This window comes from Altererythrobacter lutimaris (genome assembly GCF_013371495.1).
GTDB classification, from domain to species: Bacteria; Pseudomonadota; Alphaproteobacteria; order Sphingomonadales; family Sphingomonadaceae; genus Erythrobacter; species Erythrobacter lutimaris_A.
Window position 1 is genome coordinate 454,956 of the sequence record NZ_JABWTA010000001.1, and the last position, 56,312, is coordinate 511,267.

Below are 56,312 nucleotides of genomic sequence, written 5' to 3' on the forward strand. Positions count from 1 at the left end.
GTGCCTGCCATTCGCCGAGCGTCTTGCCGGTCGAGCGTACAACTTCGAGCCCGCGCGCGATCCGCTGGCCGTCCTCTGGCTCGAGCTTAGCGGCACGTTCGGGATCCTCGCCTTGCAAAGCTGTGTAGGCTTCTTCGGTCGGCAGGGCGCGGACTTCCTCTCGCACTGAAGGATTAATCTCGGGGATAGGCGCAATTCCATCCAGTAGGGTGCGCATGTAAAGACCTGTCCCGCCGACGAGGATCGGAACCGCGCCTTGTTCATGCAGCGAAGCTATCTCGTACTTCGCTGCCGCTGCCCAATCAGCAGTCGAGTAGGCTTGTGCGCCGTCCCATGTTCCAAACAAGCGATGGTTGATCCCCTGCATTTCAGCATCAGTTGGCCGGGCCGACAGAATTTGGAGATCGCGGTAAACCTGCATGCTGTCCGCATTGATCACAGCCACCTTGCGGCCTTGCTTTTCCAGAGCCTTCGCAAGCTCCACGGCCACTGCGCTCTTGCCGCTGGCGGTCGGCCCTGCGATGAGCACCACCGGTGGCAGTTTGCCCGATTGAGGAGAGACGTCAGTGCCCATAGTCAGGCTGATAGCAGACCCGGCTTCGCTGGAAAGTGTCGACCATCAACCCGATTGGCTCGACGACGCAGGTGTCGTGCTTTCTCTGCGCCAGCTGAGTGCTGAGCTGTTCGAATTCGACTATCCAATCGGACCTGCTGAAGTGCTCGACCGCATCCTCGACGAGCTGCTGAAGGCCAAGGCTGCGCTGATCAGCGCGAACAGCTTCGACATCCCGCAAGTCTTCATTTCCGACATGGACTCCACCATGATCGGACAGGAGTGCATTGACGAGCTCGCGGACTATGCTGGCCTCAAAAACAAGATTGCCGACATCACTGAACGCGCCATGCAAGGCGAGCTTGATTTCGAGCAGGCCTTGCGTGAGCGAGTAGGGCTGCTTGCTGGCCTTGAAGAAAGCGCGATCCAGCAATGCTTGGACGAGCGCATCACACCGATGGCAGGCGCGCGCACGCTCGTGCAAACGCTCAAAGCCAATGGATGCCGGACAGTTCTGGTGACGGGTGGCTTCCATCATTTCGCTGATCCGGTGGCCGATATGCTTGGTTTCGAACGCGTGGTCGGCAATCGATTGAAAGTGGCCTCTGGCAAGCTGACAGGAGGGTTGCTGGGCGACATCGTCGATAGCTCGGTGAAGAAGCAGGTCCTCGAAGAGGAGGTGGCAGCTGCGGGTGAGGGCACAATCTCGCTCGCCACGGGTGACGGCGCGAATGACATTCCCATGCTGGAAGCAGCAGCTTACGGTTTCGCCTATCACGCCAAGCCGAAAGCGCGCGCTGCCGCCAATGGCCGGATCGATCAAGGCGACCTTACAGCAGTCCTCAAACTCCTCGGAATTCCCGAAGGCGAGTGGGTCATAGACAATTAACTGACGATGATATAAGTTGCGCTTCGCAACCTAAAGGAGCAAAGCCATGGCGTCCGCAGCACCACGACTGATTGACCGTCCACTCGTCGCAAGCGAGCGTCAGACGACCAGTTTTCGTCCGTTCAAGGCGTGGAAGCATTTTCGCCAGCTCGTGCAGGACAAGGAAGATACCGAACAGGTCTTTCACATTATCGAAGCGATGAAAGGCAAGAAGAGCCATAAGCAGGCTTGGGACTTTATCGGCTCCGATGATGGTCAGCGTTTCCTGCGCGATGAAGTCGATATTCCTGCCATGCTAGACGATCATGAGCGCTGGGCCGATTGCGGTCCTGACAGCGTGGCGCAGCATTACATCCGTTTCATGAAGCGCGAAGGGCTGTCTGCGGCTGGTCTGGTGAAAGAAAGCTATAAATGGCAGCCGGAAAGCGAGCGTCCGCAGGACCTCACCGAATGGTACTTCACGCGCCTGCGCGATACGCACGACCTGTTCCATGTGCTGACCGGCTATGGCCGAGATGCGCTGGGTGAAGCCGCGTTGCTTGGCTTCAGTTTTGAACAAAACCACAATCTTGGCATCAAATTCATCGCTTATGCGGCTGCAAATGAAATCCGCAAAGTGACGGAAACCAAAGCGCCTTTGTTCTCTGCAATCAATGAGGGTCGGCGGCTAGGCAAAGCGGCGGCAAAGCTCGCGCACATGGATGTCGAGCAAGTCATGCGCGAGGATATCGCGGATGCACGCAAGAGTCTCAATATCGGCAAACCGGTGATCTATCGCGAGTGCCTGGCACAGCTCGAGCGCGAAGGGCATTTGGAAGCGGATCTTATGGCTCCTCAAGCCAAGGCTGAAAGGACCGAATGCTGCGCTAAAGCGGCGTAACGCGCTTGAGGTTCATCCTCAGCAGCGCGAGTGCGAGCACGAGGATCATCACGGACAGCAGGAACGGCGCGCCGGGGAAGAAAAGCCCGACATCGTCCGCGAAATAGCCGAACAATCCTGTCATCACCAGCGGGCCGATAATGCTGGTAAGGCTCACCATGCTCGCAACCGCGCCTTGCAGCTCTCCTTGCGCGTCGTCCGCAATCCGTTCTGACATCAATTGCTGCAAGGCAGGGAAGGTCATGCCTGCGAAACCGCCGAGGAATATGCCGAGGATCATCGCCCATCCTCCCGGTGCAAAGCTGAACAGCAGATAGGCAGGCAGGGCAAACAGGAAGCCGAGCGTTGCGGTGGCGTTCGCTCCGATTCGTGCAATGACAAGGCCGGTCAGCACGCCCTGTACGATTGCAAGCATCAAGCCATAAAAGGCAACGCTGATACCGATCTGGAACTCGTCCCACCCGAACAGCAGAAGATTGTAGTACGCCCAAACAGTGAAGGTGGATTGCGCGGCAAGCTGCATAAAGAAGATCACGACCAGAAAGCCCAGAACTACTGGCGTATTGCCCATTTGCACAATCGTACCGAACGGGTTTGCACGCGTCATGGTGAAGCGGCGGCGCTTCTCTACACTCAGTGTTTCACGCAGGATGAAATAGCCGACAATCGCGCCTGAGATGGCGAAGATGGCCGCCATGATGAAAGGCAGCCGCTCGTCATAGCTGCCGAGCAAGCCGCCGAGCGCAGGGCCGATCACAAATCCGCTCGCGCCTGCTCCGCCCAGTATGCCGAAATATTTGCCGCGTTCTTCGCGCCTTGCAATGTCGGCAACGCAGCTGTTTGCTGCCGCCCAACTCGCACCCATGATCCCGCTCAAGAGGCGTCCGACGAAAAGCCACCACAGATCAGGCGCAAGCGCCATGATGATGTAGTCAATGCCCAGCAGCAGAAGCGTAATGAGCAAGACGGGTCGCCTGCCGTACCGGTCGGACAGGCCTCCGATCACTGGCGCGAACAGGAATTGCATCAATGCATAGGCAAAGGCGAGCAGCCCGCCGATCCCTGCCGTGCGGTCGACCGGCTCGCCCGTAATCGTCTCCAGCAGAGTCGGCATGACCGGAATGATCAGGCCAATCCCCACCATGTCGATGAACACGATGAAAGCGACCATGCCAAGTGTCGCTTTGATTTCAGGTGGTTGTCCTTCAGCTGCGTTCATAGCGGCGCAAGTCCCATCATCACGCAGTCGCCATAGTCAACCGCGAGATGCCACAGCGCGCCGAGGCCAAACGCGCGCACCCACCATTTCGGCACGCCCAGCATCAGAATGAAGAGGATTGCCGCCTCCCAACCATGCAGCAAGTGGAAACCGATTGAGCAGCGGTTCGGATCGAAAATGGGATCAGCGAGCACATGATCGAGATCTATGAGATTGGCGCTCGCGATCACAAGGCCAGCGACCTTCCAGCGCTCGCGCCAGATCACCCAGGCCATGGCGAAAGGCACCAGCCAATGCCCGCCATAATGGAGGATCGGCTGCACCCAATCGATCATGCGGCGGCTTGGATGGAAACCGGCATCCAGTTCGCCGCTCTGCGCGTTCGCCTCTCCGCCGCATCTTCTCCGTCGTAGTCGACAGTTGCGGCACGAGCGGACCAGTCTTGTTGAACCTCGAGGCAATTCAGGTTGAAGACGCCCAGCATCCGTCCCTCGGATTCACTAACTGCTGCGATCACCACCCCGCATTGCGGGCAAAAGAGGAAGTCTGCGGTCTCGGTACCGAAACAATAGCGGCTGGGTTCGATTGTGCATTCAAGCGAAAGCTCACCCGCATTGTCGGCGAACCATGCGGGCTTGTGCTTCACGCAAAATGTGCAGCCGCATTCGCGCGGAGAGATATCTGCAACTGTGAACATTGAATGCAATGACACTCTGATAGCACCGCAATGGCACGATCCGGAGTGCTGGTGGTTCATCCTTCCATCCAGTCGCGGAAGAAGCTCGCATGTGCCTCGCGGAGGTCGGCGATGGAAGCGCCAAGCAGGCTATCGCCGCCGACTGTGCCCAACACTCTGAGTCCGTCTGGGCCACCATCATAATCGTCTTCGACCGCTGCAAGGAATGCATTCGCATCAGGTACTGTGACAATATACCGCCCCTGATCTTCGCCAAACCAATATCCAGCCTTGGAATAACTGTGATGAGCTTCAACCAGACTTGCTCCGAGGCCGCTCGAGAGGGCCATCTCCGCAAGCGCCACTGCAATTCCGCCATCCGATACGTCGTGGACGGCAGTCACCATACCATTCGCTATCCATTGGCGAACATAGCTGCCATTCCCCTGCTCGTTTGAGAGGTCGACACATGGCGCCGTGCCTCGATCATTATTCTTGATTGTCTTGAGCCATAGAGACTGGCCGAGATGACCGGGTGAATTGTCAGAGAAGTAACCGCCCTGACCCACGAGAATGATCGCATCGCCCTCATTCTTAAAGCCCATCGTCATCATCTTGGAATAATCCTCGATGATTCCCACGCCTCCAATGGCCGGCGTGGGCAGGATCGCTGAGCCGCCGCCGGTCGCCTTGCTTTCGTTGTAGAGCGAGACGTTGCCAGAAACGATCGGGAAGTCGAGCGCGCAGCAGGCTTCGCCCATACCTTCTAGCGCATGGACGAATTGCGCCATGATTTCCGGCCGCTGCGGGTTCGCAAAGTTCAAACAATTGGTCACCGCGAGCGGGCGCGCGCCAACCGCGCACAGATTGCGATAGGCCTCTGCGATGGCTTGCTTTCCGCCTTCATAAGGGTCGGCGTAGACATAGCGGGGCGTGCAATCCGTGCTGATGGCAAGCGCTTTCTTCGTGCCATGTACGCGAACAACGCCGGCATCTCCGCCTGTCTGCAGGGTATCTGCGCCTACCTGGCTATCATATTGCTGTGATATCCAGCTGCGTGAAGCGAGGTTAGGGCTCGCCATCAGCTTCAGCAAATCAGCAGCAATATCAGTGCTTTCAGGCGTATTTTCGAGCGGTTTAACCTCAGCCCAGTCCTTGTATTCGTCTTTGGAGAGGTAAGGGCGGTCATATTCCGGCGCGTCCGCTGCGAGCGGCCCGAGCGGGATGTCACAGACCACTTCTCCGTTGAATTCCAAGACCATATGCTGCGTATCGGTGACTTCGCCGATGACTGCGAAATCGAGTTCCCACTTCTCGAAGATCGCTGCAGCCATTTCTTCCTTGCCGGGCTTCAAGACCATGAGCATGCGCTCCTGACTTTCGCTCAGCATCATTTCGTAAGGAGTCATGCCTTCTTCGCGGCACGGCACCTTGTTCATGTCGAGCCGGATGCCCGCCTTGCCATTGGTCGCCATTTCGACCGAGGATGAGGTGAGGCCTGCCGCGCCCATATCCTGGATCGCCACGATGGCATCGGTTGCCATCAATTCAAGGCAGGCTTCGATCAGAAGCTTCTCTGTGAACGGGTCGCCGACCTGCACGGTGGGGCGTTTGGCTTCGGCATCTTCCTCGAAATCCGCTGACGCCATTGTTGCGCCATGAATTCCGTCGCGCCCGGTTTTGGAGCCGACATAGACGATCGGATTGCCGACACCGGTGGCGGCCGAGTAAAAGATCTTGTCCGCGTCTGCCACGCCAACGGTCATGGCGTTCACGAGGATGTTGCCATCATAGGCCGGGTGGAAATTGGTCTCGCCGCACACTGTCGGGACGCCCACGCAATTGCCGTATCCGCCAATGCCGGCGACCACGCCTTTGACGAGGTGCTGCATCTTGGGATGCTCGGGCCTACCGAAACGTAGCGCATTGGCATTCGCCACCGGGCGGGCGCCCATGGTGAAGACATCGCGCAGGATACCGCCAACGCCAGTGGCTGCGCCTTGGTAAGGTTCAATATACGAAGGGTGGTTGTGGCTCTCCATCTTGAAGATGGCGGCCTGGCCATCGCCTATATCGATGACGCCAGCATTCTCACCCGGACCACAAATCACCCAAGGCGCTTCGGTCGGCAGCTTCTTCAAGTGCAGGCGCGAGCTCTTGTAAGAGCAGTGCTCACTCCACATTACGGAAAAGATGCCGAGCTCGACAAGATTCGGCTCACGTCCGAGACCCGCCAGAACGCGCTCATATTCTTCGGGGCTCAGCCCGTGCTGTTCGACAATCTCAGGGGTGACTTCAGAAGCTATAGTGGCCATGAGCCGCCTTTAGCGGCGCGGTCCCGACAAGAAAAGAACCGCGCGCTTGTGCTTGCGGGTTGTCCCCACCCAAGCGGCAAAAAGCGTCGCGAGAAGGAATGCGAGCAATGCTTGCGCATACAGGAATGGACCGGCGACCTGTGGTGGCGGCCCGAACCAGTTGATTGCCTGGAATGCCAGCAGCACAAATAGCAAGATCGCTGGAGGACCAACTGGCCCTCTTGTCGATTTCATATACCAGTAGAACGCGCCGACTGTGATCCCGAGCTCCAAAGGGATCGCAAGCATCGGTTCATTCCAAAGTCCAAGACCGTGCTTCTCTTCACCGCCTGCCAAGCTGAGATCAGGTCGATGCGTCAGCCAGTCGAGTATCCAGTGCGAGAGGACCACAAAGCCGCCGAGCAGAGCTGCGAGCGCATCCTTGCGAGCCAAAAGAACCAGCCCGGTAAACACAATCGCCCAAATCGCCGTGCCTAACAAACTGTGCGTGTAAGGCATGTGATACAGATCTAGCGGAACCATGACAGTCGCGTCCGGATCCACGCGCATGCGCTCAATGCCGAAAAAGGCAAATGTGAAGAATGCCCAATCAACCAGCTGTGCTGCAACAAACAGCGTGGCGAGCTTGGGAGCGCGCGGGCTGATAGCTGCTGCAGCTAAAGCTGGTGCAAAATGGCCAATGAACATGCGCTAGCTTGTTAGCTTTAGCGTGACCCAAGTTGCAACCGCTGATGCGGTCGCTGTGGCAAAGGCGCCCCACATGATGTCGATTACAGTGACATGCGTTGCCCAGACTTTGAACACCGCTTGGCTGGTTAGGTCGAAGGTCGCGTAACATAGCGCACCGAGCAAAGCGCCGTTCAGTACCGCGGTTGCGACACTGCCGCTCGCAAGGCCAGGTTTGATGGCAAACCAGACCATTCCAGCCAGATAGATGAAGTAGAAGGCAGCCGCTGCTCCAGCCCGGAAATTTTCCGCCATGATCTCGCCAATGACCGGGCGATAGAGGTTCGGTCCGGCCCAGCGAAGCCATAAGGAATCCAGAACGCCGAACGCCACTGCAGCGCTGATATATGCGATAATCCACTTCATTTGCTGTGCCCCGATCTTCTTCGCAACTTGACCGCGCGGGTATGCACGGTCAATGCTCCTACACATGGATGAGGGTATCGGTTCCGTGGACGGACAATCAGATATAGCAGAAATGAGCTTTGAACAGGCGCTTTCCGCGCTTGAAGAGATCGTGCAATCGCTTGAAGCAGGCGATGTGCCGCTTGATCAGTCAATCGCGCTTTATGAGCGCGGAGAGAAGCTGCGCGCGGCCTGCCAGAAGCGGCTCGATGATGCGCAAGCACGGATTGAACGGATTGTCACCGATAGCGCTGGCCAGGCGAGCGGAACACAGCCGTTCGATGAGCAATCCTGAGGCGTTCGGCTATGCTGACTGCAATCGACAACGACTTGCTTAGCGATGGTCTGAAGCGTGTTCAACGAGAGGTAGATTCGGTTTTTGATGCATTGCTGCCATTGCCGACAGACACGCGTCTGCGGCTGGTCGAAGCCATGCGCTATGCCGTCATCGGCGGCGGCAAGCGGGTGCGGCCTCTACTGGTGGCCAGCACCGCTGAGTTGTTTGGAGTGTCCCGCGATGCCGCTGTCCGGGTCGGATGCGCAGTCGAAGCGATCCATGTCTATTCACTGATCCATGATGATCTGCCGTGCATGGATGATGACGATCTTCGCCACGGCAAGCCGACACTTCACAAGGTGTTCGACGAAGCAACTGCGGTATTGGCCGGAGATTCTCTCCACGCGCTTGCCTTCGACATTCTCGCTGACGAGCAAACTTCCAGCGATCCGTTTGTCCGGTCAGAGCTTGTCGCAACTCTGGGTAGAGCTAGCGGCGTGAACGGCATGGCCGGCGGCCAGATGATGGACATGGTCGCAGACGAGGAAGAGTATGACCTGCATTCGATCACGCGGCTGCAACAGTTGAAGACCGGCGCACTCCTGGCGGCTTCGGTGGAGATGGGTGCAATCCTCGGGCGCGTTCCGCCGGATGGAAGAGCGCATTTGCGCGCATATTCGCGCGATATAGGTCTCGCGTTCCAGATCGCGGATGATTTGCTCGATGTCGAAGGCGATGCTGAAAAGGCCGGCAAGGCACTGCGCAAGGACGAAGAGCAAGGCAAGCAGACTTTCGTCACGCTGATGGGGGCTGAGAAAGCGCGCGAGCAGGCCCGCGCCTTGGTCGATCAGGCAATCGCACATCTCGGCTCGCATGGCGCAGAGGCTGACATGCTGCGCGCTTTGGCCCGCTTTATCGTGGAGAGAGACAGATGAACTTCAGACATGTTGCGGCTTTTGTCGCGGGTCTCGCTCTTGTTGGATGTTCGGGTGACAAGTCCGATTCCGACACCGAGCCCTTCTTGCCACGAGAGCTCGCGCGACAGCCAATTCACCACCAGCTCGTTGATTCTCTGGTCGATAGTTTCGATGCGCCGTCATGTCTTGATGCAAGGTTGCGATATGCAGGCCGTGTGAATGTCGGGGAATCGGTCTTTCATCAGCGCAGGTTTGATGCTCCAGACAAGTGTCTGAGCGAGCTGCAGAGTGCTGCGGCGCACCTTGGTTTCGCTGAGGGTAAGGCCGGTGGGTTGAGTGGAGACGTCATCGACGGAACTTTTGAGCGCCTTCGGTTTGGCGAAGACGCGGGTATTGGTCCGGGCAACCTAGTCTGGGAGGTTGATGTAACATGACTGCTCCGAAGATCGGTATTTATCCCGGAACTTTCGATCCCATCACGCTGGGACATGCCGACATTATCCGGCGCGGCTCGAAGCTCGTCGACAAGCTCATTATTGGTGTCACGACCAACCCGTCGAAGAATCCGATGTTCTCGACAGAAGAGCGGTTTGCAATGGTTGAGCGCGAAGTTGCATTGCTAGGTCTCGACAATGTTGAAGTCACCGGTTTCAATGCGCTCCTCGTTAAATTCGCCAAGAAAGAAGGCGCGACTGTCCTCATCCGCGGTCTGCGGGCTGTGGCGGACTTCGAATACGAATATCAGATGGCAGGCATGAACCAGCAGCTTGATGATGATATTGAGACCGTGTTCCTCATGGCGGATGTCTCGCTCCAGCCAATTGCCAGCAAACTGGTCAAGGAAATCGCTCTGTTCGGAGGCGACATTACGCCATTCGTGAGCGCACCGGTTCGGGATGAGGTCAACGCAAGGGTCGAAAAAATCGGCCGACTGGGTGACTATTAACCTCTGGCAGAGCGCTGGGGACTTGGCGTTTATCATTCATTGAAGTGACAGCGGCGAGAGGCTAAACCGCGCTCAACCGACGAAACAGACCAGATTTTGTGAAAGTATCCATGTTGAAGAATCTCTTTGCGGCAACAGCATCGCTAACTCTGCTGGCTGCTCCTGCGATGGCTCAGGAAGAAGACGCAACGGAGCGCAGCAGCTTCGTTTTCGCGCCGGTCAATTTTGACGAGACTGAAGATCTCGACAATGTCTGGTTGCTCGACCTTTCAAATGGCGAGCGCATCGCCATCCGCTTGATGCCAACATGGGCACCAAGTCATGTGGATCGGATCAAAACGCTAACGCGGCAGGGCTTTTACGATGGTGTGATTTTTCACCGCGTGATCGACGGATTTATGGCGCAGGGCGGTGATCCGACCGGCACCGGCCAAGGCGGTTCGGAGCTTCCCGATCTGGAAGAAGAGTTCAATCCCATGCCGCATGTGCGCGGGACAGTTTCGATGGCGCGCGCCGCTGAAGAAAACAGTGCGAACAGCCAGTTCTTCATCGTCTTCTATCCGCGCTTCAGCCTGGACAAGCGCTACACCAATTTCGGCCGTGTGATTGACAATATCGCTGGCGTGGATGCGATCAATCGCGGCGAGCCGCCTGCAGAGCCAACGCGCATCCTCCAGGCTTCCATTGCCTCCGATGGAAAAGCGCCGCCGGTCATTGCTCCTCCAGCGCAAGAGGAAGAGATCACAGCGGACATGCTCAACGCGCCGCTTTGAACAGGCTTTCCAAGGGTATCGCAAGCGCTTAGGGCGCAAGCCATGCGTGTTGACCTCTTCGATTTCGAGCTTCCGCAAGAGCTGATCGCTCTGCGTCCGGCGCGTCCGCGCGATGCGGCGCGGATGCTGTATGTACCGGGTGAGGGCACATTCGAAGACAAAGGCGTTGGCGACCTGCCGCAGCTGCTTAATCCGGGTGATGTGCTTGTCTTCAACGACACGCGGGTAATCCCGGCCCAGCTTGAAGGGCGTCGCGGCGAAGCGAAGATCGGCGTGACCTTGCACAAGCGCGAGGATTTGCGCCGTTGGCAGGCCTTCATCCGCAATGCGAAACGCGTTCGCGAAGGTGACCAGCTCGTCTTTGGTGGAGGCGTTTCAGCAATCGCTGAAGCGCGCCACGGCGATGGCAGTTTTACGTTGTTCTTTGAAGGCGAAGAGCCGGTTGAAGTGCTGCTCGACCGTGCAGGGACGATGCCTTTGCCGCCCTATATTGCAGGCAAGCGCGGAGTCGATGCGCAGGACCTGGAAGACTACCAGACCATGTTCGCGGAAAAGGATGGCGCGGTTGCAGCTCCTACCGCTTCGCTCCATTTCACGCAGCGTTTGGTTGATGCGATTGATGCGGCTGGCATCCAGCGCGAGATGCTCACCCTCCATGTGGGCGCGGGGACATTCCTGCCGGTAAAGGCCGACGACACTGAAGACCACCAAATGCATTCCGAATGGGGCCGGATCACGCCGGAAGTGGCTGAGCGCCTCAATGCCGCGCGTGCGGATGGCGGACGGATCATAGCCGTCGGGACAACGTCGCTGCGACTGCTTGAAAGTGCAGCGCGCGAAGATCGCACAATCGCACCGTTTGAAGGCGATACCGACATCTTCATCACGCCGGGATATCGCTTCAACGGCATCGACGGGTTGATGACGAACTTTCACTTGCCCAAATCCACGCTGATGATGCTGGTAAGTGCCTTGATGGGCCGCGAGCGGATGATGGCGGTGTACGAGCATGCCATCGCGAACGAATATCGCTTCTATTCCTATGGTGACTCCTCGCTCTTGCTGCCGTAACGAGCGCGCCAGGATGACCCGCTTTTCCTTCTCGATTAACGCTACCGACGGCAAAGCGCGCAGGGGCAGCATTTCGATGCAGCGCGGCGAGATCCGCACGCCTGCTTTCATGCCTGTGGGCACAGCAGCCACGGTTAAGGCGATGAAGCCTGAAAGTGTCCGTGCGACGGGTGCCGATATCATTCTTGGCAACACCTACCATTTGATGCTGCGCCCGGGTGCCGAGCGGATGGCGAAGCTCGGCGGATTGCACAGCTTCATGAACTGGGACCGCCCGATCCTGACCGATAGCGGAGGCTATCAAGTGATGAGCCTTTCCGAGCTGCGCAAATTGACTGAGAGCGGCGTCGAGTTTCGAAGCCATATCGATGGCTCAAAGCACATGCTCACGCCTGAACGCTCGATGGAAATCCAGCGCTTGCTTGGCTCTGACATTGTTATGGCGTTCGACGAATGCCCGCGCGCAGACCAGCCGCGCGACGAAATCGCGGAAAGCATGGAGCTTTCCATGCGCTGGGCGAAACGCAGCCGGGTGGAGTTTGATCGCGGTGGTGAACATGCCGAGAGTGCGGCGCTGTTTGGTATCCAGCAAGGCGCGTTGATCGAAGACCTGAGGAAAGTCAGCGCTGACAAGCTCATCGACATAGGCTTTGACGGCTATGCGGTGGGCGGCCTTGCGGTAGGCGAGGGGCAAGAGGCGATGTTTGCAACGCTCGACTTCGCTCCTGATCAATTGCCGCAAGACAAACCGCGCTATCTGATGGGTGTCGGCAAGCCTGATGATTTGGTTGGCGCGGTAGAGCGCGGTATCGATATGTTTGATTGCGTCCTGCCAACGCGTTCCGGCCGCAACGGTCAGGCCTTTACCTGGAGCGGTCCTCTAAACCTGCGCAATGCGCGTCATGCCGAGGATACAGGACCCTTGGATGAGCGCTGTTCCTGTCCGACCTGCGCTTCCTATTCGCGGGCCTATCTGCATCATTTGCAGAAGTCCGGCGAGATCCTCGGCGCCATGCTCGTAACAGAACACAATCTGTCGTTCTATCAGCAGTTGATGCAAGCGATGCGAGATGCCATTGGAGCCGGGCAATTTACTCAATTTGCGAGCGATTTTCGCCGCGACTATCTGAAAGCCGATACGTAATGCCCAAACAGCCCGATGACTGCACCAGCATGGCTGAAGTGCGCGAAGGCGTTGATGCAACCGATCGCGCGCTGATGGAATTGCTCGATACGCGGTTTGGCTACATGCGTGCGGCCGCCCGGATCAAATCGAGCCGAGACACAGTGCGCGATGAGGACCGTAAAGCCGCAGTTATTGATGCAGTGCGTGCCGATGCAGAAGCACGAGGCCTTCCGGCTGAGAAGCTCGCGGCGATTTGGGAGCAATTGGTCGAGGCATCAATTGCCTATGAGCTCGACGAATGGGACCGCACGCGTAGTTAGCCTGCTTTTCGCGAACTATCTCTCTGTTAATCTTGTCTTCTGTTTCCTCCCCGATAGTATGACCTGACATCATGTCGGGGGAACTATGAAGAAGCTTTTATGCGCATTGGCTCTGGCCGCGCTTCCTATTTCCAGCCTTTCTGCGCAATCTGAAGTCGACGAGGTCGCAGCTGCGTTCGGGACGCTCCAGAATGTCCTGGATATCAGTCTGTCCCCTGACGGAAGCAAGATCGCTTACATTTCGCCTGCCGGCGATTCTGCCGAAGCATTAGTTATCATCGATTTGGCTGGAACCGCCCAACCGAAACCGATCCTCCGCTTTGTCGAAGATGACCAAAGATTGTCGAGCTGTGACTGGGCGACCAATGACTACATGGTCTGCCGCATTCGCGTGATCAGGCAGGAGCCCGGCTATTTGCTCGGTTTCTCGAGGATGGTGTCGATTAAGTCGGACGGAAGTGACTTCAACATCCTGACGGAATCGAACCGCGTCGGCGCACTTGGGCGGGTTCAATATGGCGGCGGCATCGTCGCGCTGGATCTGCCGGATGACGAAGACAAGATCCTGATGACACGTCAGTGGGTGAAAGAGTTCTCGACGGGAACGCGACTCGCGAACGAGAAAGAGGGATTCGGTGTCGAACGGGTGAACTTGAAGACCGCGCGTCGGTCCACCGTTGAAGCCCCTGATCCGAATGCCGTGCGCTATGTCGCTGATGAAACGGGCCGCATTCGATTGAAGGTGCAGCAAAGAGCGGACAACACCGGACGCAGTGTAGGGCGCCTGGACTTCTTCTATCGACCTGCAGACTCTGAACGGTGGCAGCCGCTCACTCGCACGAAAGTGGACAGTCAGACCTATGACGGCTTCTATCCGGTCGCGGTTGACTCCAAACTGGACGTGGCTTTCGCTTTTGGCAGGAATGACGGTTTCGAAGCGCTCTACACGATTTCTTTAAGCGAAGGTGGGGAGCCAAAGCTGTTCCTTGCCAAGACTGATGCGGACGTCGACGGACTGGTCCGGATTGGCCGGCAACGTCGCGTGGTTGGTGCGAGCTATGCGACGGAAAAGCGACGTGTCATCTATACGGACCCGGAAATTGATGCGATTGCCAAGCAGTTGAGCGCGGCTTTGCCCGGTCAACCGCTCATCAATATTGTCGACGCGAGCAGTGACGAAACCAAGCTTCTGATCATCGCGTCGAGCGACACAGATCCGGGCATGGTTTACTTGCTCGATCGCACGGCTGGACAGCTTGAGCCGCTGCTTCCCGTGCGCAGCTATATGAATGACAGGCAATTGGCGACGATGACGCCAGTCTCATTTCCTGCTGCGGACGGCACTTCAATCCCTGGTTATCTGACGTTACCTGCTGGATCAGATGGTAAGAATATTCCCGCTGTCGTGCTGCCTCATGGAGGTCCTTCCTCTCGCGATGAGTGGGGCTTTGACTGGATGGTGCAGTTCTTTGCTGCACGTGGACATGCGGTTCTTCAACCCAACTTCCGCGGCTCATCCGGCTACGGTCAAGCGTGGTTCGGTCGCAACGGTTTTCAAGCATGGGAGACCGCGATTGGCGACGTCAATGATGCTGGACGCTGGCTCGTTTCCCAGGGGATCGCTGATCCGGATCAGCTTGCAATCGTAGGGTGGTCCTATGGCGGCTATGCAGCACTACAAAGTCAGGTTCTCGATGCGGACCTCTACAAAGCCGTGGTTGCAATCGCGCCCGTTGCTGATTTGGAACAGCTGCGCGAAGAATCGATGCGGTTCACGAGTGGTCGGCTGGTAGATGCGTTTATCGGACGCGGACCGCACGTCCGCGCTGGAAGCCCGGCTGTGCATGCCGAGGCATTCAAAGCACCTGTGTTCCTCGTCCACGGAACCTTCGACCAGAATGTCGATGTCGATCAGTCGCGTACGATGAAGAACCGCCTCGAAAATGCGGGTAAGTCAGTACGCTATCTTGAGTTCGATAAGCTCGAACATTCCCTCGTCGACAGCAAAGCGCGGTACGAGATGCTCAAAGGTATCGACGAGTTCCTGGAAGAGAGCCTGAACTAAAACCACAGTCCCACAAAAAAGGGGCGGCCCCACAAGGACCGCCCTCTTTGTATTCTGTCTAATCGAGTGATTAGCGCGAATAGAACTCGACCACGAGGTTAGGTTCCATTGTCACTGGATAAGGAACTTCGTCGAGCTTAGGCACGCGGGTGAAGGTTACCTTGTCGTTGCCGTCGGTTGCGACGTAGTCCGGAATGTCACGCTCTGGCAGGCTTTGCGCTTCGATAACGAGCGCCATTTCTTTCGCCTTGTTGCCGAGGCTGATCTCATCACCGACATCGCAGCGACGCGATGCGACGTTACACTTCACGCCGTTTACGCGGATGTGGCCGTGCGAAACGAGCTGACGAGCGGCAAAGATCGTCGGAGCAAACTTCGCGCGGTACACAATCATGTCCAAACGGCGCTCAAGCAGACCGATGAGGTTCTGACCGGTATCGCCCTTGATGCGCGTTGCTTCCTTGTAGGTGCGACGAAACTGCTTCTCGGTCACGTCACCGTAATAGCCTTTAAGCTTCTGCTTGGCGCGAAGCTGCAAGCCGAAGTCGCTCATCTTGCCCTTGCGACGCTGACCGTGCTGGCCAGGACCGTAGGAACGCTTATTCACTGGTGAGTTCGGACGACCCCAGATGTTTTCGCCCATCCGACGGTCGAGTTTATACTTGGCGCTCTTGCGCTTAGACATAGGTCTTTCCTTCAATTTGCAGAGCTACCCCAGTGGTAGCCATTCAACCCGGCATCGCACCACATGATGGTTTCTCATGTGCGGCCACTGCTTCACCGGGGTGCAGGGCCAATTTGCGTGAGGCGCGCGAATAGCAGGGTTCAGGCGTAAATCAAGCCTAATCCTCTGGCCTACGGTCCCTGCGTTCAAGTGTGGAGAGGACACCGCGAAGGGTGCGGACTTCCAGATGGTTCCATCCGGGCTTGGTCAGGACACCGCGCAGCGTGCGGCGTGTCGCGTCCGCGCGCGCCTCAGGGAAGAAATAGCCCTTGGGTTCAAGCATTTGCTCAAGGTGCGCAACCAATCCGTCGAGCTCTTCCTGCGGGGCAGGGGGCAGCAAGTCGTCTTCTGCCGTGGGTTGGGCGAGCTTTGCGTCGGCACCGTGCGCTTCGCGCGCCGCCTTGGACCATTCATAGGCTGTGAGAATTACCGCTTGAGCAAGATTGAGCGATCCGAATTCGGGATTGATCGGCACTGTCAGAATGCTTCGCGCGAGCGCCACGTCCTCGGTTTCTAGCCCAGAAGCTTCGCGCCCGAACAGGATTGCACTGCGACCCTGTTCGCTGACGATTGCCTGACCTGCTTCGTCAGGTCCGACCACTGGCTTAGTCACGCCGCGTTTGCGCACGGTGGTCGCATAGACATGCGCGCAGTCAGCCACCGCTTCGGCTGTTGTGTCAAAGACTTGCGCCTTCTCCAGCACGATATCTGCGCCCGCTGCGGAAGGCCCTGCGTCAGGATTAGGCCAGCCATCGCGAGGATTGACGATGCGCATTTCCGTAAGCCCGAAATTGAGCATGGCGCGCGCCGCCTTACCGATATTCTCGCCCAGCTGCGGACGGACAAGAACTATGATGGGAGGTTCATTTACCGCCATCTTTGGCCGCTTCGTGAACTGTGTGCGCGAACTCCTCAAAGTCCTTCGCTTCGCTGAAGTCGCGATAGACCGAAGCAAAACGGATATAAGCGACGCTGTCGATCTGACGCAGTCCGTCCATCACCAATTCGCCGATCCGGCTTGAAGGGATTTCGGGATCGCCAGCGGTTTCGACTTGGCGCTGGATGCCCGACACCAATTGATCGATCCGTTCCTGAGTTACGCCCCGCTTGCGACAGGCCAAGCTTACCGATTGCTCGAGCTTGCTGCGATCAAACGGTTCGCGGCGTTCACCCGATTTGACGACCGTTACTTCGCGCAGCTGCACGCGCTCGAACGTCGTGAAGCGCGCGCCGCAACTTGAGCATTGCCGGCGGCGGCGAATCGCGGAGTTGTCTTCAGTCGGACGGCTGTCTTTGACCTGGCTGTCTTCGTGAGCGCAGAACGGGCAGCGCATGTCTCCGCCTTACTGACCGGGATAGACAGGAAAAGCCGCACAGAGCTCAGCCACACGGCTGCGTACACTCTCTTCGATCTGCGCGTCGCCTTCAGGTCCATTCTTGGACAGACCATCGACCACTTCAGCAATAAGCGCGCCGACCTTGCGGAATTCTGCCGGGCCGAAGCCGCGAGTGGTCCCAGCGGGTGTCCCAAGGCGGATGCCAGAAGTCACAAACGGGCTGCGGGTGTCGTAAGGGATGCCGTTCTTGTTGCAAGTGAGCCAGGCGCGATCCAAGCCAGCCTCAGCCGACTTGCCGGTCACATCTTTAGCCGTAAGGTCGACGAGCATGGAGTGATTGTCCGTGCCGCCCGAAACGATCCGCAGACCGTTTTCTTCAAGGCTTGCGGCCAGCGCGCGGGCATTTTCCACAATCGCACCGGCGTAGGCTCTGAATTCAGGGCGCAGCGCTTCGCGGAAGGCAACCGCCTTGGCAGCAACCACATGCATGAGTGGTCCGCCTTGTAGGCCGGGGAAGACCGCCATGTTCAGAGGCTTGGTCAATTCTTCGTCATTCCACAGGATGATTCCTGAACGCGGTCCACGCAGGCTCTTATGCGTCGTGCTTGTGACGACATGCGCATGCGGGAAAGGTGAAGGGTGCGCACCGCCTGCAACCAGACCAGAAATGTGGCTCATGTCGCACAGCAGGTAAGCGCCGACTTCATCAGCAATCTCACGGAATCGAGGGAAGTCCCACGTGCGCGAGTATGCAGTACCGCCGCAGATGATCAGCTTCGGCTTGTGCTCGCGCGCAGCCGCTGCAACTTCATCCATGTCGATCAGTTCATTGTCCTTGCGAACGCCATAGCTGACCGGGTTGAACCATTTGCCGCTCATATTGACCGGCGAGCCATGGGTCAGGTGGCCGCCTGAATTGAGGTCGAGGCCCATGAATGTGTCGCCCGGCTCGAGCAGAGCCAGGAACACCGCCTGGTTCATCTGTGAGCCTGAGTTTGGCTGAACATTGGCAAAGTTACAGCCAAACAGCTCTTTGGCGCGCTCGATCGCGAGCGTTTCGACAACGTCAGCGTAGTCGCAACCGCCATAGTAGCGCTTGCCGGGATAGCCCTCGGCATATTTGTTGGTGAAGACGCTGCCGGTCGCTTCAAGCACCGCTCTGGAAGCGATATTCTCAGACGCGATCAGTTCGATCTTGTCCTGCTGGCGCTTCAGCTCGCTGCCGATGGCCGCTGCGATCTCTGGATCGGCGGTTGCAAGGTCATCATGCCAGAAACGGGCCATGATATCGGTGTCGTTGGATGGGGCTGTGCTCATGATTTGTTTGCTCTGTTTTGAAGCGACTTATTGTAACGGTTCGATCGTGTCGGTGCCATCCGGTGGATGGCCGAGTTTTGCGACCCGGCGCTGATGGCGACCGCTCGGATCACCAGCATCGGCAAATTCTGTCGCGAGAAAAGTGGCAACGCAGGACTTGGCCATTTCGATCCCTGAAAGCCGCGCGCCCATCGCAATGCAGTTCGCGTCATTGTGTTCGCGTGCGAGCGCAGCTGAAAGCGGCTCAGACACGAGCGCGCAGCGCACGGCAGGGTTGCGGTTGACGCTGATCGAGATGCCAATGCCGCTTCCGCACAGCGCTATGCCGCGTTCAACCGTGCCATCAGCAATCACCGAAGCAAGCTTGTAGCCATAGTCCGGGTAGTCGACGCTTTCCCCCGCGTCTGGGCCAAGGTCTGCGACCTCGTGGCCTTCATCGATAAGCCATTCGGCAAGCTCTGCCTTCATCTCGGTGGCGGCGTGGTCTGATGCAATCGCGATACGCATGAGGCTCACATAAGGAGTAGCGGGGATTCTCACTACCCCGTAGTGGGGTTTTTCGTCGGGCTTTTTGAACGGATATGAGATTGGCCGGTTATTTGAGCTTCCTGGAGGCCCATTTCCAAAGCTTTTCGACTTCCTTTGCGGCCTTGCCTTCCGGTTCAATCTCGGCTGCAGTTTCGCCATTGGCGGACGAGCGGTGGAAGGCGGCCCGATCTCCGAAAATCACAGGGCAGATTTCTAAGCCTAAACCTTTCACCACTTCCTTAGCCTCGGCCTCGAGCACCGTCGCCCCTGATGGCACGGAATTGAGTACAACGAAGGCCTCTTTCTTAGCGTAGGCGACAAGATCCGCGATGGGCTCTAACGCATGCAGATCGAAAGCTCGCGGTCTGCTCGGGACGAGGATCAAGTCTGCGGCTTTGATCGCTTCTCGTGCGGCGGCATCCGCGTGAGGCGGTGTATCGATCACGATGAATTCAACGCCGTTCTTTTTCGCGTTTTCGATAGTGCGCGCGAGACGGGCAGGGGGGCTTGTGACAACAAGCGGGAGGAAATCACCGCGCCAATCGCTCCAGGCCGAAGCGGTGGCTTGCGGATCGGTGTCGATGACGCAGCTCTCAAGATTGGCCTGCGCCGCACGGGTCGCCAAGTGAACGGCGAGCGTAGTCTTGCCTGAGCCACCCTTTTGGCTGACGATAGCGATCACTTTGGGGGCGGGTGTTGGCATTCCGAGAGAATCCTGAAGTTTTTGCTGCACCGCACAATAGCGTAATCTCAGGTCACGGCAAGCAATCTAGAGCAAGCCGTTGAACCGGTTGTCGATAGAGTTGAAACCAGCTTGTCGAATGCGTCCAGTGCACGCTTTGCTTCGCGATTAAAAGTTTGTAATCACACTCCCTCGGGGCCGGTTGTGAGGTGTGGTTTTGGCAGACATTTGGGCGAGATTGCTGAGGCCGATGCAGCGTCGCTTCAGGCGTCAGCGTGCTCAGCTGATCAAGCGGCATCTTCCGCAAATTCATGGCGCTCAAGTGGTTGATATCGGTGGTTCGCTTCATTTCTGGAGCGCGATTTCGGACATCATTACGCCATCCCATGTGAAGATATTTAATCTGTCCGAGGGGAGGGCGACTGGATTTGCGACGAGGGCGGAAGGCATTGATATCGAAGTCAATGTCTATGACGGTCGGCGTGTGCCGGTTGATGACGGTGTCGCAGAAGTAGTGGTTTGCAACTCAGTGATCGAGCATGTGCCGCTGGGCCAGCGCGCGAACCTCGTCAGCGAGATCAAGCGCACTTCGCAAACCTACGTGGTGCAAACACCAAGCCCGCTATTTCCGCTTGAGCTGCACTTCATGGTGCCCTTCCTGCATTGGCTACCACGGAAACTGGGCAGGTTAGTCGCTCCATGGACCCCATTCGGTCTCCTGACCGGCGCGAATGCTCGCGAATATTTCGATGAAACTCGTTTACTAAGCCGGAAAGAGCTTCAGGCACATTTTCCGGACGACCAGATCATGGTCGAAACCTTTTTCGGTATTCCGAAGAGCTACGTAGTTGTCGGCGGGCGCGCAAAAGGCGCCCACTAACTCGACTATTGATCCAGGAACGAGCGCATCTTGCGGCTGCGGCTCGGGTGCTTGAGCTTCCTGAGCGCCTTAGCTTCGATCTGACGGATACGTTCGCGGGTCACGGAAAACTGCTGGCCGACCTCTTCCAACGTGTGGTCGGTGTTCATCCCGATGCCGAACCGCATACGCAGTACGCGCTCCTCACGCGGTGTGAGCGAGGCCAGCACGCGGGTGACAGTTTCCTTGAGGTTCGCCTGGATTGCGGCATCCACAGGGATGACCGCGTTCTTGTCCTCGATGAAATCACCCAGGTGCGAATCTTCTTCATCGCCGATAGGCGTTTCGAGTGAGATCGGCTCCTTGGCGATCTTCATGACCTTGCGAACCTTCTCCAACGGCATGGAGAGACGCGCTGCCATCTCTTCCGGCGTCGGTTCGCGGCCTTCTTCGTGCAAGAATTGGCGCGAGGTCCTGACAAGCTTGTTGATCGTCTCGATCATGTGGACCGGAATACGGATCGTACGCGCCTGGTCAGCGATCGAGCGAGTGATCGCCTGCCTGATCCACCAAGTCGCATAAGTCGAGAATTTGTAGCCGCGGCGGTATTCGAACTTGTCGACCGCTTTCATCAAGCCGATATTGCCTTCCTGAATGAGATCAAGGAATTGCAGACCGCGATTGGTGTATTTCTTCGCGATGGAAATCACGAGGCGCAGGTTCGCCTCGACCATTTCCTTCTTCGCGATCCGCGCTTCGCGCTCGCCCTTCTGGACCATGTTCACGATGCGGCGGAACTCTTCGAGGCTCATGCCTGTCTGGCTGGCAATGTCGGAGATTTCCGAGCGAATACGCTCAATCGCGTCCGCTTCCTTCTCAGCGAAGGCGGTCCATTTCTTGTCCTTCTTCGCTTTGGCTTTCATCCAGCTATCGTCGAGCTCGTTGCCGATATAGCTTTCAAGGAAATCAACGCGCTTGATCTTGTGCCGCTCTGCAAGGCGCAGCATTTGGCCGCCAAGCGCGGTCAAACGGCGGTTGAATGCATAAAGATTGTCGACAAGGAATTCGATCTTCGTCGCGTGGAACTGCATGCTTTCCACTTCGGAAGTAAGCTCTTCGCCGAGCTTCTCGTAGCGGTTTTCTTTCGCCTTGGTGAGCACATCGCCACGCGCGAGCGTTTCTACGCGTTCAGCTTGCAGCTTCTCAAAGCTCTTGAAGGTCTTCGCGATACGCGCAAAACGCTCAATCGCATCCGGCTTTAGAGCGGCTTCCATCTGCGCGAGGCTGAGAGTGTTGTCCTCATCATCGTCATCGTCATCGTTGCTCTTCTTGGACCCACCTTCTTCGCCGTCTTCGTCCTCGTCGCCATCTTCATCCTCGACGTCATCATCATCTTCGCGAATGGATGGACCGGCGGTTTCTTCCGAAATCTCGCCATCATCATCTTCTGCGTCATCCGCCATCTTTTCGGCAGGCGGCTCTTTTGAGAGCATAGCGTCGAGATCAAGGATCTCGCGCAGCTGCATCTCTTCATTGTTGAGCGCTTCGGACCACTGAATGATCGCGTGGAAGGTGATTGGGCTCTGGCACAGGCCAATGATCATCGTGTCACGACCGGCTTCAATGCGCTTGGCAATGGCGATCTCGCCTTCGCGGCTGAGCAGCTCGACCGCGCCCATTTCGCGCAAATACATACGCACCGGATCGTCGGTGCGTTCGCCGGTGGTGGTCTTCTTAGCAGCGGCTGCGGGCTTCTTGGCTTCCTTCTTGTCCTCGCCAACGGACATTTCTTCGACTTCGGCTTCCTGCTCTGCCTCAGCTTCAGCCTCTTCGTCATTCTCGACGATATTGACGCCCATCTCACTAATCGCGGACATGACGTCTTCGATTTGCTCAGAATTCATCTGATCCTGCGGCAAAGCTTCATTGAGCTCATCAACTGTGATGTAGCCCTTCTTCTTTGCCTTGTTCATGAGCTTCTTGATCTGCGCTTCGTTCAGATCGATCAGCGGCGCATCATCTCTGTCAGCGCTCTTAGACTTGGTAGCCATACCGTGTGTATCAGTCCGTTTCCATGTCGCTCAGCGGCACTTCGTCCGATGCGCGAGAATTCCCCATGTCAGCCGCGGCTGCGGCTTTCTTGCGCCCAAAAACTCTCAAGCGCTGATTTAAGTCGGCGAGCCGTTCGCGCAGTCGGGATTGTTCAGCAATAGAACCTTCCGGATCAGTCTCGAAACGCGCAGTAGCCGCGGAAATCGCGGCCTCCAGCGCTGGTTTCTCAACCAATAACGCAACAGCTTCAGCCAATTCCGCGCGCGCATCACCGGGGTTGGAGCCTTCTCTCAAGAAGGCATATCTGGTCTGATCCGGTGGGGCGGGAAGGCCTCCTGCTCCAAATATGGCGTTTGTGGGCTGCGAATCAAGGCTTTCTTCGAGGGTTTCAGCAAGTTCGAACAGAGATTCCACAAGCGGGGCTGCTTGAGGTGTCACATGGGCGAGCCGACCGAGCGATTCCGCATGCCGTGAAATCTCGCTTGGATGCTTGACCAGGCCAGCGATGACGGCGCGCGTGAAGGCATCGCGCGAACCACCTGATAGCGCGCCGCGTAGACGCGCTGCGGCTTCGCTGGACAGGATCGGAGGCGCTGGCCGCCACGGCTGCCCGGAACGGCGCTGAGGACCCGCATTTCTTCGCTGCTGGCGTGGCGGGAAAGCGAATGCAGAATAGCGATCAAGCAGCTCGCGTCGATAAAGCGAGCGGATGTCCTGGTCCTCGATAGCGTCGCAATGTGCAAGGAGGCGCGCTTTCAAGCCTGCCTTGTCCTCCGGCGTTTTCAGCGGCTGCGCGTCGCGCTCGAAAGTCCAGATCGTCTCTAGTAGTGTGGCGGGCTCAGCGAGCAAGCGCTCCATTGCCTCAGCGCCTTGCTGCTTGATCAAATCGTCGGGATCGAGCCCGGTCGGTAGACGCACAATCGCCAGCGAACGGGAAGGGCGCAGCATCGGAAGCGCACGTTCGATGGCCCGCATGGCGGCGCGCTGGCCCGCATTGTCGCCATCGAAACACAACACGGGCACTTCAACCATGCGCCAAAGCATTTCGAGCTGCATTTCAGTGAGCGCGGTACCAAGCGGCGCGACTGCATCCTTGATCCCGGCATTCGCAAGCGCGATCACATCCATATAGCCTTCGACGACGACCATGCGGCCCGTCTGGCGGCTTGCGGGGCCTGCGCGGTGCAGATTGTAGAGCGTGCGGCCTTTGTCGAAGAGAGGCGTGTCCGGAGAATTGAGATACTTCGCGACCCCGTCCAGTTTCTCGAGAATGCGCCCACCAAAGGCGATCACGCGGCCTCGCTGATCCTGGATCGGCAGCATCAAGCGGTCCCGGAAACGGTCATACGGTGCTTTGTCTTCGACGCTGATCTGCATCCCGCTTTCGACCAGCATTGTAGCATCGAAATTCGCGAGCGCACCTTTCAAGGCAACCTTGCTGTCCGGTGCATAGCCAAAGCCGAATTCGCGGATGATCTCGCGAGAGAAACCGCGCGACAGAAGGTAGTCCTGCGCGCGCTTGCCAGACTGGCCTCGCAATTGATCGACAAACCAGTTCTGCGCCGCCTCCGTCACATCGATAAGGCTTGCGCGCTTCTCGGCTTTTTTCGCCGCGACCGGATCGGGGGCGGGGACCTCCATCCCGGCTTCGGTCGCAAGCTCCTTCACCGCGTCCATGAAGCCGAGCCCGCGCTGGTCGGTCATCCAGCGGATCACATCGCCATGGGCGCCGCAGCCAAAGCAATGATAAAACCCTTTCTGGTCATTGACCGTGAAGCTTGGCGTGTTCTCGTTGTGAAAAGGGCAGCATGCTTTCCACTCGCGACCGGCACGCTGGAGCTTGGTCGTGCGCATTATGACGCTTGAAAGCGTCACGCGCGCGCGCAGTTCATCCAGCCATTGCGGGGAAAGTGCCATGTGTGAAGAATGCCTGTCCGAAAGCTTCGTGTCGAGAAGCTTCCCGACACGATCTGGTGACAGGTTTGTGGACTAGCTCAGGCTTGCTTTTACCAGCCCGCTCGCAAGGCCCATATCGAGCTCTGTGCCGTGGCGTTTTTTGAGCTCGCCCATGACGCGGCCCATGTCCTTGATGCTTTCCGCGCCCACCTCGGCCTTGATCGCTTCGATCGCCGCTTTTGTCGCCGCTTCGTCAAGCATGGCGGGCAGGAATTCTTCGATCACTGCGAGCTCGGCCTTTTCCTGATCCGCCAGTTCCTGACGTCCGCCATCCTCATACATCGTGATCGATTCGCGGCGCTGCTTGGCCATTTTCTGTAGCACTTCGATCACCAGATCATCGTCATTTTCAGGAGCCTTGCCAGTGCGCGCTTCGATATCGCGGTCCTTTATCTTCGCCCCAATAAGGCGAAGCGTTGCCGTGCGATCCTTGTCGCCAGCCTTCATGGAAGTGATCGTTGCGGTCTTGATGTCGTCGCGCAGCATAGATGCGGTCTTTCCTGTGGATGGATTTAGTCGTCTTGCGGTTTAACGCAGATTACGTCCAACAGATAGGTTGACCGACTCATTCCGCAAGCCTAGCGGATGGGTCTTAGCGACATCGCCGGAAAACCCTTAGCTGGAGAGCCCAAGAATGGCTTCTGCTCCTTCTCGCCCTGCGCAGCCCAATGGCGCGACAGGAGTCCTCGTTTTGGCCGACGGTTCGGTCATTTGGGGCAAAGGCTTTGGTGCCACTGGCGATGCGATCGGCGAGGTGTGTTTTAACACCAGCATGACCGGTTATCAGGAAGTGATGACCGATCCGAGCTACGCTGCGCAGATCGTCACTTTCACTTTCCCGCATATCGGCAATGTTGGCACGAACCCGGAAGATATCGAGAGCCGTGTGGAAGGCGCGGTCGGCTGCGTGGTGCGCGAGGAAGTCACGCCGGCGAGCAATTTCCGCAGCGAGCAGCAGTTTGTCGAATGGATGCAAGCCAATGGAAAGATTGGTCTTTCCGGCGTTGACACGCGCGCGCTCACCCGCCGTATCCGCCTGTCCGGCGCTCCCAATGCGATGATCGCGCACTCGCCTGAAGGCAAGTTTGATGTCGATGCTCTGCTCGCCAAAGCGCAGGGCTGGGCGGGGCTTGAAGGCATGGATTTGGCCGAGAAAGTCACGCGCGATGCGCTTGAAGACTGGGCGGGCAGCTATTGGCGGTTGGGGCATGGATACGGCACGGGCCAAGGCGATGACCGGCCGCATGTGGTCGCGATCGACTACGGCGCGAAGGACAACATCTTCCGCAATCTCGTGCGCGCAGGCGCCAAGGTGACAGTGGTTCCGGCTAAGACAACAATCGAAGAAATTGATGCGCTCAAACCCGATGGCGTCTTCCTGAGCAATGGTCCGGGCGATCCGGCGGCAACCGGCGAATATGCCGTCCCGGTGATCAAGGCGCTGCTGGAGCGTGACATGCCGCTCTTCGGAATTTGCCTTGGTCATCAGATGCTTGCGCTCGCCGCGGGCGCCAAGACGATCAAGATGCATCAGGGACACCGCGGCGCAAATCACCCGGTTCAGCGCGTCGGAGATACATGGCAGACAAGTCGAGATCTGGTGGAGATCACCAGCATGAACCACGGGTTCGCAGTAGATGCCGCGACACTTCCGCCAGATGTCGAGCAGACGCATGTCAGCCTGTTTGACGGCTCCAATTGCGGGATCGCGATCAAAGGCAAACGCGCATTTGGCGTCCAGTACCACCCCGAGGCCTCTCCCGGCCCGCAGGACAGCTTCTACCTGTTCGAGAAGTTTGTGGGAGGCTTGGGGTGAGGTCGTTCGACGAATCACTGGCACGGGTTCTCGACCCCCAAGGCCACTACTGGCGATATCCGGGCGACGAGGGCGATGACTGCAGCCGAGTTCGACTCATTGAGCAACGGCTTGACGTCCCATTTGAACAAATAGAGCGAGCTCAATTGGCCATGGAGCTGAATGGGTGGGAGCTTTCCAGTGCGCCTGATGGTGAAGAGAACGATCTGCACCGGTTGTATTTTCGCAAAGCAACGGCACTGACTTCAGAAGCGAAGAAAAGCTTCCTGACAGGCGCCTTGCGGGTCGCCCACGAAGCCAATGGCACGCTCATGTCGTGGATCAATGTCGAGGACTATGAGAACAACTAATGCCCAAACGCACTGACATCTCCTCGATCCTCGTCATTGGCGCTGGCCCGATCATTATCGGCCAAGCGTGCGAGTTCGACTATTCCGGAACACAAGCGATCAAGGCCCTGAAAGAAGAGGGCTACCGTGTCATCCTGGTGAACTCCAACCCGGCGACGATCATGACCGATCCGGAGTTTGCGGACGCGACCTATATCGAGCCGATCACGCCAGAAATCGTCGCCAAGATCATTGCGAAGGAGCGGCCCGACGCGCTGCTCCCCACCATGGGCGGTCAGACCGCGCTGAACTGCGCGCTCAAGCTCGACGAAATGGGCGTGCTTGCCGAATACGGGGTCGAGATGATCGGCGCGAAGGCCGATGCGATCGACAAGGCCGAAAACCGCCAGCGTTTCCGCGATGCGATGGACGCAATCGGCCTGGAAAGCGCGCGCAGTGGAGTGGCCAACACGCTTGAAGAAGCGTTCGCCGTGCTGGAACGCACAAAGCTTCCCTCGATCATCCGGCCCAGCTTTACGCTTGGCGGTACCGGCGGCGGGATCGCGTACAACAAGGCCGAGTTCGAGCGGATTGTGCGCGAGGGGCTCGACGCGTCCCCGACAACCGAGGTTCTGATCGAGGAATCGCTACTCGGCTGGAAAGAGTATGAGATGGAGGTTGTCCGCGACAAGAACGACAATTGCATCATCATCTGCTCAATCGAAAACGTCGATCCGATGGGCGTGCACACCGGCGATTCCATCACTGTCGCGCCGGCACTGACGCTGACCGACAAGGAATACCAGATCATGCGCACCGCGAGCCTGAACGTGCTGCGGGAGATCGGCGTCGAAACGGGCGGATCGAATGTGCAGTTCGCGGTCAATCCTGCTGACGGACGCCTGATCGTGATCGAGATGAACCCGCGTGTCTCGCGCTCCTCCGCGCTTGCCTCCAAGGCGACCGGCTTCCCGATTGCGCGCGTCGCGGCAAAGCTCGCGGTCGGCTACACGCTCGACGAAATCACGAACGAGATCACTGGCGCGACGCCTGCAAGCTTTGAACCGACGATCGACTATGTCGTGACGAAGATCCCGCGCTTTGCGTTCGAGAAGTTCAAAGGCGCGAAGCCAGAGCTTGCGACGGCGATGAAGTCTGTCGGCGAAGTCATGGCGATTGGCCGCAACTTCCAGGAATCGATGCAAAAGGCGCTGCGCGGGCTTGAGACGGACCTCGATGGCTTCAACCGCCAGACCGAGCTGGAAGGCGTCTCCAAAGAAGTTATCATCGCCGCGCTCTCCAAACGTACGCCGGACAGGCTGCTCAATGTCGCGCAGGCTTTCCGCGAAGGCCTCACCGTCGAGGAAATCCAGCCGATCACTGGCTATGATCCTTGGTTCCTGCGCCAGATCGAAGAGATCATTGCGGCGGAGAAAGACATCTCCACCAATGGCTTGCCCAGCGATGCGGCGGGCCTGCGCAAGCTTAAGTCGATGGGCTTTTCCGACAAGCGTTTGGCGACTTTGGCTGTGCGCTCTGTCGGCGTTGCGGGCGGCATGGGCGAGACGCAGGCGAAACGCTCTGGCCTGCTGCACGATGCGCTGCAAGCTATGGCAGGTGCGACCTCTGAAGAAGAAGTGCGCGAGCTTCGCCAGAAGCTTGGTGTGCGCCCCGTTTTCAAGCGGATCGACAGCTGCGCGGCGGAATTCGAAGCGATCACGCCGTACATGTACTCGACCTATGAAGTGCCAAGCTTTGGCGAGCCGGAATGCGAAGCGGAACCGTCCGATCGCAAGAAAGTCGTCATTCTCGGCGGCGGTCCCAACCGGATCGGGCAGGGGATCGAGTTCGACTATTGCTGCGTCCATGCGTGCTTTGCGCTCGCCGAAGTCGGGTTCGAGACCATCATGGTCAATTGCAATCCGGAGACGGTTTCAACCGATTATGACACGTCCGACCGGCTCTATTTCGAGCCTTTGACCGCTGAAGACGTGCTGGAAATCCTCAAGCTGGAGCAATCGACCGGCGAGCTGGTTGGCGTGATCGTGCAGTTTGGTGGACAGACGCCGCTGAAACTGGCGCAAGCGCTGGAAGATGCAGGCATCCCGATCCTTGGCACGTCGCCTGATGCGATTGACCTGGCTGAGGACCGCGAGCGGTTCGCGCGGCTCGTCAATAAGCTGAAACTCAAGCAGCCTGACAATGGCATTGCTTATAGCCGCGATGAAGCTGCGGCGGTGGCCGCGCGGATCGGCTATCCGGTCCTGCTGCGTCCGTCCTATGTCTTGGGTGGCCGTGCGATGGAAATCGTGGACAGCGAAGCGCAACTCGATGATTACATCAAGACAGCAGTAAACGTGTCCGGCGACAGTCCGGTTCTAGTCGATCAGTATCTGCGTGATGCGGTCGAATGCGATGTCGACGTGGTATGCGATGGCGAGGAAGTGCGCGTTGCCGGCGTGATGCAGCATATCGAGGAAGCGGGCGTCCACTCTGGCGACAGCGCCTGCACTTTGCCGCCTTACTCGCTGCCCGCCGATATTGTCGAAGAGATGGAGCGGCAAGGTGAAGCGCTCGCTCGCGCGCTCAATGTCGTCGGCCTGATGAACGTGCAATTCGCCGTGAAGGACGGTGAGGTCTATCTGATCGAAGTGAACCCGCGTGCCTCGCGCACTGTGCCTTTCGTTGCGAAAGCTATCGGACAGCCGGTCGCCAAGATCGCAAGCCGCGTGATGGCGGGTGAAAAGCTCAGCAGTTTCGAACCATTCAAGCGTGAGTTTGACTATATGGCGGTGAAAGAGGCGGTCTTCCCGTTCAACCGCTTCCCCGGCAGCGATCCTGTGCTCACGCCGGAGATGAAATCGACCGGAGAAGTGATGGGCATCGACCGGACTTTTGAAGAGGCATTCCTGAAGTCGCAAATGGGCGCAGGGATGAGCTTGCCGCGCGAAGGGACGCTGTTTGTGTCCGTCAAAGACACGGACAAGCCGCATATCCTCGGCGCTGTGAAGACCTTGCTTGAGCAGGGCTTCAAGGTTGTCGCAACGGGCGGCACGCAGACCTATCTGGCAGAGCAGGGTCTACCGGTCGAACGCGTGAACAAGGTTGCGGAAGGACAACCGCATATCGTCGACAAGATCATCGACGGCGACATCGCTCTGATCTTCAACACGACCGAGGGTTGGCAGAGCCTGAAGGACTCCAAATCGATCCGCGCATCGGCGCTGGAGGCCAAGGTCCCGTATTACACGACAGCCACCGCTTCGAGTGCTGCGGCAAGCGCAATTCATGCGGTCAACGCAACTGAGCTTGAAGTTCGCTCGCTGCAGGACTATTATAGCTGAACAAACCCAGCGTATTTCCCTAAATTCTGAACGTGGAACGCCGCTCCGGCAGGAACGGCCATGTTCTGAATTTCGCTGAATTCTGAGGGATTTACGCCTTGAAGGATAGAATGGATGGCTACGATGGAAAAGGTCCCAATGCTGGCAGAAGGCTATGAGAAGCTGACTGCTGACTTGAAGGTGCTTCGCGAAGAGCGCCCGCGCATTGTCGACGCTATCGAAGAAGCGCGCGCACATGGCGATCTCTCGGAGAATGCCGAATATCACGCGGCCAAAGAGCGCCAAGGCCAGGTTGAAGCTCAGATTGCTGAGCTCGAAGACAAGGTCAGCCGCGCGCAGATTATTGATCCATCGACGTTGTCGGGCGACCGTATCATTTTCGGTGCGACTGTCACGCTGCTTGATGAAAACGACAAGCCGGTGAAGTACCAGATCGTCGGTCAGACTGAAGCGGACGCGGCCAAGGGGCGCATCTCTTACAACTCGCCCATCGCGCGCGCCTTGATCGGCAAACAAAAGGACGAAGAGATCGAAGTGACGGTCCCGTCAGGCGACAAGTTTTACCTCGTCGACAAGATCGAATTTATCTGAGCTTGAGCTTCAGAAAAAGGCGAGGGCGCTGACCATTGGGTCCGGCGCCCTTTCTTCTTGCCTATGGCCGGCCTTACGCGTCCGGCGTCAGCAGCTGGTGGATGTGCACGACCACGTAACGCATCTCGGCATCGTCGACCGTGCGCTGCGCCTGCGCGCGCCATGCATCTTCAGCAGCCTCGTAATTCGAGAACACGCCGACGACGTGCAGACTTTCCGGGTCCTGGAATTCCAGACTGCGCGGATCCTTTACACGTCCGCCCATGACCAAATGCAGTTTCTGGCTCGGGGTTGTTTCTTCCACTTTTTCAACCTTTCTCTCGGGGAGTTTTAACTGGGGAGAGGCGCGTCAATCGCGCGATTGCTCAGCCCCATAGACGAAGCGGCCTGACAGGCAAACCCGTCAAGCCGCTCATCAGCTGCGTACATACGAATTACTGCGAGATACGGTCGCGAAATCCGCGCACAGCGCGTCTTGTCTTGCGCGAGGCTGCACGCTTTGCGGATGCGGCGTTGTCGCCTGCTTTCGTCGCAATGTAACTCGCTTCGCGTTTCGCAGTGCGCGCAGTGTCACGCGCAGCATCGCTCAGGTCTTCCAGCTTGTCCTGTCCCGTCCGCGCAGCCGACGTCGCTTCATCGATCAGCTTGACCCCGTACGCCAGCACTGCATCGCGAGCGAGCGTTGCGAACACACTGCTGCGGCCCACAGCCTTGCCGGCAATCCGGCGCCCGGGCTTCGTCATGAGGCCAATCGCGAGGCCCGCAGCAATGGCGCCTCCTACAGCGACCAGCGGATTCTTTTTGACGAATTCAGCCGCGTTACCGGCCGCCTCCTTGGCACCGTCAGCAATGGCGCGAGCAGCATGCCGTGCTTCGCCTTCCGCAATGCGTTCTTTCAGCTCTTCGCGTTTCTCGTCATTCGACATTGTCAGTTTCTCCAAGAGGCTCTTGCTTGCCTGCGTCCTGCTCTTCGAACAGAGAGAGGATCGGATTGCGTGCAAACCAGATTAGAACAGCGCCTATTAACGCCGCGAGAATGCCTTTGTGGTTGTCGGCAGCGCTGCTCGCTTTGTCGAATACTTCGCGCGCGCCTTCATTGAGGTTGGTCGCTGCGCGTTCTGTCAGACTGGGGCCTGAAAACGTGTTTTTCACATGCGCAATGTCAGCATCGATCAGAGCCTTCGCAGCGTCCCGTACTGCGCGGTCTTCAAGCATCTGACGCTTAAGATCGCTCATTGCTCGTCTTCCGAAAAGGCATCGGCGATGTTGCGAGCGCGGCGGCGGGCTTTCAGCAGGACAATCAGCGTAGCGAGAAGCAGGACACCGACCACCGCAGCTGTCGCTCCCAAGGCCGTGAGATACGGTGTCAGCGCGATGACAGCGCCAACAACCAAGGCGATTAGCGCGAGATGCAGGAATGCGAGCGCGGCAAGTACGGAGATTGCGGCCGACTTGCCTTGCTGCGCGCTGTAACTAAGCCGCGACTTCTGGAATGCGAACTCAGCCTCAGCGTAAGTGCGACCGTCTGCGATCAGAGCGAGGACTTCGTCCGACAGGCCCGGTTTACGCTCAGGCGATTCCTCGTCGCCGCGTAACGCCTCTTCAAATTCGTCCTCAGCACTGGGCGCATTCTCGCCCGGTGCATCATCTTCACGCATAGAGCCCCCTTATGCTCCTGCTCATGCCGCGCGCGAGCTTAGTCGCGCGATCCGCGGAACATGCGAGCAAGCAAGAAACCAGCGACTGCTGCAATACCGATAGCCGTGCCTGGACTCTTGCGAACGAACTCGCGAGCATCCTCGCCGATATCTTCGACGCTTTTGGAATCCAGCTTTGCAGATGCCTCCTGTAGGCTGCGCGATGCGCTGCGAGCGTAATCGCCATACTGATCACCGAAGCGCTCATCAATCTGAGGCGCGGTGTCCGAGATCACCTTGCCAAGTGATGCGAGGCCGTCGCTCGCCTTGTTCTTGCCTTCTGTAGCAAGCTCGCCGGCTTTCACCTTCGCTTCAGAGCCATAATTCTTCGCTTCTGCCACGAGATCGGTTCCTTTTGCTTTCGCGTCATCGCGATATGCGCCTGCGCGCTCACCGGCTTCTGCTTTCAGAGCAGCCGCGCCTGCTTTGGCTTCTTCAAGCGCCGCGTTGAAGCGGGTCTTGGCCTCGCTGGTTCCAGCCTCCGCCTTTTTCGCGGCTGCTTTGGTGGTGGTTTTCTTTGCGGGGGTTTTCTTCCGCGTGGTTTTGGCTTCTGCCATGATAAACTCCCTTCGAGTCTTCGACCTAAAATACAGCCATCTTCGCTCGTAAAACAGCGAAAACGTAATCATCCTTGCAACGTCGCTTGCGCGTTATGTTTCCGACGCATACAGCGCGCTGCAACATATGCCCTTCCGATATAGGGGTGTATTAACAGATTACAACACCAAGAGGCAGGCATTCTCCATGACGGCAATCATAGACCTACACGGACGCGAAATATTGGACAGCCGCGGCAATCCGACTGTGGAAGTGGATGTTCTGCTGGAAGATGGTAGCTTTGGCCGTGCAGCGGTCCCGTCAGGAGCCTCTACAGGCGCGCATGAAGCGGTTGAGCTGCGCGACGGAGACAAGGCGCGTTATCTGGGCAAGGGCGTTCTGAAAGCAGTGGAATCGGTCAATGGCCCGATTGGCGATGCGCTACTCGGCATTGACGCAGAAGATCAGCGTGACGTTGATCTTGCCATGATCGCGCTCGACGGAACGCCAAACAAGGGCAAACTGGGCGCGAACGCCATTCTTGGTGTGAGCATGGCAGTGGCCAAGGCCGCAGCCAATGCGCGCGGCCTGCCGCTCTATTCCTATATTGGCGGCGTGTCCGCGCATGCACTGCCGGTGCCGATGATGAACATCATCAATGGCGGAGAGCATGCCGACAATCCGATCGACATCCAGGAATTCATGGTCATGCCGGTTGGCGCTGGCTCTATTGCAGAGGCGGTTCGTTGGGGATCGGAAATCTTCCACACGCTGAAGAAGGGGCTGTCGCAGAAAGGCCTCGCGACGTCTGTCGGCGATGAAGGTGGGTTCGCACCTGACCTTGCGAGTACGCGCGATGCGCTCGACTTCATCATGGCATCGATCGAGCAAGCTGGCTTCAAGCCTGGCGAAGATGTCACCTTGGCGCTCGACTGCGCATCGACGGAGTTCTTTGCCGATGGCCGGTACGATATGGCAGGTGAAGGGACTTCGCTTAGCCCGGATGAGATGGCGCAATATCTCGCCGATCTGTGCAAGGATTATCCTATCCGTTCGATCGAGGACGGCATGGCAGAAGATGACTTTGCCGGCTGGAAAGCTCTGACAGACCTCATCGGTCACAGTGTGCAGCTCGTCGGTGACGATTTGTTCGTGACCAACCCTGCGCGTCTGAGCGATGGCATTGCTCAGGGTCTTGCGAACTCGCTGCTGGTGAAGGTCAATCAGATCGGAACGCTGTCGGAAACGCTTGATGCGGTCGATATTGCCCACCGCGCAGGCTATACCTCTGTAATGAGCCACCGTTCGGGTGAAACCGAGGATGCGACGATTGCGGATTTGGCGGTCGCGACCAATTGCGGGCAGATCAAGACCGGATCGCTCGCCCGGTCAGACCGGCTGGCGAAATACAACCAGCTGATCCGGATCGAGGAAGAGTTGGGTGACAGCGCGAAATATGCAGGCGCGGCTTGCTACGGCAAGCGGAGCGCCTGATCGAGGGCGTCGCGGAAATACGCTTCCATCCGCTGGACACCTTGCTCCGATAGTCGGACCAGCACTCGGCGCTGGTCTCGTACATCATGTTCGCGTTCGAGCAGGCCAACCTCTTGCAGCACGCCCAGCCAGCGAAGACCTGTCGTCGGCGGAGATGCTGAGCCGATGCAAGCACTGGAGACAGATACTGCCTTTCCTTCCGCGTGAGCGATATAGAGGTCGAGCAGTATGTCCCAGGCGGGTTCGCCGAAAAGCTCCTCATTGTCGAAGACGCTCGCGCGTTTGCGCCGTGCATCGTATCGGGCGCGAGCGAGTGTGAGGAATTGGCTTTGCTCATCACCGGGCTTATGGCTATCGCTGCGCCGCGAAACCAATTCGGCGGCGTTTTCCGGAAGCGTCGGGCCTTTCCCCGCCGAATGCGAATTCGCTTCACCCGTTTGCTGAGACGATTGGAGTTCATTCGCAAGCGCTTGAAGCTGCTCTGACAGCTGGATCAAATCGTCACGGTTTGGCAGTTGTCGCGAAGGGGTTTCTTCACGCGCCAAACCATTGTCAGCGTTGTCGCGGCGTACTCGTGCCCGAGTCACCCTCTCAGTGTCTACCCGAGGCTGGATAGAAAGGCCGGGGCTAGGGGTGGGGGACCTGCTCGCCATCAGCTTTGCCTTTGCACTGCGCTAATCACGGAAGCATCAGCCGATTGCTGCGCGAATATGTTCTTTGTGTGATCCAATAGGACCTCCTGCGACTGCAGGGGCTCGTTTGAAATCGATACTGCGGAATTCGGGTACAGGTCTCCGCCGGCAAAAATCGCTGCCGTGCACACCATGTTGGTGTCCCTATACCCGTTCCTGATTTCGCCCCTGTAGTCTTAGGATTAGCAGAGCCCTCGTGGACAATCCTATCCGCACGAATACCTAAGCTGGCAGGCAGTTAGCCTCCGAACCGGCCCTGCAGTTCAAGCAAAATCAGCGCTGCTTTGGCTGCTTCGCCGCCTTTGTCTTTCTGTGCCGGATCTGCGCGGACAAGCGCTTGTTCTTCGCTTTCAGTGGTCAGAATGCCATTGCCGATTGCGATACCGTCCATGGTCAATGCCATGATCGCACGCGCGCTTTCGCCAGCCACGATCTCGAAGTGATAGGTCTCCCCGCGGATCACGACGCCGATAGCAACAAAGCCGTCATACATGCCGCTTTCAGCCGCCATTGCGATAGCGCCGGGCACTTCAAGCGCCCCGGGTACTGTTAGGACTTCGGCTTCATGGCCGGCCGCTTCGATGGCAGCGCGCGCGCCTTCGATCAGCATGTCATTCAAATGCGCGTAGAACCGCGCTTCTACAATCAGAATCTTGGCCATGGTTACTCCGGAATGGGGTGAGTGCTGACGATGTTGAGGCCATAGCCTTCAATCGCGACGACATTGGGCTGAGAATTGGACAGAAGGATCATGTCCTCGACTTTCAGGTCTGCGAGGATTTGCGAGCCGACACCGACATTTCGAACCTCGTCTTCCTCGCTATAGCCTTTATTGCCTGCAGGACGGCCAGTGATGAGCACGATCAGGCCCGAACCGTGTTCGCCAATCGCTTGCATGGCACGCTGAAGAGTGCGCTTGCGAGGTCCCGGCTTGCCCAGCAGATCGTCAAAGATCGAGATCGGGTGGACGCGGGCGAGGGTGGGTTCCCCAGGCGTGACCTGGCCTTTCTGCAAAACATAGCTGTCACTGCCGTCGACTTTGTTGCGATAGGTCAGCATGCGCCAATCACCGCCATAATCGGAAGTGAAGCTCTGCTCACCCGTGCGCTCGACCAAGTGATCGTTGCGCATGCGGTATTCGATGAGATCGCGGATCGTGCCGATCTTGAGGTTGTGCTTGCGGGCAAAGATGATGAGATCGTCGAGACGCGCCATGGAGCCGTCTTCATTCATGATCTCGCAGATCACGCCTGAGGGATTGAGGCCAGCGAGCCGCGAAATATCGACCGCGGCTTCGGTGTGGCCAGCGCGGATGAGCACACCGCCATCGCGCGCGGTCAGCGGAAACACATGACCTGGCGTGACGATATCGTCGGGGCCCTTAGTCGCGTCAATGGCGACTGAAATTGTGCGCGCACGGTCCGCTGCCGAGATGCCGGTTGTGACCCCTTCCTTCGCTTCGATGGAAGTCGTGAACGCGGTCTTCATCGCTTCAGTGTGATTGCGGCTCATAGGTTCAAGATTGAGTGCATCCACCCGAGCACGGTCTAGCGCGAGGCAGATGAGGCCGCGGCCATGCGTCGCCATGAAGTTGACCGCCATAGGTGTCGCCATCTGGCCCGGAATGATGAGGTCGCCTTCATTCTCGCGATCCTCGTCATCGACCAGGATATACATGCGGCCATTGCGGGCCTCTTCGATGATTTCCTCGATCCCGACAAGGACAGGGCTGTCGTCGTGCGTCAGAAGAAAGCTTTCGAGCTTGGCGAGCGTTTCAGCGGTGGGGTTCCACGCGCTTTCGCCTGCATCGCGCAAAGTGTTAGCGTGAAGACCAGCGGCACGCGCAAGCCCACTCTTGGTCATATCGCCGGATGTGATAAGATCGCGTACGCGGTCGATTACAGTAGCCATGGGAAGCGCATAATCACATTTCAATGTGATTGCAAGTGCGCTTATACTACATCACGATGTGAATTTTGGTTTCTGGACGTATGGTGGACTCACCAGGTTTCGAACCTATGGTCCACAGATATGGCATGGAATAGTTGGCTTTGCTCCTAGACACATCCGAATTGTCAGAGGAGATATTCATGATGCTATTCGGTTCCATCGCCGCGACGTTATGTCTGCACCCGCTACCAATTGAGTGTGCCAGTGTGCAGATGCTTACACACAGTTCTGCGCGCTCTGAGAGCCACGCTATTGCAGGAGAGTTGTACTCCGTTCCGGCATATACGTTACTCATGAACAGCCAGTCGCGGGACCTCTTTCAAGCGTTCATGACTGACACCCAAGGCCTCAGCAATCCGATCGATACCACCACTACAACAGAAGACGACAATCAGCGGATCGACCGTGAAGTTGCCAATTACAAAGCGCTGGCTGATCGTATCGCAGATGGCCGCTACGAAGCTTTGCCTCGGCAGCAACGCGATCCAATGCTTCAGGGCATCAAGATGTTTTATCAGGGCGCTGCCGCATCAACCGACCGGGAGATTGAAACAGCACAAGGCATGATAACCGGGATCGGACGCGCCGATGCCGCTTACAATTTCCTCATTGCGCATGAGGCATACCTCTATGCAGGCGACAAGCTGTTTCCCGGCGACCCCGCGATCAGCGCCGCGCGCGACAAAGTCGCTGTAGCCATCGCCAAGCTCGGCGGTTCAAGAGCGTCGGCTCAGGACGCCGCGGATGCTGCAGAGCTTGAAAAGGCTCGCAAAGTCCGGATGCCCGCCGCCATGACGCAAGACAAAGGGGCGCAGGCCCTGTTCCGCCAAGCCTGGCGCACAAGCGGCATCGATTGGACCATCATGAAGATCAATGTGACAAGCGGCTGGCGCGACAAGGTCGAATATGGGCGCGTCATCGGTCAACGTCGCGACGCTGCGATAGCCGCGCGCGATCCCGACAACCCGAAGCGCTGCAATCTCTATGACTTCACTATGTTCCGCGACAAAAGCGGCGCGGTACGGCGCGATTCCCATAACACCACGCGGATCGCGTGCGAAAATGTGAAATAGGAAGCTGCCCCACCACTTTCGCTCTGCCACAGATATGGCATTGGACGGCGTGCCACGAATATGGTTGAACGCGAGACCATGTGGTGCGCTGAACGCGCTGGGTCAAGCAAGCGACGGGTGGAATGCAGACAGCCAAACCATTGCGCTGGTTGAAAGCGATTGCGCTGCTGCTCGGCGGAATAGCGCTGCTGCTTGTAAGCCAGATCACGTCCGAGACTCTGTCGCGCGCAGGACCTTACCCGATTGATCAGGACCTTGCGCTGATCCTACCGCAAACACCACCACAGGATCTGGACGATGCACCTCGCGTAAAGCCTGAATTCTCAGCCGCGCCAGCCTATGTCTATGACGATCCGGCCGGGCGCGAAGCGGGTCCCGGCATCTTCGAGACATCGTTCGAATGGCGCGAAGGCGAACCGCCCCCTGCGCTGCTGTTGGCATTTTTTAGAAGGCTCGAAGCGATTGAGCTCAACGGCAATCCGGTCGCCATGCAGAACATGCGCAACCAGTCACTTGTCGGCGCTTGGCATCCGGTGGTTGTGTTGTTCGAGCGCGAGCATCTGGTCGATGGCAAAAACCTCCTTCGCATCACGGATGTCGGAACGTCGCGCAAGGTTCTGCCCGCTTTCAACGTGGTCGCGGCCGAGCAAGCGGAAACCGCCGCATTCTGGGGAGCGTTCTTCGAATTGCATCTCACGCTGGCTGTCACAGGCATCATGCTGTTCGTTGCCTTGTTCTGCGGCGTCGTGAGCTGGCCGCGCAAAGAACGATTGCAGATCCGCTGTTTCATCGCCTTGCTTCTGGTGTGGAGCCTGAGAAACGCGATGGGCTTCGACCTGCTAGGCACCATGCCAAGCCCGTGGCGGGTCTTCGCTGCATACTGGATCGGGTATGTGCTCGCTGCGGCATTGGCGGCCTATTGCTTTGCCTGGGCCGGAATGAAGGCGCGCGCGGTATTCAGCGCTTGGGCCGTCGCCGGCTTAGCGATCCTTGTGACGCTGGGTATGGGCTATCAAAGCAGCACGGCTGCATTCGAAATCTCCTACACGGTTGAGAGCGCGCTCATTCCCGGGCTTGTGATCCTTGGCTTAGCGGCGGCAGTGTATTCCGAAGTGCGCGGATCATTAAGCCGCCCCGTCCAGCTTCTGCTGATTGCAGGTGCAGGCACCGCGCTTGCGCTCGATGCACTGGATGAGCGGTTTGATCTGGCGCTTGGCCTGCTCGATCCGCAACCGATGATTTACTACGCAACGCCGCGCCATGGCATTCTGCTGGCACTGGGTCTGCTTGGCGCGATGGTGTTCCATCAAATGCGTGCGCGCAAGTTGTCCGAAGATTTGAATGGCGAGCTCAACCGCAAGCTGGTCGCCCACAAGGCCGAACTGGCGGATGTGCATCTGCGCGAGAAACGATGGGTGCGCGAACAGGCCTTCAGCGAAGAGCGTCAGCGCATCATGCGCGACATGCATGACGGGCTCGGCAGCCAGCTGATGGGCATGCTGCTTGCAGCGCGTCGCGGCAAAGCCGAACCGGAAAAGGTCGCAGAAGGCCTGCAACAGGTCGTCGATGAACTGCGCTTGATGATCGACTCTATGGACTCAGTTGGAGAATCGCTTGGCTCTGCCCTCGCAAGCTTCCGCAACCGCTTGCAGCCACGAGTAGAAGACGCTGGCTTTGCGTTCCGCTGGGACAATCAGCTCGGCGACGACCTGCCGTCCTATCCGCCGCGCACCGCCTTGCAGCTGTTCCGGATCATGCAGGAAGCGGTGGCCAATGCGCTCAAGCATTCAGGCGGTTCGGTTATCACGATCTCACTCACAAAAAACACAGTTGCCGGAGACTGGCTGGAAGTGATCATTGCAGATGACGGTCCGGGCATAGACGGGCCTCGCATTGGCGGTCACGGGCTTGACAATATGGCTGCTCGCGCGGCCAAAGAAGGCGGCAGGGTTGTCTTCGCGTCGCCGGAGGAAGCCGCCGGTGGACGCGTGACGATACTCTTCCCGATCGAGGTAAAGCATGGGTAAGACGCAGCGCCAATGGAACCACCGCATTGCGATTGTCGAAGACGATCCGACCGTGCGCGAACACTTTATCGAGATTGTCAGCGGGCAGGACGGACTGGACCTCGCAGGCGTCGCGCCGAGCCTTGCAAGAGCGCGCGATCTTCTCGGCCAGACGCAGAAGCCTGACCTTGTCCTGCTCGATATCGGATTGCCCGATGGCAGCGGGCTCGACTTCATTTCCGAAATCCGTGCGAAGTGCGGTGCGAAGATCCTCATCGTCACCAGCTTCGGCGACCGCGAGACCGTGGTCGATGCGATCAGGGCAGGCGCTGACGGCTATCTCCTGAAAGACAGCAGTGTGGCTCAGATCCTCGACGGCATTGAAGCGACGCTGGCAGGCGGCGCTCCGGTCAGCGCAGCCGCCGCCGTCTATCTGCTTGACCGGTTGCGGCATGGCTCGTCCTTCGATGTGGAGACAGTCGCGGAAGAAGATGCCGGGCTGACCCCGCGCGAGGTCGAGCTGCTTGAGCTGTTTGCCAAAGGCGAAAGCTACAAGGATGCGGCGCGTTCGCTTGGCATCTCACCGCTTACCGTGGGCAATCACGTCAAGTCGATCTATCGCAAGCTGGCGGTCCATTCGCGTGGCGAAGCGGTCTATGAAGCGATCAAGACAGGCCAGCTAAAGATCTGATTACCATGGTGTAAATCGCGTGCTGCCACAGATATGGCACTAGGCGTGTGGCATGCCGCAAGGGCGTGTGATCGCATAGAAACTTCCCAAAATATCAGGGAGTTTCAAACATCATGACACACTATTCACTTTCGAAGGGCGCGCTTCTTTTGACCGGGGTTGCAGGTCTTGCGCTAACGGCTGGTCCGGCGCAGGCCGCTACAGGCTCTATCAGCAATATCGGCGCGACCGACCGGCCCGCGACAAACCAGTGCCGTATTTCTTTTCAAACAATCGCAACCGGTGTGGTTGCTGACAGCGGCTCAACTGACCGATACGCCGTCACTTTGGAGCAAAGCTCAGGTCTCGTCGAGCGCCAGTTCAACGATGGTGTGCAAGTGGGGTTCTCCGAAACGGAACCGCGCATATTGGACACAGCATCTTCGCCCATTCGGGACCAGAGGTCAGTAAAGATCAGAGAGAGAACAACTGGGCCATTGCTGGGCGATATCGACAGCGTCAACATTCCCCGCTCAGTGCTCATCGCTGCGGGTGGCAATTGCGCGCTTTCAGCGCCGAATACTGCGCCAGTAATCGATGCCGGCCCTGATCAAACACAAGCGCCTAGCAACTTCCAACTCGTCGGCTCGAGCTTCGATGCCGAAAACGATGCCATCGCTTTCAATTGGACGCAGGTTTCCGGCCCTACCGCAATAATCAATTCACCGACATCGCGAACAACGAGTGTTTCTGGGCCCACGGTGTCATCTCCCACCACGCTCGTGTTCCAATTGGAAGGAACAGACGCTGCGCTCGAGACAGTTACAGATACTGTTTCAGTGACGGTGCTTCCTAATCAAGCCCCTGTCGTCGATGCTGGCCCTGACCAGACCATCGCGGGGGACAGCACCGTTACACTCGCGGGCAGCGCTACAGACCAAGACAACGATCCGCTGATCATTCAATGGACGCAAACCGGCGGAGCAAATGTCACGCTCAGCGATCCGAGCGCGCTCAACCCGACTTTCACCGCTCCGCCCCGGGCGCGCGACGATGAGGTCCTCACATTCGAACTCAGCGCCAATGATGGCACGGTGACGACGACCGACACAGTCACCATCACTGTTGCCGGCAATGAAGCGCCCAATGTCGTCGCAGTCATCAATCCCACTTCCGGACTTGGCAATTCACAATTCACGTTGGACGGCTCCGGAACGACCGACCCTGAAGGCGATCAGATCCTCTATGTCTGGTCGCAGGTGAGCGGACCAATCGGGACCATCGCCAATCCCAACGCAGCGGTGACAACTTTCACTGCGCCACAAGCGGGCGTCGGAGTGAACCAGACCCTGACCTTCCAGCTGACGGCTGTCGATACTTTCGATGAAAGCGACAGCGAGACAGCCAGCGCGACCCTGCTTGCGAACAGCGCCCCGGTGGCGGATGCGGGGGCTGACCAGAGCGTTGGCGGCAATTCAGTGGTAACACTTGATGGCTCGGGCTCCACGGATCCTGAAAACGATCCTCTGACCTTCACTTGGTCGCAGACGGCTGGCGCAAATGTGACCCTAAGCGATATAAACGCGGTGCAGCCGACCTTCACGACTCCCCCTGCGACTGGTCAGGACCAGACATTCGAATTTGAATTGCTGGTTGAGGATCGCAGCAGCGGAGGAACCTCCAATTCTGGCGGCAAGTCCCGCTTTGCACCACCACCCACAAGCTCAACAGACACGGTCGTCATCACAGTCCTCGCCAATCGCCCGCCGGTTGCGAATGCCGGACCCGATCAAGGCCCGGTTGATGCCGGCCAGACGGTTACGCTGGATGGCACAGGCTCTTCCGATCCAGACAATGAAGCGCTGACCTACACCTGGGTGCAGACCAGCGGAGACGCGGTCACACTGAGCGATCCCAATTCCGCACAGCCCACATTTGTCGCGCCCAACGTCAATGGCGCAGTGACCTTCGAGCTTACTGTAAGCGATGGCTCCTTCTTCGCGCGTGACACTGTGAGTGTCGAGCTGCGCGCGATCGGCTCGATCACGATCGTCCAGCAGATCATCGGCAGCGATACGCAAGTTGCCTTCACGTCGAGCCTTGCTGCACTGACGACCACGCTCAGCACCAGCGATGGGACTGCGCAAGTCAGCGCGCAAAATGTGCCGGTGGGAACTTACACAGTGACCGCCGCTGATCTGACAAGCCTGGGCATAGGCATCACCGACATTACTTGTTCGGACAGCGATTCCATCGGTGATCTCGCAACGCGCACGGCAACAATCGAGCTTAGCGCAGGCGAAGACGTAACCTGCACATTCAGCTCGGCCAATTCGCGTGAAGCGGCGCAAGCGGCGATCTACAACTTCTTGACCGGTCGTAACCAGCTGATCCTTTCGCATCAGCCAGATCTGCAGCGCCGGTTGGATCGTCTCGCGGATCGCAGCATCGGGCGTCAGTCCGGGTCTGTGAACGCTTACGGCGTGCCTATTCCGGGCTCAGAAAAGCTGCCGCTCCAAGCCAGCATGATGGACGGACAAGCGCGCTTCTCCACCAGCATGGGCATGGCGATTGGCGGCGCGAGCGAGCGCAAGTTCGATGTCTGGGCTGAAGCCTATTTGAGCCGTGCAAGCATTGGCATACAAGATGCCGATTTCCGCATCCTGCATGTCGGCGCTGATGTTAAACTGGCGGACAGCATTCTTGTCGGCGGGATCTTGCAGCTCGACGATTATAGCGATCGCGGCGAGTTTGAGGTGGGCGAAGCCGAAGGCGACGGCTGGATGGTCGGGCCTTATGTCACAGCACAGTTGGCACCGCAGCTTTACCTCGAGGCAAGGGCCGCCTGGGGTAGCTCGGACAACAGGGTCTCACCTCTCGCTGACATTGTCGATGCCTTTGACACGGATCGTAGCCTCTATTCCGGCTCGCTTTTCGGCGAGCTTGAAGTCGGTGACGACACAGTGCTGCGGCCGGAACTCACCGTGCGCCACTTCAGCGAAAAGCAGAAGGCTTACACGGACAGCTTCGGCATTACAGTATCTGCGCAAACCGTCGATCAGGGCGATGTCAGCTTCAAGCCGCGTCTGTCGCATTTGATCGAGCTGGAAAGCGGCTGGTCACTTCGTCCGTTCGGCGTGATCGAAGGTATCTATACTTTCGGTACCGAGCCGGACGGCGCCCTTGCGAACATCGTCCCGACAGCTTTTTCCGATGCGTTTGGCGGGGTCCGCGCGCGTGTTGAAGGCGGCGTCGATATCTTCAGCAAGGGCGGCATCAGAGCGAGCGTCTCCGGCTTCCACGACGGGATCGGCGCAAGCGAATTCAGCAACACAGGGGTCCACATCGGACTGTCTTTCGGGTTCTGACCCGGTCCGAAAGGCAAACTTGATGGTGCGGGAGGTATCAGGGGCTTGCTGCAATGCCTCCCGCATTTTTTCTCAATTCAGGAAGAATTGCACCATGACAAAAGGGAAATCGCACTATGTACCGCTGCTCGGCAGCATGGCCTTGCTCGCGGGGTGCGGGGAGGCGCCCTCAAGCGAAACGGCTGGCCCACCATCCAATCTCGATATCAATTCAGCTAAGCGCCAATGCGCGACGGTTGCGTCCATCAATCTGATGGGTAGCGGAGTGCCAGACGAAGCGATCGAGGCTGTTTGCAGCTGTAGTATCGACAAGCTGGTAAGGGACGGAAAGTTCAGCGATCAGCGCCAGCCAACCGAAGCGGAAGCCGAAGAGGCGATGAACACCTGCATCGACGAAGTCGCAGCGCAGATGTCTTCCGATTGAGAATGGCTTGGTCGGAAGTACCTGAGGAATTCAAAGAGAATAGAACGGCGCTTCAACAGGTTTCTCAGCAGAGCCATTTGTAAAGCAATGAGGCCAGCTCGCGCTGAGCATCAATTGTTGGATTCGTGTCGAAAACTGCCAGACAGCTTTCCAGTCCTGATTTTCAAGATCAGAGGGGCCGCAAACATCGAAGGATTGTTACCTTCAGCGCTATCTCGTTCCCGCTTGAAACTTCGAGGCAACGCTGAATAATTGGAAAATGGTGGACGCACTAGGGTTCGAACCTAGGACCCGCTGATTAAGAGTCAGCTGCTCTACCAACTGAGCTATGCGTCCACACCGGTTTTACCGCTTGGAAAAGTAGCGTCTGACGGAGCGTAACACCGCATCCGATTCGCGCGAGGCGCTGCATATAGCGACGCTAGCGATATTGAAAAGGGGCTATTGCAAACTGCGAGGGTGAGCTGCTCAGCCGAAGCGCGCTTTTGGGGAGTTCCGGTTCCAGCGGTTCACCATCAAGAGTGCGCCGATACAGATCATGTTGGTCATCATGGACGAGCCGCCATGGCTCATGAAGGGAAGAGGAATACCAACCACGGGGGCAAGGCCCATGACCATCATCAGATTGATTGCAACGTAGAAGAAGATGGTTGCCACCATGCCGCCTGCGATCAGCCTTGCGAAACGGTCTTGCGAGGCGCGCGCGACTTTCCAGCCCCAGCTCAGGATGATAGCGAAAACGCCGATCACGAACACGCCGCCAATGAGGCCCCATTCCTCTGCCATAGTCGCGAACACGAAATCGGTGTGCGGTTCAGGCAAATAGTTGAGGTGGCTTTGCGAGCCTTCGTTGAAACCTTTGCCGGTAATCCCGCCAGAGCCAATGGCGATCTTCGATTGCGTGATGTGATAGCCTGCGCCTAGCGGGTCGCTTTCCGGATCAAGGAACGTCGTGACGCGGCGCTGCTGATAGGGTTGTAAGCCGAAGAAGAAAGCCAGCGGTGCAGCTACTGCGGCGGCGCCTGCTCCCCAAACGAACCATTTCATCGGCAGCCCGGCGAGGAACATGATGACGACGCCGCCGAACACGATGGCAAGCGAGGTTCCCAAGTCGGGCTGCATCAGGACCAGCAAGACAGGCAGCCCGATCAGTGCGCCCGCGGGGACAAACGCTTGCCAGCTATTGAACATGCCCACTGGCAGCCCGTCATAGAACCGAGCTAGCGTCAGGATAATCACAGGCTTCATCAGCTCTGACGGCTGCAATTGCATAAAACCCAGATTGAGCCAGCGCTGGCTCCCGCCACCGACAAATCCCATTGCCTCCACTGCGACTAGCATCAGTAACACGCCGATATAGGCCGGATACGTCATGAACTTGACGAAGTCGCGCGGCATGACAGCGATGACGCTCGCCATCGCGAGGAACACACCAAAGCGGATCAGATGCGAGGATGCGTAGGGCTGCATCGAGCCGCCCGCCGCGGAGTAGAGGACCGCTGCGCCGAACGCGATCAGCGCGAAGAGCGGGATCAGCATTTGCCATGGCTGGCGCGCTATCGGGGCAGGGACGATGCTGTTCATGGCTGCGGCATCCTCTCCGACGGTGGTGGAGGGGGATTGGGTCGTGTCTCAGTCACAAGCGGCTCGGCAATCGTCGCGGTCTCCGCGCTCGCTGCAGCTTCAGTTGTAACAGCAGGTTCTATCGGAGTAGTTGGAGCGCTTTCTTGCGGGACCGCCGGCGCGGTGCGAGGTTCACCTCTTGGCGCAGCTTCAGGACGCGGCGCGACTACGTCATTCGCGATTTCCTCAGCTTGCGTGGCTGCGAGACGAGCTTCGGCTTCGACCTGGTCAAAAATGTCTTCATCGCGGCGAGGGGGAGGCGTGACCAGCTGGCCTCGCTCTGCCGCATATGCTGCATATTTGCGCTCAAGCCGTTCTTGTGCGGTGCCGCCCCATTGTTTTTCAAGTGCGCGCAAGGCCTCCATGCCTTTCGCAGGATCGAACAGGAACGTGCAGACATCGCGCGCGATCGGGTAAGCAGCGCCTGAGCCTCCGCCATGTTCGATTACCACCGCCCCGGCATAGCGTGGATTGTCGAACGGCGCGAAGAACGTGAACAAGCCGTGGTCGCGGAATTTCCACGGGCCGGTCTTGCCGTCTGACTTGTTGAGCGAGACGACTTGTGCCGTTCCGGTCTTGCCCGCCATCTTGATGTCTTCAAATGGCAAGCGCCCGCGCCCGGCAGTACCCGGGCCATTGACCACATCGCTCATCGCCTGGCGCACATAGCGCACATGCTCGTCGGAAAAATCGACCTGATCGAAACCCTTGGGCTCAGTGTCCAAGGTGAGGCGCGGCATGACGTGTCGTCCAGTGGCAAGCCGCGCCGCGCTGACGGCAAGCTGTAATGGGTTGGCGAGCATATAGCCTTGCCCGATGGTTGCGTTGACAGTGTCGAAGGCTTGCCACTCGCGATCATATTTTTTGAGTTTCCACTCAGGATCAGGGACCGTGCCATAAAATTGACTTGTCACCGGCAATGGGAATTCTTCGCCCAAGCCGCAGCGCTTATTCATTGCAGCAATCGGATCCATCCCGATCCGCTGCGCGAAGTAGTAATAATAGACGTCGCAGCTCTGATAGATGCCCTTGGCCATATCGACGGTGCCATGTCCGCTCCGCTTCCAGCAGCGAAACACGCGGTTGCCGACGCGCAGACCGCCTCCGCAAAAGACAGTCTCGTCCGGGGAGAGACCCTCTTGCAAAAAGGCCATCGACACCATCGGCTTTACAGTTGAGCCAGGCGGGTAGAGACCTTTCAGAACCTTGTTGCGGAGCGGCACGCGCTCGTCATCACGTAACATGGAATACTCGACACTGCCAATCCCGTCAGAAAAACTGTTGGGATCGAAACTCGGCATGGATGCCATGCAAAGGAGATCGCCAGTCAAGCAGTCCATCACGACGACCGAGCCGCTTTCCAGCCCGATGCGCCGCGCGGCATAGTCCTGCAGCGGCCCATCTATCGTCAGACGGACAGGATTGCCTTGAACGTCTTCGCGGGTTTCCAGATCGCGTACGATGCGGCCAGACGCGGTGACTTCAACGCGCCTTGCTCCGGGCACACCGCGCAATTCCTGCTCGAACTGTTTCTCCAGGCCATCCTTGCCGATCTTGTAGCCCGGCGTGATGAGCAACGGATTGCGGTCTTCCTCATACTCCTCGGCAGAAGCAGGTCCGACATAGCCGATCAAATGGCCAACAGATGTGGCGGTCGGATAGAAACGGGAGAAGCCGCGCTGCGGGACGACACCCTGCAGATCCGGCAACCGCACACTGACGGCAGCGAATTGGTCATATTCAAGGCCGCTCGCGATCTCAATCGGTTGGAAGCCGCGCGCTTGTGCGATCTCTTCCTTGATATCGCGAATACGGTTTGGCTCCAGCGCCAAGAGCTCGCCAAGCTGGTCGACGGTCGCTTCCGGATCTTTCAAGCGCTCCGGGATCACGTCGACGCGAAAGTCTGCACGGTTCGAGGCCAACGGCGCTCCATTGCGATCGAGTATCCAGCCTCGGCGCGGCGGGATCAGAGTCAGGTTGACGCGGTTGCTTTCAGATTCGACAGTGTATTTGTCACCTTCTGCGAGGACGATGTATCCCATTCGCACAGCCAAAAGCACACCGATCCCGCCTTGCACGGTACCAATGAAAAAACTGCGCCGGTCGAAGTCGTGCTTCAGGGTCGAGGCGCTGATAATCGGGCCTTTGCCCTTCTTCACCATCAGCGAATGACCCTCACGCGCGAAAGCCGGTATTTATCAAGCGTAGCGACCATGAGCGCAATAATGGGGTAAAGCAGAATGGACAGCAAGGCCTGTGGTCCGCTGGCTGTGAGATGGAATACAGACGGCACCGTGCCAGACGCTGCCATGGCGGCAAGCAGATAGAGCACGATGGCTAAACTGGCGGTGAACCAGTCTTGCCAGAACCCGCGAAAGGGAAAGCGCTCCTCGAGCAGTTCAAGCACCAGCATGGTCAAAGACCAAAGCAGGATCGCACTGCCGAATGGTTGACCACTGAATAGGTCATCAAATGCCCCCAAAGGCAGCCCGACCCATAGCGGCAGCAGGCCTGGGCGAACCATGCGCCAGCCCAGCAGAACTATGAATCCCAAGGGCGGAGTCACGGGCATCGCGCCCGCCATGAAGAGGGCGGGCAGCATGGATGCAATCATGATCGAGGCGTAGGGTACGATCCGCGCTCGCAGCGGCGAGTGCACTCGGTTGATGCGACTGCCATAGCGATCAGAGCGCGATTTGAGATTCAAACGCTCCATCAATCGTCGCTCGTTTCTTCGCCCAGCTCCTGCTCGATCGGAGTGGCTGCGCTGTCTACCGCACCCGGTTGCCAAATTGGATCGACCGAGACGAAGTCGGTCGCGGACGGGTCCGCAATCAGCCTCGCAATACCGCCATCATCGGTAATCTCGCTTAGCACGGCGACAGCGACACCAGGACGATAGTAACCGCCAGCACCGCTGGTTACGAAGACATCGCCCACTTCAAGCGGGTTGAGGCCCAAATTGATCAGACGGATGCGGAGCAGTCCGTCACCGCGCCCTTCCGCAAAGGCGACAATCTCGTCCGATGCACGGCGCACGGGCAGAACGCTTTCGCTGTCTGTGAGGAGCAACACGCGTGAAGAATTGATTGAAACTTCCAGCACACGCCCAACCACGCCGCGCGGTGACCTGACAGGTTGTCCGACGGCCACGCCGTCTGCGCTACCTGCACCCAAATATGCAAAGCGGCGGGTACTTGAAGAAGTAGACCCTACCAGACGTGAAACAGTCACTGGCTCGATGTCATTATCCTTCAAGTCCAGCAATGCTTTGAGCCGAGCATTCTCCTGCTCGACAGCTTCTGCCTCAGCAAGACGAATACGGGCGAGCTCGACCTCTTCCTTGAGCGCTGCATATTCGCTGCCGCGCTTAAGATAGCCGGAGACGGAATCGAAAAAGCCTGAGCTGCCGCTGCGTACCGTTGAGGTGGCTTCGCCTGCAGGGGCAACGACCTCATTCGCTCCGTTGCGTAAACCTGAAAAGGCCTGCGGTTGCCAGAAGGAAATGCCGAGGAGAACGCCGCCGATAAGCGCACCGATCCCGGCTATGACATAGCCGGTAAAGACCGAGTATTGCGCTCTGCGCGAATGGCCCGAGCGCCGGGATGATGGCGGCGCCATGCCTTTGTCCTCCTCTTACGCCTGCCTTCCCATGCTCCCCAAAGCAAAGCGGGCTTTGGGTTATGCGTCCATCAGTACGCCGCGATAGACCGGATCTTCCATCGCGCGGCCAGTGCCTACTGCAACGCAGGAAAGCGGGTCTTCCGCTATACTCACAGGCAAGCCGGTTTCCTCGCGCAGATGTTCGTCCAGACGGCGGATCAAAGCTCCGCCTCCCGTGAGCACGATACCTTGATCGACGATATCTGCTGCGAGCTCAGGCGCAGTGTTTTCGAGCGCGATTCGCACGCCTTCGATGATTGCGCCGATTGGCTCTGACAGCGCCTCGGCTACATGCGCCTGGTTGATGGTGATTTCCTTTGGAACACCGTTGACTAGGTCGCGACCTTTGATCGTAATGGACTCACCAACACCGTCTTCAGGCGCGATGGCAACACCGTAATCCTTCTTGATACGTTCAGCCGTGCTTTCACCAATCAGGAGATTATGGTGTCGGCGAACATAGGAAACGATGGCCTCGTCCATCTTGTCACCGCCGGTGCGCACTGATGTGGTGTACGCCAAACCGCGCAGCGACAGCACAGCCACTTCCGTGGTACCGCCGCCAATGTCGACCACCATTGAGCCAACGGGCTCTGTGACAGGCATATCTGCGCCGATGGCAGCAGCCATGGGCTCCAGGATGAGATAGACTTCAGAAGCGCCGGCGTTCGAGGCTGCATCCCGGATCGCGCGGCGCTCAACCGAAGTCGAGCCTGACGGCACACAGATCACGATCTCAGGGAAGCGGAACAGGTTGCGCTTGCCATGCACCTTGCGGATGAAGTGCTTGATCATTTCTTCCGCGATTTCGATGTCGGCGATAACGCCGTCACGCAACGGTCGGATCGCTTCGATGCTGTCCGGCGTCTTGCCCATCATCATCTTAGCATCATCGCCAACCGCTTTGACGCGTTTGATGCCGTTGATCGTCTCAATCGCGACCACAGAAGGCTCGTTGAGAATGATGCCTTGATCCTGGACATAGACCAGTGTGTTGGCCGTCCCCAGGTCAATGGCCATGTTCTGGGAACCGAATTTCAGAAGATTGGAAAAGAAGCTCATGGGATACCGCGAGTTAGTGGGCCTTGGACCGACAGAACTCTCCCCCCGTCGCAGCCCTTAGTTGTTAGGTGTTCGTCTCCTAACCAATAGAGCACACAAAGGCCAAAATAATTGTTGACGGGATCGGTCCTTTTCCACCGCTGGCCTCGAATTTCCGGCAATTGACCGCTAGATTGGCCACCATGCCTGAAATTCGCCGCCTTCCTGCCGCTTTGGTGAACCGCATTGCCGCCGGTGAAGTGGTCGAGCGACCGGCCGCCGCGCTCAAGGAATTGGTCGAAAATGCGATCGATGCAGGCGCTAGTCGTATTGATGTGAAACTGGTCGATGGCGGCCTCACCAAAATCGAAGTGGCCGATGATGGCTGCGGAATGTCGCAAGGTGACATCGCGATTGCACTGGAGCGGCATGCGACCTCCAAACTGCCATTGGAGCTGGTGGGCGAGGAAGGCGCTATAGAGCGTGTTCGTACGCTCGGCTTTCGCGGTGAAGCACTTCCTTCGATTGCAAGTGTCGCGCAGCTGACCATTGAAAGCCGGGTTCGTGAGGCTGAAAGTGGCTGGAAGGCCGTGGTCGATCATGGGGAGCTGGTTGAGGAAGGCCCTGCCGCGCTTCCACCCGGAACGCGCATGACAGTCGAGAAGCTGTTCGCTCAAGTGCCTGCGCGTCGTAAGTTTCTGCGCACGCCAAGAAGCGAATATGCTGCCTGTTTGGATATCGTCCGGCGGCTTGCGATGGCGCGGCCTGACATCGCGTTTTCGATGCTGCATGGAGAACGCAAAGTCATCGCGACACAAGGCGATGAAGCGCTGGCTGATCGTGTGGCCGGGATTGTTGCGCGAGAGCTCAAGGACAATGGGGTCGCTATCGAGCTGGAGCGACCGTCGCCTTCGGGTGTGATGCGGCTGACCGGGATTGCCGGCCTACCGACCTACAATCGCGGTGTGGCCGATCATCAGTATCTCTTCGTAAATGGTCGTCCGGTGAAGGACCGCTTGCTGGTCGGCGCCGTGCGCGGCGCTTACTCGGATATGCTGGCGAGGGATCGCCATGCGGTGCTCGCGCTGTTCTTGGAACTGCCAAGCGAAGATGTGGATGTAAACGTCCATCCGGCCAAGACCGAGGTGCGGTTTCGCGATGCGAATGGTGTGCGCGGCTTTATCGTTTCGGGGCTACGACAAGCTTTGAGCACGGGTGACCGGCGCAGCGCGCAAGGTCCGGATCGCGGCGCGATGGAACGGTGGAAGCAAGAGCCTGCGCCTGCTTTGGCAAGCATTTTCTCGCGGGACTGGTCAGCACCGCAATCGCGCGTTTCAGAAAGCTCGCAAGTCTGGCGCGCGCCATCATCCGATGGCGAAGTGATCGCTGCACCGCATGGACGGGCAGAAGAGGCCGCGCCTTTGCCTGAAGATGCTGCTGAATTTCCGCTTGGCATCGCGCGCGGGCAAGTCGCGAACACCTATATCGTTGCGGAGAGCGCTGACGGGCTGGTGCTGGTCGATCAACACGCCGCGCATGAGCGTTTGGTGCTCGAGCGGCTCCGCGCGGCCGGTGCAGGGGAGGCCGCCGCACGCAGTCAAGCTCTGCTCGTGCCCGATGTGGTCGAAATGGATGAAATTGATTGCGACCTGCTTGAAGAGGCCGCTGATGGCTTTGCCAAGTTCGGGCTCGTGATCGAACGGTTCGGACCCTCGGCCATGCTCGTTCGCGCCATGCCGCACACTTTGCCCAAGGGCGATCCGCAAGCGCTGCTGGCCGACCTTGCTGACGATATCGCCAAACATGGGCAAGCGCTGCTTTTGGAAGAAAAGATCGAGCATGTGCTCGCCACGATGGCGTGCCATGGTTCAGTCAGGGCAGGGCGAGTGCTGAGCGTTGCCGAGATGAACGCGCTGCTACGCGAAATGGAAGCGACCCCGCGCTCAGGCCAATGCAATCACGGGCGTCCAACCTGGGTGAAACTCAGCATGGAAGACGTCGAAAAGCTGTTTGGTCGGCATTAGCCGCGCACAGTACGCGCTCCGCAATACTGCTTATGCATTGAATAGGCTCGCGATGACTATATTCTGCGAAATTGAGTCTGTTATGGCGACCGCTCCAGACAATCGACCAATCGGATCTTACAGCCGACAAATCCCACGTGATCGCCGCTTCAAGATCAATAGATGGGTAAAAATCAGGCAGCCCAACGGCGATACTCTGAATGCTAAGATCTCGGACATTTCGAGGACGGGTTGCCGGATCGAATGTATGGTGAAACCCGACACCGACAAACCAGTCACAATCATGATAGATCAAGCCAAGCGGCTGAATGCGAGGATCGTCTGGTCAAGCGTTGGCGCTTATGGCTGCCAGTTCGACGTCCGGCTGAACGATCGCGAGCTGACTGAGATCGTCTGGATTTAGCTCCACGCCATCCGCAGAGCAAATTGGCCGCCCGACTTGGGTTAAGCTAAGCAAGGAAGACGTCGAGAAACTGTTTGGACGGCATTGAGCTGCTACTGATTGCTATTTCTAGCGAGTCGATACTTTAGCCAAAGTGATCGTAGCCCCTGAGCAAGGCAAAGTGCGCTTCCAACGCCCCAAATATAATCAATGCCCTGCCAAGGGCTTGCCTTGAGCAGGAGCACGCCCAGGACGATACCAGCTATTAGTGTTATCAATCCCAGCGGCACCCAACTGGTTTGCTGAAGATAATTGCGCTGTGCGTCTTCGCTAGAAAGCGCGGGTGAAACAGATGGCTTTCTTCGGAGCGCTTTTTCCGGCGCGCCGTAGATAATCATCGTCCCAGGTACCAAAGCTACAAGTGGACTGCAGTAAATGAATATCGCAATCGGATCGTCCGGATCAAGCCCAGCCGCATAAGTCGCAGTGACCATAATCGTGACTGCAGCAACAACACCCCATATCAGTCGGCGCGAAGAACGCCGAAAATCCTCTAGGCATGAGTCCCTCTCATTGGGTGTGCAGTGGTATGCTGCGCCGCGTTGGTTTCGTCGAAAGAGATATCCATCATCGACCGGCGTAAATTGATCCAAGAACAGACTGTCCATCAAATCAGGTTCTTTGCCTCTGAACAGTCCTTTCAGCCATGACATCGCATTAGCTCTCAATCGGCGCATCCGGATCGCGGACTTGCATCAGCCCGATATTGGTCATCTCCAGCACGACTTCATCGTTCTGATTGAACACCCAGCTGCGTGACTTGGTGAGGCCCATTTCCGGACGAGACTTGCTGCGGCGTTTCTCGATCAACTCGCTTTCGACGCGCAATGTATCGCCCGGATAGACCGGCTTCTTCCATTTGAGATCTTCAAGACCGGGTGAGCCGAGTCCTGCGCTATTCTGCTCCGTGAAATTGTCGACCAGCATGCGCATGGTCATCGCGCATGTATGCCAGCCGCTTGCGGATAGCCTGCCGAAATGAGTCTGTGCCGCGGCCTCATCATCGAGGTGAAACGGCTGAGGGTCGTATTTGCTGGCGAAGTCGATCACCTCTTCGCGGGTGACTTCATAGCGGCCATAGCTTTGCCGTCTGCCGACTTCCAAATCCTCGAAATAGATCCTGTCATCGTTCATTCTGGTCGCCTTTAGACGTTGAACTTGAAAAGCATGATGTCGCCATCCTGGACAAGGTATTCCTTGCCCTCCTGACGCATCTTGCCTGCCTCTTTCGCGCCTGCTTCCCCGTTCAAAGCGATGTAGTCTTCAAATGCTATGGTCTCGGCGCGGATGAAGCCTTTCTCGAAATCGGTGTGGATTTCGCCAGCGGCTTGCGGTGCCTTAGCACCGGTTGGGAAAGTCCACGCGCGAGACTCTTTCGGGCCCGCTGTAAAGAAGGTCTGCAAGCCTAGCAGGGTGTAGCCAGCGCGGATTACGCGGGCCAGGCCGCTTTCTTCGAGACCTAATGCTTCAAGATATTCCGCGCGATCCTCCATCGGCATGGCTACAAGTTCCGCTTCGATCGCAGCAGAGACGACCACCGCCTGCGCGCCCTCGGCTTCAGCCTTAGCAAACACTGCTTCCGACAAAGCGTTACCGCTCGCTGCTTCATCCTCGGCGACATTGCAGACGTAGAGCACGGGCTTGGCCGTCAGTAGCTGCGCCTGGGCGAAAATCCTGGCTTCTTCGTCATCCTTGGGTTCGGTCAGGCGCGCAGGCCTACCATCGCGCAGCAGGTCGAGCGCTTGCCCTAAGACGGACGCCATCAGCTTGGCTTCCTTGTCGCCGCCTGTCGCTCGCTTCTGTGCGTTCGGGACACGTTTTTCCAGGCTTTCCAGGTCAGCCAGCATCAGTTCGGTCTCAACAATTTCAGCATCCGCCAGCGGATCGACCTTGTTGCTGACATGCTGGATGTCATCATCTTCAAAGCACCGTAGCACATGCACAATTGCATCGACTTCGCGGATATTGCCAAGGAACTGGTTGCCCAGCCCTTCGCCTTGGCTTGCCCCTTTGACAAGACCCGCAATGTCGACGAATGCGAGCTGGGTCGGGATGACCTTGGCCGACTTTGCAATCGCCGCGATTTTGTCGAGCCGCTCGTCGGGCACGGCGACCTGGCCGACATTCGGCTCGATCGTGCAGAACGGATAGTTCGCAGCCTGCGCGGCCTGCGTCTCTGTCAGTGCATTAAAGAGCGTGGACTTGCCGACATTTGGCAAGCCGACGATCCCGCAACGGAAACCCATCAGAAACTCCGGAATAATTGATTGGCGCGCCCTTTAGCGGGCATGCCGCATCATTGCCAGCCCAAGAGCGTCAAACGTTATGGACGGCCTTGATCCACGGACCGAAGGGAGATTCGCCAAGCCACCCGACCTGAACTTTCGCGCTGACCTCATTGATTGCGATCTGCGGTTTCGCTCCCGGATGGACTTCACGACGCAAGGGGCGTGTGCCCGGCGGCATCGCGATAATCTCTGCGATGGCATTGGGCACATCCATCGGGTCAGTTGAACCGCCGCCAGTGCGTTGGCCGAGCTGCGCGATCATCGCTTGGTAACCGGACGTATGCTTTTCTTCCGCTCGCTCAAGCAGCGCCAGTGCGTTCTCGTTAGCATTTTTCCAGATCATGGTTGGATAACCGCCTGGCTCGATAATCAGTACGTCAACCCCATGAGGCACGAGCTCATACGCCATCTGCTCGCTCATCGCTTCAAGAGCGAATTTGCTGGGCGAATACTGCGCATATCCCGGAGCAATGACGCGTCCCAATTGAGATGTGACGTTGACGATCAGGCCGGATTTCGCCGCGCGCATTGCTGGCAAGGCCGCACGCGCCATCCGGTGCGGTCCAAATGTGTTCACATCAAACAGCAGCCTGGTCGCCTCCATGTCCTGAATTTCAATCGGCCCGC

The 56,312-nt window shown here is 57.9% G+C and carries 57 protein-coding genes and 1 tRNA gene (2 of these 58 cut by a window edge); 24 read left to right on the forward strand and 34 right to left on the reverse strand.

Going from position 1 to position 56,312, the window contains the following annotated elements; all coding sequences use genetic code 11:
• Nucleotides 1-574, reverse strand: partial view of a tRNA (adenosine(37)-N6)-dimethylallyltransferase MiaA gene (miaA, locus tag HUO12_RS02185; protein ID WP_176272049.1) — the 5' portion only. The gene continues 383 nt to the left of window position 1, outside the view; 574 of the gene's 957 nt are visible here — the first part of the coding sequence; the start codon lies at nt 572-574; the stop codon falls past the left edge of the window.
• Between the two features lie 166 nt (nt 575-740).
• Between miaA and serB the strand changes: the two genes are divergently transcribed.
• Both serB and HUO12_RS02195 read left to right on the forward strand, forming a co-directional pair.
• Complete coding sequence (gene serB, locus HUO12_RS02190) at nt 741-1,442, forward strand: phosphoserine phosphatase SerB (protein ID WP_232367433.1); 702 nt, start codon at nt 741-743, stop codon at nt 1,440-1,442.
• Between the two features lie 46 nt (nt 1,443-1,488).
• A complete protein-coding gene (locus tag HUO12_RS02195; RefSeq protein WP_176272051.1) occupies nt 1,489-2,322 on the forward strand; it encodes a Coq4 family protein in 834 nt (277 codons plus the stop codon).
• Here the strand turns inward: HUO12_RS02195 and HUO12_RS02200 are convergent.
• Genes HUO12_RS02200 through HUO12_RS02225 form a run of 6 tightly spaced genes read right to left on the reverse strand, consistent with a single transcriptional unit; the run spans nt 2,309 to nt 7,624 of the window.
• Nucleotides 2,309-3,541: a TCR/Tet family MFS transporter gene (locus HUO12_RS02200; protein ID WP_176272052.1), complete on the reverse strand. Its 1,233-nt coding sequence runs from the start codon at nt 3,539-3,541 to the stop codon at nt 2,309-2,311. The genes HUO12_RS02195 and HUO12_RS02200 overlap by 14 nt on opposite strands.
• On the reverse strand, nt 3,538-3,876 hold the full coding sequence (locus HUO12_RS02205; protein WP_217905163.1) for a DUF6122 family protein: 339 nt from the start codon (nt 3,874-3,876) through the stop codon (nt 3,538-3,540). The genes HUO12_RS02200 and HUO12_RS02205 overlap by 4 nt, the downstream gene beginning before the upstream one ends.
• Nucleotides 3,873-4,298 carry a GFA family protein gene (locus HUO12_RS02210; protein WP_456298148.1) on the reverse strand — a complete coding sequence of 142 codons (426 nt, stop codon included), beginning with the start codon at nt 4,296-4,298 and terminating at the stop codon, nt 3,873-3,875. Before HUO12_RS02210 ends, HUO12_RS02205 begins: the two co-directional genes overlap by 4 nt.
• Nucleotides 4,295-6,532: a phosphoribosylformylglycinamidine synthase subunit PurL gene (gene purL, locus HUO12_RS02215; RefSeq protein WP_176272054.1), complete on the reverse strand. Its 2,238-nt coding sequence runs from the start codon at nt 6,530-6,532 to the stop codon at nt 4,295-4,297. The genes HUO12_RS02210 and purL overlap by 4 nt, the downstream gene beginning before the upstream one ends.
• Before the next feature lie 9 nt (nt 6,533-6,541).
• Nucleotides 6,542-7,219 carry a metal-dependent hydrolase gene (locus HUO12_RS02220; RefSeq protein WP_176272055.1) on the reverse strand — a complete coding sequence of 226 codons (678 nt, stop codon included), beginning with the start codon at nt 7,217-7,219 and terminating at the stop codon, nt 6,542-6,544.
• A gap of 3 nt (nt 7,220-7,222) precedes the next feature.
• Nucleotides 7,223-7,624 carry a DUF2177 family protein gene (locus tag HUO12_RS02225; protein ID WP_176272056.1) on the reverse strand — a complete coding sequence of 134 codons (402 nt, stop codon included), beginning with the start codon at nt 7,622-7,624 and terminating at the stop codon, nt 7,223-7,225.
• Between the two features lie 64 nt (nt 7,625-7,688).
• On the opposite strand from HUO12_RS02225, the gene HUO12_RS02230 reads away from it, so the two are divergent.
• The 9 genes from HUO12_RS02230 to HUO12_RS02270 all read left to right on the forward strand — a co-directional run bounded on the left by HUO12_RS02230 (nt 7,689) and on the right by HUO12_RS02270 (nt 15,158).
• Complete coding sequence (locus tag HUO12_RS02230) at nt 7,689-7,958, forward strand: exodeoxyribonuclease VII small subunit (protein ID WP_176272057.1); 270 nt, start codon at nt 7,689-7,691, stop codon at nt 7,956-7,958.
• Between the two features lie 11 nt (nt 7,959-7,969).
• Nucleotides 7,970-8,875, forward strand: a complete 906-nt coding sequence (locus HUO12_RS02235; RefSeq protein ID WP_176272058.1) for a polyprenyl synthetase family protein — start codon at nt 7,970-7,972, stop codon at nt 8,873-8,875.
• Entirely contained in the window at nt 8,872-9,291 is a 420-nt protein-coding gene (locus tag HUO12_RS02240; RefSeq protein ID WP_176272059.1) for a hypothetical protein, read from the forward strand. The genes HUO12_RS02235 and HUO12_RS02240 overlap by 4 nt, the downstream gene beginning before the upstream one ends.
• Nucleotides 9,288-9,803, forward strand: a complete 516-nt coding sequence (gene coaD, locus HUO12_RS02245; protein WP_176272060.1) for a pantetheine-phosphate adenylyltransferase — start codon at nt 9,288-9,290, stop codon at nt 9,801-9,803. Before HUO12_RS02240 ends, coaD begins: the two co-directional genes overlap by 4 nt.
• Before the next feature lie 110 nt (nt 9,804-9,913).
• Nucleotides 9,914-10,576, forward strand: a complete 663-nt coding sequence (locus tag HUO12_RS02250) for a peptidylprolyl isomerase (RefSeq protein WP_176272061.1) — start codon at nt 9,914-9,916, stop codon at nt 10,574-10,576.
• A 42-nt stretch (nt 10,577-10,618) separates the two neighbouring features.
• The gene (queA, locus tag HUO12_RS02255) at nt 10,619-11,647 is read left to right on the forward strand and encodes a tRNA preQ1(34) S-adenosylmethionine ribosyltransferase-isomerase QueA (RefSeq protein WP_176272062.1); all 1,029 of its coding nucleotides are present in this window, start codon (nt 10,619-10,621) and stop codon (nt 11,645-11,647) included.
• A gap of 13 nt (nt 11,648-11,660) precedes the next feature.
• Complete coding sequence (gene tgt, locus HUO12_RS02260; protein WP_176272063.1) at nt 11,661-12,791, forward strand: tRNA guanosine(34) transglycosylase Tgt; 1,131 nt, start codon at nt 11,661-11,663, stop codon at nt 12,789-12,791.
• On the forward strand, nt 12,791-13,093 hold the full coding sequence (locus HUO12_RS02265; protein ID WP_176272064.1) for a chorismate mutase: 303 nt from the start codon (nt 12,791-12,793) through the stop codon (nt 13,091-13,093). Before tgt ends, HUO12_RS02265 begins: the two co-directional genes overlap by 1 nt.
• An 85-nt stretch (nt 13,094-13,178) precedes the next feature.
• Complete coding sequence (locus HUO12_RS02270) at nt 13,179-15,158, forward strand: alpha/beta hydrolase family protein (protein WP_176272065.1); 1,980 nt, start codon at nt 13,179-13,181, stop codon at nt 15,156-15,158.
• A gap of 70 nt (nt 15,159-15,228) precedes the next feature.
• On the opposite strand, the gene rpsD is transcribed toward HUO12_RS02270, so the two are convergent.
• The 6 genes from rpsD to parA all read right to left on the reverse strand — a co-directional run bounded on the left by rpsD (nt 15,229) and on the right by parA (nt 19,767).
• Entirely contained in the window at nt 15,229-15,843 is a 615-nt protein-coding gene (rpsD, locus tag HUO12_RS02275) for a 30S ribosomal protein S4 (RefSeq protein WP_176272066.1), read from the reverse strand.
• A 157-nt stretch (nt 15,844-16,000) separates the two neighbouring features.
• Nucleotides 16,001-16,759, reverse strand: a complete 759-nt coding sequence (locus HUO12_RS02280) for an RNA methyltransferase (RefSeq protein WP_176272067.1) — start codon at nt 16,757-16,759, stop codon at nt 16,001-16,003.
• Complete coding sequence (gene nrdR, locus HUO12_RS02285) at nt 16,746-17,216, reverse strand: transcriptional regulator NrdR (protein ID WP_176272068.1); 471 nt, start codon at nt 17,214-17,216, stop codon at nt 16,746-16,748. The genes HUO12_RS02280 and nrdR overlap by 14 nt, the downstream gene beginning before the upstream one ends.
• Nucleotides 17,217-17,225: 9 nt before the next feature.
• Entirely contained in the window at nt 17,226-18,536 is a 1,311-nt protein-coding gene (gene glyA / locus HUO12_RS02290; protein WP_269748029.1) for a serine hydroxymethyltransferase, read from the reverse strand.
• Between the two features lie 27 nt (nt 18,537-18,563).
• Complete coding sequence (locus tag HUO12_RS02295) at nt 18,564-19,043, reverse strand: RpiB/LacA/LacB family sugar-phosphate isomerase (RefSeq protein WP_176272069.1); 480 nt, start codon at nt 19,041-19,043, stop codon at nt 18,564-18,566.
• Between the two features lie 88 nt (nt 19,044-19,131).
• Nucleotides 19,132-19,767 carry a ParA family partition ATPase gene (gene parA, locus HUO12_RS02300; protein WP_176272070.1) on the reverse strand — a complete coding sequence of 212 codons (636 nt, stop codon included), beginning with the start codon at nt 19,765-19,767 and terminating at the stop codon, nt 19,132-19,134.
• Nucleotides 19,768-19,996: 229 nt separating this feature from the next.
• Here parA and HUO12_RS02305 point away from each other — a divergent pair, with 229 nt between their 5' ends.
• On the forward strand, nt 19,997-20,626 hold the full coding sequence (locus tag HUO12_RS02305) for a class I SAM-dependent methyltransferase (protein ID WP_176272071.1): 630 nt from the start codon (nt 19,997-19,999) through the stop codon (nt 20,624-20,626).
• Between the two features lie 5 nt (nt 20,627-20,631).
• Here the strand turns inward: HUO12_RS02305 and rpoD are convergent, their stop codons facing one another.
• From rpoD to HUO12_RS02320, 3 genes are all read right to left on the reverse strand, one after another.
• Nucleotides 20,632-22,656: an RNA polymerase sigma factor RpoD gene (gene rpoD, locus HUO12_RS02310; protein ID WP_176272072.1), complete on the reverse strand. Its 2,025-nt coding sequence runs from the start codon at nt 22,654-22,656 to the stop codon at nt 20,632-20,634.
• 10 nt (nt 22,657-22,666) lie between these two features.
• Nucleotides 22,667-24,574: a DNA primase gene (dnaG, locus tag HUO12_RS02315; protein WP_176272073.1), complete on the reverse strand. Its 1,908-nt coding sequence runs from the start codon at nt 24,572-24,574 to the stop codon at nt 22,667-22,669.
• Between the two features lie 72 nt (nt 24,575-24,646).
• Entirely contained in the window at nt 24,647-25,099 is a 453-nt protein-coding gene (locus tag HUO12_RS02320) for a GatB/YqeY domain-containing protein (RefSeq protein WP_176272074.1), read from the reverse strand.
• A 148-nt stretch (nt 25,100-25,247) separates the two neighbouring features.
• On the opposite strand from HUO12_RS02320, the gene carA reads away from it, so the two are divergent.
• The 4 genes from carA (at nt 25,248) to greA (ending at nt 30,693) form a co-directional block, all read left to right on the forward strand.
• Nucleotides 25,248-26,429, forward strand: coding sequence for a glutamine-hydrolyzing carbamoyl-phosphate synthase small subunit (carA, locus tag HUO12_RS02325; RefSeq protein WP_176272075.1), 1,182 nt, complete (start codon nt 25,248-25,250; stop codon nt 26,427-26,429).
• A 152-nt stretch (nt 26,430-26,581) separates the two neighbouring features.
• Nucleotides 26,582-26,779, forward strand: a complete 198-nt coding sequence (locus HUO12_RS02330; protein ID WP_176272076.1) for a hypothetical protein — start codon at nt 26,582-26,584, stop codon at nt 26,777-26,779.
• On the forward strand, nt 26,779-30,102 hold the full coding sequence (carB, locus tag HUO12_RS02335; protein ID WP_176272077.1) for a carbamoyl-phosphate synthase large subunit: 3,324 nt from the start codon (nt 26,779-26,781) through the stop codon (nt 30,100-30,102). Before HUO12_RS02330 ends, carB begins: the two co-directional genes overlap by 1 nt.
• Nucleotides 30,103-30,216: 114 nt before the next feature.
• Nucleotides 30,217-30,693 carry a transcription elongation factor GreA gene (gene greA / locus HUO12_RS02340; RefSeq protein ID WP_176272078.1) on the forward strand — a complete coding sequence of 159 codons (477 nt, stop codon included), beginning with the start codon at nt 30,217-30,219 and terminating at the stop codon, nt 30,691-30,693.
• Between the two features lie 73 nt (nt 30,694-30,766).
• On the opposite strand, the gene HUO12_RS02345 is transcribed toward greA, so the two are convergent.
• From HUO12_RS02345 to HUO12_RS02365, 5 genes are all read right to left on the reverse strand, one after another.
• Nucleotides 30,767-30,997, reverse strand: a complete 231-nt coding sequence (locus HUO12_RS02345; protein ID WP_176272079.1) for a DUF4170 domain-containing protein — start codon at nt 30,995-30,997, stop codon at nt 30,767-30,769.
• Nucleotides 30,998-31,127: 130 nt separating this feature from the next.
• Entirely contained in the window at nt 31,128-31,619 is a 492-nt protein-coding gene (locus HUO12_RS02350; protein ID WP_176272080.1) for a hypothetical protein, read from the reverse strand.
• Nucleotides 31,609-31,929, reverse strand: a complete 321-nt coding sequence (locus HUO12_RS02355) for a hypothetical protein (RefSeq protein WP_176272081.1) — start codon at nt 31,927-31,929, stop codon at nt 31,609-31,611. Before HUO12_RS02355 ends, HUO12_RS02350 begins: the two co-directional genes overlap by 11 nt.
• Complete coding sequence (locus HUO12_RS02360) at nt 31,926-32,351, reverse strand: phage holin family protein (RefSeq protein WP_176272082.1); 426 nt, start codon at nt 32,349-32,351, stop codon at nt 31,926-31,928. The genes HUO12_RS02355 and HUO12_RS02360 overlap by 4 nt, the downstream gene beginning before the upstream one ends.
• Before the next feature lie 38 nt (nt 32,352-32,389).
• Complete coding sequence (locus HUO12_RS02365) at nt 32,390-32,947, reverse strand: hypothetical protein (protein WP_176272083.1); 558 nt, start codon at nt 32,945-32,947, stop codon at nt 32,390-32,392.
• A 187-nt stretch (nt 32,948-33,134) separates the two neighbouring features.
• Between HUO12_RS02365 and eno the strand changes: the two genes are divergently transcribed.
• Entirely contained in the window at nt 33,135-34,421 is a 1,287-nt protein-coding gene (gene eno, locus HUO12_RS02370; protein WP_176272084.1) for a phosphopyruvate hydratase, read from the forward strand.
• Here eno and HUO12_RS02375 read toward each other — a convergent pair.
• From HUO12_RS02375 to ribB, 3 genes are all read right to left on the reverse strand, one after another.
• Nucleotides 34,400-35,008 carry a helix-turn-helix domain-containing protein gene (locus HUO12_RS02375; RefSeq protein ID WP_176272085.1) on the reverse strand — a complete coding sequence of 203 codons (609 nt, stop codon included), beginning with the start codon at nt 35,006-35,008 and terminating at the stop codon, nt 34,400-34,402. The two genes, eno and HUO12_RS02375, sit on opposite strands and share 22 nt — an antisense overlap.
• Nucleotides 35,009-35,351: 343 nt before the next feature.
• Complete coding sequence (gene ribH / locus HUO12_RS02380) at nt 35,352-35,774, reverse strand: 6,7-dimethyl-8-ribityllumazine synthase (protein ID WP_176272086.1); 423 nt, start codon at nt 35,772-35,774, stop codon at nt 35,352-35,354.
• 2 nt (nt 35,775-35,776) lie between these two features.
• Nucleotides 35,777-37,024: a 3,4-dihydroxy-2-butanone-4-phosphate synthase gene (ribB, locus tag HUO12_RS02385; protein ID WP_176272087.1), complete on the reverse strand. Its 1,248-nt coding sequence runs from the start codon at nt 37,022-37,024 to the stop codon at nt 35,777-35,779.
• A gap of 368 nt (nt 37,025-37,392) precedes the next feature.
• Between ribB and HUO12_RS02390 the strand changes: the two genes are divergently transcribed.
• The 5 genes from HUO12_RS02390 to HUO12_RS02410 all read left to right on the forward strand — a co-directional run bounded on the left by HUO12_RS02390 (nt 37,393) and on the right by HUO12_RS02410 (nt 44,604).
• A complete protein-coding gene (locus HUO12_RS02390; RefSeq protein WP_176272088.1) occupies nt 37,393-38,136 on the forward strand; it encodes a hypothetical protein in 744 nt (247 codons plus the stop codon).
• A gap of 122 nt (nt 38,137-38,258) precedes the next feature.
• Nucleotides 38,259-40,163, forward strand: a complete 1,905-nt coding sequence (locus HUO12_RS02395; protein ID WP_176272089.1) for a sensor histidine kinase — start codon at nt 38,259-38,261, stop codon at nt 40,161-40,163.
• Complete coding sequence (locus tag HUO12_RS02400; RefSeq protein ID WP_176272090.1) at nt 40,156-40,833, forward strand: response regulator; 678 nt, start codon at nt 40,156-40,158, stop codon at nt 40,831-40,833. The genes HUO12_RS02395 and HUO12_RS02400 overlap by 8 nt, the downstream gene beginning before the upstream one ends.
• A 113-nt stretch (nt 40,834-40,946) precedes the next feature.
• Nucleotides 40,947-44,180, forward strand: coding sequence for an autotransporter outer membrane beta-barrel domain-containing protein (locus HUO12_RS02405; protein WP_176272091.1), 3,234 nt, complete (start codon nt 40,947-40,949; stop codon nt 44,178-44,180).
• A gap of 94 nt (nt 44,181-44,274) precedes the next feature.
• Complete coding sequence (locus HUO12_RS02410) at nt 44,275-44,604, forward strand: hypothetical protein (RefSeq protein ID WP_176272092.1); 330 nt, start codon at nt 44,275-44,277, stop codon at nt 44,602-44,604.
• A gap of 260 nt (nt 44,605-44,864) precedes the next feature.
• Here the strand turns inward: HUO12_RS02410 and HUO12_RS02415 are convergent.
• The 6 genes from HUO12_RS02415 to HUO12_RS02440 form a co-directional block, all read right to left on the reverse strand.
• A tRNA-Lys gene (locus HUO12_RS02415) sits at nt 44,865-44,940 on the reverse strand.
• Nucleotides 44,941-45,072: 132 nt separating this feature from the next.
• Nucleotides 45,073-46,188 (reverse strand): rod shape-determining protein RodA, encoded by a 1,116-nt coding sequence (rodA, locus tag HUO12_RS02420; protein WP_176272093.1) that lies wholly within the window; start codon nt 46,186-46,188, stop codon nt 45,073-45,075.
• Entirely contained in the window at nt 46,185-48,389 is a 2,205-nt protein-coding gene (gene mrdA / locus HUO12_RS02425; RefSeq protein ID WP_176272094.1) for a penicillin-binding protein 2, read from the reverse strand. Before mrdA ends, rodA begins: the two co-directional genes overlap by 4 nt.
• Nucleotides 48,389-48,943 (reverse strand): rod shape-determining protein MreD, encoded by a 555-nt coding sequence (mreD, locus tag HUO12_RS02430; protein ID WP_176272095.1) that lies wholly within the window; start codon nt 48,941-48,943, stop codon nt 48,389-48,391. Before mreD ends, mrdA begins: the two co-directional genes overlap by 1 nt.
• On the reverse strand, nt 48,943-49,848 hold the full coding sequence (gene mreC / locus HUO12_RS02435; RefSeq protein WP_176272096.1) for a rod shape-determining protein MreC: 906 nt from the start codon (nt 49,846-49,848) through the stop codon (nt 48,943-48,945). Before mreC ends, mreD begins: the two co-directional genes overlap by 1 nt.
• Nucleotides 49,849-49,908: 60 nt before the next feature.
• Complete coding sequence (locus tag HUO12_RS02440; RefSeq protein WP_176272097.1) at nt 49,909-50,952, reverse strand: rod shape-determining protein; 1,044 nt, start codon at nt 50,950-50,952, stop codon at nt 49,909-49,911.
• 182 nt (nt 50,953-51,134) lie between these two features.
• Here HUO12_RS02440 and mutL point away from each other — a divergent pair, with 182 nt between their 5' ends.
• Together mutL and HUO12_RS02450 are read left to right on the forward strand one after the other, a co-directional pair.
• On the forward strand, nt 51,135-52,955 hold the full coding sequence (gene mutL / locus HUO12_RS02445; protein WP_176272098.1) for a DNA mismatch repair endonuclease MutL: 1,821 nt from the start codon (nt 51,135-51,137) through the stop codon (nt 52,953-52,955).
• A gap of 82 nt (nt 52,956-53,037) precedes the next feature.
• Nucleotides 53,038-53,358, forward strand: a complete 321-nt coding sequence (locus HUO12_RS02450; protein WP_176272099.1) for a PilZ domain-containing protein — start codon at nt 53,038-53,040, stop codon at nt 53,356-53,358.
• 92 nt (nt 53,359-53,450) lie between these two features.
• Here HUO12_RS02450 and HUO12_RS02455 read toward each other — a convergent pair whose 3' ends face one another.
• The 4 genes from HUO12_RS02455 to HUO12_RS02470 all read right to left on the reverse strand — a co-directional run.
• A complete protein-coding gene (locus HUO12_RS02455) occupies nt 53,451-54,050 on the reverse strand; it encodes a hypothetical protein (RefSeq protein ID WP_176272100.1) in 600 nt (199 codons plus the stop codon).
• Nucleotides 54,051-54,054: 4 nt separating this feature from the next.
• Nucleotides 54,055-54,531, reverse strand: a complete 477-nt coding sequence (locus HUO12_RS02460; RefSeq protein WP_176272101.1) for a MaoC family dehydratase — start codon at nt 54,529-54,531, stop codon at nt 54,055-54,057.
• Nucleotides 54,532-54,542: 11 nt separating this feature from the next.
• Nucleotides 54,543-55,643, reverse strand: coding sequence for a redox-regulated ATPase YchF (gene ychF, locus HUO12_RS02465; RefSeq protein WP_176272102.1), 1,101 nt, complete (start codon nt 55,641-55,643; stop codon nt 54,543-54,545).
• A 70-nt stretch (nt 55,644-55,713) separates the two neighbouring features.
• On the reverse strand, nt 55,714-56,312 hold the 3' portion of the coding sequence (locus HUO12_RS02470) for an SDR family oxidoreductase (RefSeq protein ID WP_176272103.1). It continues 394 nt past the right edge of the window; the window shows 599 of its 993 coding nt (coding positions 395-993); its start codon lies off the right edge, out of view; the stop codon is at nt 55,714-55,716.

Coding starts and splice junctions, on each gene's coding strand:
- HUO12_RS02195 (WP_176272051.1), top strand. CDS start 1,489: ATGGCGTCCGCAGCACCACGACTGATTGACCGTCCACTCGTCGCAAGC.
- HUO12_RS02200 (WP_176272052.1), bottom strand. CDS start 3,541: ATGAACGCAGCTGAAGGACAACCACCTGAAATCAAAGCGACACTTGGC.
- HUO12_RS02205 (WP_217905163.1), bottom strand. CDS start 3,876: ATGATCGATTGGGTGCAGCCGATCCTCCATTATGGCGGGCATTGGCTG.
- HUO12_RS02210 (WP_456298148.1), bottom strand. CDS start 4,298: ATGAACCACCAGCACTCCGGATCGTGCCATTGCGGTGCTATCAGAGTG.
- purL (WP_176272054.1), bottom strand. CDS start 6,532: ATGGCCACTATAGCTTCTGAAGTCACCCCTGAGATTGTCGAACAGCAC.
- HUO12_RS02220 (WP_176272055.1), bottom strand. CDS start 7,219: ATGTTCATTGGCCATTTTGCACCAGCTTTAGCTGCAGCAGCTATCAGC.
- HUO12_RS02225 (WP_176272056.1), bottom strand. CDS start 7,624: ATGAAGTGGATTATCGCATATATCAGCGCTGCAGTGGCGTTCGGCGTT.
- HUO12_RS02230 (WP_176272057.1), top strand. CDS start 7,689: ATGGATGAGGGTATCGGTTCCGTGGACGGACAATCAGATATAGCAGAA.
- HUO12_RS02235 (WP_176272058.1), top strand. CDS start 7,970: ATGCTGACTGCAATCGACAACGACTTGCTTAGCGATGGTCTGAAGCGT.
- HUO12_RS02240 (WP_176272059.1), top strand. CDS start 8,872: ATGAACTTCAGACATGTTGCGGCTTTTGTCGCGGGTCTCGCTCTTGTT.
- coaD (WP_176272060.1), top strand. CDS start 9,288: ATGACTGCTCCGAAGATCGGTATTTATCCCGGAACTTTCGATCCCATC.
- HUO12_RS02250 (WP_176272061.1), top strand. CDS start 9,914: ATGTTGAAGAATCTCTTTGCGGCAACAGCATCGCTAACTCTGCTGGCT.
- queA (WP_176272062.1), top strand. CDS start 10,619: ATGCGTGTTGACCTCTTCGATTTCGAGCTTCCGCAAGAGCTGATCGCT.
- tgt (WP_176272063.1), top strand. CDS start 11,661: ATGACCCGCTTTTCCTTCTCGATTAACGCTACCGACGGCAAAGCGCGC.
- HUO12_RS02265 (WP_176272064.1), top strand. CDS start 12,791: ATGCCCAAACAGCCCGATGACTGCACCAGCATGGCTGAAGTGCGCGAA.
- HUO12_RS02270 (WP_176272065.1), top strand. CDS start 13,179: ATGAAGAAGCTTTTATGCGCATTGGCTCTGGCCGCGCTTCCTATTTCC.
- rpsD (WP_176272066.1), bottom strand. CDS start 15,843: ATGTCTAAGCGCAAGAGCGCCAAGTATAAACTCGACCGTCGGATGGGC.
- HUO12_RS02280 (WP_176272067.1), bottom strand. CDS start 16,759: ATGGCGGTAAATGAACCTCCCATCATAGTTCTTGTCCGTCCGCAGCTG.
- nrdR (WP_176272068.1), bottom strand. CDS start 17,216: ATGCGCTGCCCGTTCTGCGCTCACGAAGACAGCCAGGTCAAAGACAGC.
- glyA (WP_269748029.1), bottom strand. CDS start 18,536: ATGAGCACAGCCCCATCCAACGACACCGATATCATGGCCCGTTTCTGG.
- HUO12_RS02295 (WP_176272069.1), bottom strand. CDS start 19,043: ATGCGTATCGCGATTGCATCAGACCACGCCGCCACCGAGATGAAGGCA.
- parA (WP_176272070.1), bottom strand. CDS start 19,767: ATGCCAACACCCGCCCCCAAAGTGATCGCTATCGTCAGCCAAAAGGGT.
- HUO12_RS02305 (WP_176272071.1), top strand. CDS start 19,997: ATGCAGCGTCGCTTCAGGCGTCAGCGTGCTCAGCTGATCAAGCGGCAT.
- rpoD (WP_176272072.1), bottom strand. CDS start 22,656: ATGGCTACCAAGTCTAAGAGCGCTGACAGAGATGATGCGCCGCTGATC.
- dnaG (WP_176272073.1), bottom strand. CDS start 24,574: ATGGCACTTTCCCCGCAATGGCTGGATGAACTGCGCGCGCGCGTGACG.
- HUO12_RS02320 (WP_176272074.1), bottom strand. CDS start 25,099: ATGCTGCGCGACGACATCAAGACCGCAACGATCACTTCCATGAAGGCT.
- carA (WP_176272075.1), top strand. CDS start 25,248: ATGGCTTCTGCTCCTTCTCGCCCTGCGCAGCCCAATGGCGCGACAGGA.
- HUO12_RS02330 (WP_176272076.1), top strand. CDS start 26,582: ATGGAGCTGAATGGGTGGGAGCTTTCCAGTGCGCCTGATGGTGAAGAG.
- carB (WP_176272077.1), top strand. CDS start 26,779: ATGCCCAAACGCACTGACATCTCCTCGATCCTCGTCATTGGCGCTGGC.
- greA (WP_176272078.1), top strand. CDS start 30,217: ATGGCTACGATGGAAAAGGTCCCAATGCTGGCAGAAGGCTATGAGAAG.
- HUO12_RS02350 (WP_176272080.1), bottom strand. CDS start 31,619: ATGTCGAATGACGAGAAACGCGAAGAGCTGAAAGAACGCATTGCGGAA.
- HUO12_RS02355 (WP_176272081.1), bottom strand. CDS start 31,929: ATGAGCGATCTTAAGCGTCAGATGCTTGAAGACCGCGCAGTACGGGAC.
- HUO12_RS02360 (WP_176272082.1), bottom strand. CDS start 32,351: ATGCGTGAAGATGATGCACCGGGCGAGAATGCGCCCAGTGCTGAGGAC.
- HUO12_RS02365 (WP_176272083.1), bottom strand. CDS start 32,947: ATGGCAGAAGCCAAAACCACGCGGAAGAAAACCCCCGCAAAGAAAACC.
- eno (WP_176272084.1), top strand. CDS start 33,135: ATGACGGCAATCATAGACCTACACGGACGCGAAATATTGGACAGCCGC.
- ribH (WP_176272086.1), bottom strand. CDS start 35,774: ATGGCCAAGATTCTGATTGTAGAAGCGCGGTTCTACGCGCATTTGAAT.
- ribB (WP_176272087.1), bottom strand. CDS start 37,024: ATGGCTACTGTAATCGACCGCGTACGCGATCTTATCACATCCGGCGAT.
- HUO12_RS02390 (WP_176272088.1), top strand. CDS start 37,393: ATGACTGACACCCAAGGCCTCAGCAATCCGATCGATACCACCACTACA.
- HUO12_RS02395 (WP_176272089.1), top strand. CDS start 38,259: ATGCAGACAGCCAAACCATTGCGCTGGTTGAAAGCGATTGCGCTGCTG.
- HUO12_RS02400 (WP_176272090.1), top strand. CDS start 40,156: ATGGGTAAGACGCAGCGCCAATGGAACCACCGCATTGCGATTGTCGAA.
- HUO12_RS02405 (WP_176272091.1), top strand. CDS start 40,947: ATGACACACTATTCACTTTCGAAGGGCGCGCTTCTTTTGACCGGGGTT.
- HUO12_RS02410 (WP_176272092.1), top strand. CDS start 44,275: ATGACAAAAGGGAAATCGCACTATGTACCGCTGCTCGGCAGCATGGCC.
- rodA (WP_176272093.1), bottom strand. CDS start 46,188: ATGAACAGCATCGTCCCTGCCCCGATAGCGCGCCAGCCATGGCAAATG.
- mrdA (WP_176272094.1), bottom strand. CDS start 48,389: ATGGTGAAGAAGGGCAAAGGCCCGATTATCAGCGCCTCGACCCTGAAG.
- mreD (WP_176272095.1), bottom strand. CDS start 48,943: ATGGAGCGTTTGAATCTCAAATCGCGCTCTGATCGCTATGGCAGTCGC.
- mreC (WP_176272096.1), bottom strand. CDS start 49,848: ATGGCGCCGCCATCATCCCGGCGCTCGGGCCATTCGCGCAGAGCGCAA.
- HUO12_RS02440 (WP_176272097.1), bottom strand. CDS start 50,952: ATGAGCTTCTTTTCCAATCTTCTGAAATTCGGTTCCCAGAACATGGCC.
- mutL (WP_176272098.1), top strand. CDS start 51,135: ATGCCTGAAATTCGCCGCCTTCCTGCCGCTTTGGTGAACCGCATTGCC.
- HUO12_RS02450 (WP_176272099.1), top strand. CDS start 53,038: ATGGCGACCGCTCCAGACAATCGACCAATCGGATCTTACAGCCGACAA.
- HUO12_RS02455 (WP_176272100.1), bottom strand. CDS start 54,050: ATGTCATGGCTGAAAGGACTGTTCAGAGGCAAAGAACCTGATTTGATG.
- HUO12_RS02460 (WP_176272101.1), bottom strand. CDS start 54,531: ATGAACGATGACAGGATCTATTTCGAGGATTTGGAAGTCGGCAGACGG.
- ychF (WP_176272102.1), bottom strand. CDS start 55,643: ATGGGTTTCCGTTGCGGGATCGTCGGCTTGCCAAATGTCGGCAAGTCC.